The sequence below is a fragment of the Scytonema sp. PCC 10023 genome, from assembly GCF_963920835.1.
GTDB lineage: Bacteria > Cyanobacteriota > Cyanobacteriia > Cyanobacteriales > Nostocaceae > Kalymmatonema.
Window position 1 is genome coordinate 1 of sequence record NZ_CAWUDP010000077.1, and the last position, 47,521, is coordinate 47,521.

The 47,521-nt window shown below is 43.9% G+C and carries 43 protein-coding genes and 1 pseudogene; 17 read left to right on the top strand and 27 right to left on the bottom strand.

Annotated elements, in window-relative coordinates; translation table 11 throughout:
• Nucleotides 1–1,023, top strand: a 1,023-nt coding sequence (locus ACM0OZ_RS34495; RefSeq protein WP_414587342.1) for a peptidase, incomplete at its 5' end; no start/stop codon positions are given.
• A 60-nt stretch (nt 1,024–1,083) separates the two neighbouring features.
• Here ACM0OZ_RS34495 and ACM0OZ_RS34500 read toward each other — a convergent pair.
• Nucleotides 1,084–2,118, bottom strand: coding sequence for a WD40 repeat domain-containing protein (locus ACM0OZ_RS34500; RefSeq protein ID WP_414587343.1), 1,035 nt, complete (start codon nt 2,116–2,118; stop codon nt 1,084–1,086).
• Nucleotides 2,119–2,299: 181 nt separating this feature from the next.
• Nucleotides 2,300–4,378, bottom strand: coding sequence for a protein kinase domain-containing protein (locus tag ACM0OZ_RS34505; protein ID WP_414587381.1), 2,079 nt, complete (start codon nt 4,376–4,378; stop codon nt 2,300–2,302).
• A 566-nt stretch (nt 4,379–4,944) separates the two neighbouring features.
• Here ACM0OZ_RS34505 and ACM0OZ_RS34510 point away from each other — a divergent pair.
• Nucleotides 4,945–5,175 carry a hypothetical protein gene (locus ACM0OZ_RS34510; protein WP_414587344.1) on the top strand — a complete coding sequence of 77 codons (231 nt, stop codon included), beginning with the start codon at nt 4,945–4,947 and terminating at the stop codon, nt 5,173–5,175.
• 444 nt (nt 5,176–5,619) lie between these two features.
• Here ACM0OZ_RS34510 and ACM0OZ_RS34515 read toward each other — a convergent pair whose 3' ends face one another.
• From ACM0OZ_RS34515 to ACM0OZ_RS34535, 5 genes are all read right to left on the bottom strand, one after another.
• Nucleotides 5,620–7,857 (bottom strand): glycoside hydrolase, encoded by a 2,238-nt coding sequence (locus tag ACM0OZ_RS34515; protein ID WP_414587345.1) that lies wholly within the window; start codon nt 7,855–7,857, stop codon nt 5,620–5,622.
• Between the two features lie 163 nt (nt 7,858–8,020).
• A complete protein-coding gene (locus tag ACM0OZ_RS34520) occupies nt 8,021–8,251 on the bottom strand; it encodes a NifU family protein (RefSeq protein WP_073635024.1) in 231 nt (76 codons plus the stop codon).
• 139 nt (nt 8,252–8,390) lie between these two features.
• Entirely contained in the window at nt 8,391–9,041 is a 651-nt protein-coding gene (locus ACM0OZ_RS34525) for a DUF3386 domain-containing protein (RefSeq protein ID WP_414587346.1), read from the bottom strand.
• 628 nt (nt 9,042–9,669) lie between these two features.
• Entirely contained in the window at nt 9,670–11,418 is a 1,749-nt protein-coding gene (locus ACM0OZ_RS34530; RefSeq protein ID WP_414587347.1) for a sensor histidine kinase, read from the bottom strand.
• 197 nt (nt 11,419–11,615) lie between these two features.
• A complete protein-coding gene (locus tag ACM0OZ_RS34535) occupies nt 11,616–11,852 on the bottom strand; it encodes a hypothetical protein (protein WP_041036982.1) in 237 nt (78 codons plus the stop codon).
• Between the two features lie 329 nt (nt 11,853–12,181).
• Here ACM0OZ_RS34535 and ACM0OZ_RS34540 point away from each other — a divergent pair, with 329 nt between their 5' ends.
• The 3 genes from ACM0OZ_RS34540 (at nt 12,182) to ACM0OZ_RS34550 (ending at nt 14,863) form a co-directional block, all read left to right on the top strand.
• The gene (locus tag ACM0OZ_RS34540; protein WP_414587348.1) at nt 12,182–12,355 is read left to right on the top strand and encodes a hypothetical protein; all 174 of its coding nucleotides are present in this window, start codon (nt 12,182–12,184) and stop codon (nt 12,353–12,355) included.
• Between the two features lie 45 nt (nt 12,356–12,400).
• Nucleotides 12,401–14,212: a translation elongation factor 4 gene (gene lepA / locus ACM0OZ_RS34545; RefSeq protein WP_414587349.1), complete on the top strand. Its 1,812-nt coding sequence runs from the start codon at nt 12,401–12,403 to the stop codon at nt 14,210–14,212.
• Between the two features lie 141 nt (nt 14,213–14,353).
• Complete coding sequence (locus ACM0OZ_RS34550; RefSeq protein WP_414587350.1) at nt 14,354–14,863, top strand: GNAT family N-acetyltransferase; 510 nt, start codon at nt 14,354–14,356, stop codon at nt 14,861–14,863.
• Nucleotides 14,864–15,153: 290 nt separating this feature from the next.
• Here ACM0OZ_RS34550 and ACM0OZ_RS34555 read toward each other — a convergent pair whose 3' ends face one another.
• Nucleotides 15,154–15,315, bottom strand: a complete 162-nt coding sequence (locus tag ACM0OZ_RS34555) for a hypothetical protein (protein ID WP_414587351.1) — start codon at nt 15,313–15,315, stop codon at nt 15,154–15,156.
• A 15-nt stretch (nt 15,316–15,330) separates the two neighbouring features.
• On the opposite strand from ACM0OZ_RS34555, the gene ACM0OZ_RS34560 reads away from it, so the two are divergent.
• The 3 genes from ACM0OZ_RS34560 to ACM0OZ_RS34570 all read left to right on the top strand — a co-directional run bounded on the left by ACM0OZ_RS34560 (nt 15,331) and on the right by ACM0OZ_RS34570 (nt 16,453).
• The gene (locus ACM0OZ_RS34560) at nt 15,331–15,630 is read left to right on the top strand and encodes a hypothetical protein (RefSeq protein ID WP_414587352.1); all 300 of its coding nucleotides are present in this window, start codon (nt 15,331–15,333) and stop codon (nt 15,628–15,630) included.
• Nucleotides 15,631–15,695: 65 nt separating this feature from the next.
• Nucleotides 15,696–15,827 carry a hypothetical protein gene (locus ACM0OZ_RS34565; protein WP_414587353.1) on the top strand — a complete coding sequence of 44 codons (132 nt, stop codon included), beginning with the start codon at nt 15,696–15,698 and terminating at the stop codon, nt 15,825–15,827.
• Nucleotides 15,828–16,255: 428 nt separating this feature from the next.
• Nucleotides 16,256–16,453, top strand: coding sequence for a hypothetical protein (locus ACM0OZ_RS34570; RefSeq protein WP_414587354.1), 198 nt, complete (start codon nt 16,256–16,258; stop codon nt 16,451–16,453).
• Between the two features lie 133 nt (nt 16,454–16,586).
• On the opposite strand, the gene ACM0OZ_RS34575 is transcribed toward ACM0OZ_RS34570, so the two are convergent.
• The 7 genes from ACM0OZ_RS34575 to ACM0OZ_RS34605 all read right to left on the bottom strand — a co-directional run bounded on the left by ACM0OZ_RS34575 (nt 16,587) and on the right by ACM0OZ_RS34605 (nt 23,923).
• Complete coding sequence (locus ACM0OZ_RS34575) at nt 16,587–17,003, bottom strand: hypothetical protein (protein WP_414587355.1); 417 nt, start codon at nt 17,001–17,003, stop codon at nt 16,587–16,589.
• A complete protein-coding gene (locus ACM0OZ_RS34580; protein ID WP_414587356.1) occupies nt 17,003–17,749 on the bottom strand; it encodes an effector-associated domain EAD1-containing protein in 747 nt (248 codons plus the stop codon). Before ACM0OZ_RS34580 ends, ACM0OZ_RS34575 begins: the two co-directional genes overlap by 1 nt.
• A 306-nt stretch (nt 17,750–18,055) precedes the next feature.
• Entirely contained in the window at nt 18,056–19,717 is a 1,662-nt protein-coding gene (locus ACM0OZ_RS34585) for a GUN4 domain-containing protein (protein ID WP_414587357.1), read from the bottom strand.
• Nucleotides 19,718–19,871: 154 nt separating this feature from the next.
• Nucleotides 19,872–21,044: a hypothetical protein gene (locus ACM0OZ_RS34590; protein ID WP_414587358.1), complete on the bottom strand. Its 1,173-nt coding sequence runs from the start codon at nt 21,042–21,044 to the stop codon at nt 19,872–19,874.
• Entirely contained in the window at nt 21,041–21,997 is a 957-nt protein-coding gene (locus ACM0OZ_RS34595) for an AAA family ATPase (RefSeq protein ID WP_414587359.1), read from the bottom strand. Before ACM0OZ_RS34595 ends, ACM0OZ_RS34590 begins: the two co-directional genes overlap by 4 nt.
• A 4-nt stretch (nt 21,998–22,001) precedes the next feature.
• Entirely contained in the window at nt 22,002–22,988 is a 987-nt protein-coding gene (locus ACM0OZ_RS34600; RefSeq protein ID WP_414587360.1) for an effector-associated domain EAD1-containing protein, read from the bottom strand.
• An 80-nt stretch (nt 22,989–23,068) separates the two neighbouring features.
• Nucleotides 23,069–23,923: an FAD-binding domain-containing protein gene (locus tag ACM0OZ_RS34605; RefSeq protein WP_414587361.1), complete on the bottom strand. Its 855-nt coding sequence runs from the start codon at nt 23,921–23,923 to the stop codon at nt 23,069–23,071.
• 179 nt (nt 23,924–24,102) lie between these two features.
• Between ACM0OZ_RS34605 and ACM0OZ_RS34610 the strand changes: the two genes are divergently transcribed.
• From ACM0OZ_RS34610 to ACM0OZ_RS34625, 4 genes are all read left to right on the top strand, one after another.
• A complete protein-coding gene (locus tag ACM0OZ_RS34610) occupies nt 24,103–24,759 on the top strand; it encodes a restriction endonuclease subunit R (RefSeq protein WP_414587362.1) in 657 nt (218 codons plus the stop codon).
• A 5-nt stretch (nt 24,760–24,764) separates the two neighbouring features.
• On the top strand, nt 24,765–25,943 hold the full coding sequence (locus ACM0OZ_RS34615) for an IscS subfamily cysteine desulfurase (protein ID WP_414587363.1): 1,179 nt from the start codon (nt 24,765–24,767) through the stop codon (nt 25,941–25,943).
• Nucleotides 25,944–26,126: 183 nt separating this feature from the next.
• The gene (locus ACM0OZ_RS34620) at nt 26,127–26,948 is read left to right on the top strand and encodes a VanW family protein (protein ID WP_414587364.1); all 822 of its coding nucleotides are present in this window, start codon (nt 26,127–26,129) and stop codon (nt 26,946–26,948) included.
• Nucleotides 26,949–26,952: 4 nt separating this feature from the next.
• Nucleotides 26,953–27,951 carry an Ldh family oxidoreductase gene (locus ACM0OZ_RS34625; RefSeq protein ID WP_414587365.1) on the top strand — a complete coding sequence of 333 codons (999 nt, stop codon included), beginning with the start codon at nt 26,953–26,955 and terminating at the stop codon, nt 27,949–27,951.
• A 393-nt stretch (nt 27,952–28,344) separates the two neighbouring features.
• Here the strand turns inward: ACM0OZ_RS34625 and ACM0OZ_RS34630 are convergent, their stop codons facing one another.
• The 4 genes from ACM0OZ_RS34630 to murJ all read right to left on the bottom strand — a co-directional run bounded on the left by ACM0OZ_RS34630 (nt 28,345) and on the right by murJ (nt 33,790).
• The gene (locus tag ACM0OZ_RS34630) at nt 28,345–29,481 is read right to left on the bottom strand and encodes an amidoligase family protein (RefSeq protein WP_414587366.1); all 1,137 of its coding nucleotides are present in this window, start codon (nt 29,479–29,481) and stop codon (nt 28,345–28,347) included.
• 39 nt (nt 29,482–29,520) lie between these two features.
• Nucleotides 29,521–30,069, bottom strand: coding sequence for a hypothetical protein (locus ACM0OZ_RS34635; RefSeq protein ID WP_414587367.1), 549 nt, complete (start codon nt 30,067–30,069; stop codon nt 29,521–29,523).
• A 589-nt stretch (nt 30,070–30,658) separates the two neighbouring features.
• Entirely contained in the window at nt 30,659–31,936 is a 1,278-nt protein-coding gene (locus ACM0OZ_RS34640) for a S41 family peptidase (RefSeq protein WP_414587368.1), read from the bottom strand.
• 276 nt (nt 31,937–32,212) lie between these two features.
• Nucleotides 32,213–33,790 (bottom strand): murein biosynthesis integral membrane protein MurJ, encoded by a 1,578-nt coding sequence (gene murJ / locus ACM0OZ_RS34645; RefSeq protein WP_414587369.1) that lies wholly within the window; start codon nt 33,788–33,790, stop codon nt 32,213–32,215.
• Nucleotides 33,791–33,847: 57 nt separating this feature from the next.
• Between murJ and ACM0OZ_RS34650 the strand changes: the two genes are divergently transcribed.
• The gene (locus ACM0OZ_RS34650) at nt 33,848–34,288 is read left to right on the top strand and encodes an element excision factor XisH family protein (protein WP_414587370.1); all 441 of its coding nucleotides are present in this window, start codon (nt 33,848–33,850) and stop codon (nt 34,286–34,288) included.
• A complete protein-coding gene (locus tag ACM0OZ_RS34655; protein WP_414587371.1) occupies nt 34,273–34,611 on the top strand; it encodes a XisI protein in 339 nt (112 codons plus the stop codon). Before ACM0OZ_RS34650 ends, ACM0OZ_RS34655 begins: the two co-directional genes overlap by 16 nt.
• Before the next feature lie 85 nt (nt 34,612–34,696).
• Here the strand turns inward: ACM0OZ_RS34655 and ACM0OZ_RS34660 are convergent, their stop codons facing one another.
• The 6 genes and pseudogenes from ACM0OZ_RS34660 to ACM0OZ_RS34685 all read right to left on the bottom strand — a co-directional run bounded on the left by ACM0OZ_RS34660 (nt 34,697) and on the right by ACM0OZ_RS34685 (nt 42,501).
• The gene (locus tag ACM0OZ_RS34660; RefSeq protein WP_414587372.1) at nt 34,697–35,665 is read right to left on the bottom strand and encodes a D-alanine--D-alanine ligase family protein; all 969 of its coding nucleotides are present in this window, start codon (nt 35,663–35,665) and stop codon (nt 34,697–34,699) included.
• Nucleotides 35,666–35,880: 215 nt separating this feature from the next.
• A complete protein-coding gene (locus ACM0OZ_RS34665) occupies nt 35,881–37,035 on the bottom strand; it encodes a KamA family radical SAM protein (protein ID WP_414587373.1) in 1,155 nt (384 codons plus the stop codon).
• Between the two features lie 598 nt (nt 37,036–37,633).
• A pseudogene (locus ACM0OZ_RS34670) lies at nt 37,634–38,838 on the bottom strand (RNA-guided endonuclease InsQ/TnpB family protein).
• Nucleotides 38,839–39,007: 169 nt separating this feature from the next.
• Entirely contained in the window at nt 39,008–40,198 is a 1,191-nt protein-coding gene (locus ACM0OZ_RS34675) for a glycosyltransferase family 4 protein (protein WP_414587374.1), read from the bottom strand.
• 286 nt (nt 40,199–40,484) lie between these two features.
• The gene (locus ACM0OZ_RS34680) at nt 40,485–40,685 is read right to left on the bottom strand and encodes a MerR family transcriptional regulator (protein WP_414587382.1); all 201 of its coding nucleotides are present in this window, start codon (nt 40,683–40,685) and stop codon (nt 40,485–40,487) included.
• Nucleotides 40,686–40,854: 169 nt separating this feature from the next.
• Nucleotides 40,855–42,501 (bottom strand): DUF2079 domain-containing protein, encoded by a 1,647-nt coding sequence (locus ACM0OZ_RS34685; RefSeq protein WP_414587375.1) that lies wholly within the window; start codon nt 42,499–42,501, stop codon nt 40,855–40,857.
• Between the two features lie 371 nt (nt 42,502–42,872).
• Between ACM0OZ_RS34685 and ACM0OZ_RS34690 the strand changes: the two genes are divergently transcribed.
• Both ACM0OZ_RS34690 and ACM0OZ_RS34695 read left to right on the top strand, forming a co-directional pair.
• Entirely contained in the window at nt 42,873–44,270 is a 1,398-nt protein-coding gene (locus tag ACM0OZ_RS34690; RefSeq protein ID WP_414587376.1) for a TldD/PmbA family protein, read from the top strand.
• Nucleotides 44,271–44,492: 222 nt separating this feature from the next.
• The gene (locus ACM0OZ_RS34695) at nt 44,493–45,140 is read left to right on the top strand and encodes a Uma2 family endonuclease (protein ID WP_414587377.1); all 648 of its coding nucleotides are present in this window, start codon (nt 44,493–44,495) and stop codon (nt 45,138–45,140) included.
• A gap of 412 nt (nt 45,141–45,552) precedes the next feature.
• On the opposite strand, the gene ACM0OZ_RS34700 is transcribed toward ACM0OZ_RS34695, so the two are convergent.
• Nucleotides 45,553–46,392: an Rpn family recombination-promoting nuclease/putative transposase gene (locus ACM0OZ_RS34700; RefSeq protein WP_414587378.1), complete on the bottom strand. Its 840-nt coding sequence runs from the start codon at nt 46,390–46,392 to the stop codon at nt 45,553–45,555.
• A 117-nt stretch (nt 46,393–46,509) separates the two neighbouring features.
• Entirely contained in the window at nt 46,510–46,650 is a 141-nt protein-coding gene (locus ACM0OZ_RS34705) for a hypothetical protein (RefSeq protein WP_414587379.1), read from the bottom strand.
• 197 nt (nt 46,651–46,847) lie between these two features.
• Here ACM0OZ_RS34705 and ACM0OZ_RS34710 point away from each other — a divergent pair.
• The coding region (locus ACM0OZ_RS34710) for a HEAT repeat domain-containing protein (RefSeq protein ID WP_414587380.1) at nt 46,848–47,521 on the top strand (674 nt) is incomplete at its 3' end.

Below are 47,521 nucleotides of genomic sequence, written 5' to 3' on the forward strand. Positions count from 1 at the left end.
AGGACTTCTGCACCCACAGCAACTGGTAATACCACCCCAACACCGAAACCAACCGTCACTGGCACGACTTCTGCACCCACAGCAACGCGTAATACCACCCCAACACCGAAACCAACCGCCACTGGCACGACTTCCACACCCACAGCAACAGGGACTACCATCCCAGTACCTAAGCCTTCCACTACTGGTTATCCTTCCACACCCACAGCGACAGGTACTACTACCTCAGCGCCTAACCCTTCAGGTGGTCGTTCTACTCCTTCACGCCAAAGAAACCGCCAGCCAGGTAATGTAGGTTCGCCACTTGCTACTTCCATAACACCTACTTTTAAGGAGATTAATTTTGTAGATATCGCCTTCGGTGTTCTGGCTCCGGGTGACTATCAGTCGCAAGGCAGATATTTTCATTTTTACCAGTTTGAGGGCAGAGAAAACCAATTGATTCAAATTAGACTCACGGGCAGTGCGGATCAACGTCGCTCAAACAATTTGAGTCTAGACCCCTACTTGCTTCTGCTTGACCCGAATAATCAAGTTCTCTTAAAACGAGGTACTGGTGGAGGAGTAGATAATCGAGGAGTGAAGGATGCATTTATATTTGTACGATTGCCCGCGAAGGGTACTTACAAAATTGCAGTCACAAGCCAAAACCCAGCACAAAAAGGTCGTTATAGCATAGCTCTGAGGAATGATAGAGCCAGCTACAGTTTAGATCAATCTAGCGAACTGACACCAGAGGGCTTGACCCTGAAACAAAACAGAAGCCCTTACAATGTTTCCAAGTTTCAGGGTAAGAAAAACCAGCTTGTTAGTATCCGTGTGGATAGTATTTTTGAGCAGTTTTCTCCGTATATAGTCTTGCTAAATTCTAAAGGGCAAATCGTAGCCTCGGATAGTGACAAAGACGGGAAGTACAGTGCTCTCATTGACCGTGCTAGGCTGCCGGAAGATGACACTTACTACATAGTGGTCATTTCAGCGAATGCGCAGGAACGCGGCACATACCGATTGACACTCTTTTAAGAAGAATTATGAATCTTGAATAATGAATGATGCAAGTCATGATTCGTTATTCATCATTCATCATTTCGCAGCAACGTGCCAAATCTTAATAGTCTTGTCAAAACTGCCACTAGCAAGGGTTTTACCATCTGGACTAAACGCCACAGACCAAACCCTGCTAGTATGCCCCTTTAAGGTACCTATTTGCTGTCCAGTAGCCAAATTCCAAAGTTTGATAGTTTTGTCCCAACTACTACTGGCAAGGGTTTTGCCATCAGGGCTGACAGCGACAGATAAAACCTTGTTAGTGTGCCCTGTAAAGGTAGAGATTTCTCTTTGCTTAGTAAGATTCCATGATTTCATGGTTTGGTCCCAACTGCCACTGACTAAAGTGACACCATCAGGGCTGAAAGCAAGGGAGGAAACAGCCTGGGAATGCCCTTTAAGGGTATAAGTTTCCTTTCCTGTTGCTATGTCCCACAAATTAATGCTGTTGTCAAAATAGTTACCACTAGCAAGAATCTTGCCATTTGGACTAAACGCAACGGTGTTAACGACGTCGCAAGCACCTTTGAGGGTGCGGATGTTCTCGCCTGTACCCAACTTCCACAATTTAATAGTCTGGTCCCAACTGCCACTAGCAAGGGTTGAACCATCGGCACTGATGGCAACAGACTGCACTGAAGCTAGATGTCCTGCCAGAGTCCGGATTTCTTTTCCTGTATCGAGATTCCACAGTTTGATTGTCTTGTCAGCACTACCACTGACAAGGGTCTTGCCATCTGGACTAAAAGCTACTGAATTAATCCACTGAGAATGCCCTATTAAAGTTCGGATTTCTTTTCCTGTATCGAGATTCCACAGTTTGATTGTCTTGTCTCCACTAACACTGGCAAGAGTGTGTCCATCGGGGCTAATGGCAACAGCCAAAATAGAGTCGGAGTGCCCTGCAAGGGTGTAGGCTGCAGATAAATTTCCCAAGGGTGTTGTTTGAGGTTGACTGTTGTCAGAAAAGACACTAGTGGCAGCAGGGGAAGATTGCCAATACCAAACTCCCCCAACTCCCAAAAGTGCGATCGCTACACCCGTCAACACTTTAATTTTTGAGTCAGTCATCTTTACATAACGCCTGCCAATTCTACAGTTGTGCTGCTCTCACATTGCTATTCAAAACAAATAGAGAGCATCTTACTTGTTTGGGAATACATTTACTTACCAATTGAGGCGATAATATTCCGGATTATTCATCACACTCCATAGGTATTTTTTGTAGCGTTGACAAGCTAAAACACAAAAATTAAAAAGACATTTGCCAAATCTTAATAGTTTTATCGTCACCTCCACTGACAAGAGTCTTTCCGTCCCAACTAAAGACGACAGACTGAATCCCATCAGTATGACCCTCCAAGCTGCGAATTTGCCGTCCTGTTGCCAAATTCCACAGTTTGATGGTTTTGTCAAAACTGACACTGGCAAGGATTTTACCATCGGGACTAAACGCAACAGAAGTCACTTTGCCAGAATGACCTTCGAGTGTGCGAATTTGCTGTCCTGTTGCCAAATTCCATAGTTTGATAGTTTTGTCAAAACTGCCACTGGCAAGGATTTTGCCATCGAAACTAAACGCAACAGAAGCCACTTTGCCAGAATGACCTTCGAGTGTACGAATTTGCTGTCCTGTTGCCAAATTCCAGAGTTTGATGGTTTTGTCAAAACTGCCACTGGCAAGGATTTCGTCATTGGGACTAAATGCAACAGACCGAACCCAGTTAGAATGCCCCCTGAGTGTGCGAATTTCTTCTCCTGTTGCCAAATTCCAAACTTTAATCGTGTTGTCGTCGCTGCCATCAGCAACTATCTTGCCATTATGACTAAAGGCAAGGGTATGAACTGAGTTAGTATGCCCCTCCAAAGTACGGATTTCTTGTCCCGTTGCCATATTCCAAATTTTGATCGTTCTATCCTCGCTACCACTGACCAAGGTTTCCCCATCTGAACTAATACTCAGGAAATTAACTATATCGGTATGCCCACTCAGGGTAGAGATTTCTTGCCCCGTTACCAAACTTAACAATTTGATATTGTTATTGCTGTTACTGGCAATTGTTTTGCCATCTGGGCTAATAGCGATAGATAAAATTGAGTTGGAATATCCTTTGACAGTAGAGGCTAAGGAAAAGTGTCCTAGAGGCTGTTGACGTTGATGAAAAATCACATCTCGATTGGCAGCGCTACTGTTTGATTGACTCAAACTAGAGGATATTCTCATTTCCAGACGACGGAATTGCTGATACCAAAACTTTCCTGAACCTAATAAGATGATCGCACTCCCAGCCAAGACTGAATTTCTCAACAAGATATATCGTTTTGGTACAGATGGCGACTCAGTCGCTGGTAATTTTGTTATGTGCTTTGTTGGAGTTGCTGCTCTTAATTGTGATGTTTGTTGCTGCTTGATACTCAAGTCTGCAAGTACTTCATTGGCTGATTGGTAGCGATGCTGCATATCTTTTTGCAACAGCTTATCGAGAACCTGTGCTAATTCTCCAGTGATAGGGCTTTTGAGATACTGCTGCCAATCTTGTACCCAGCTATACCCATATTCCGCCCATAGTTTAAAAGGGGAAACTCCAGTGAGCAAATGAAAGCAGGTCGCCCCGAGACTGAACAAATCACTTGCTGGATAAGCCGAACCATCTCTTATCTGTTCAATAGGGGAATAGCCTTGTGAACCAATTGAAGTCCCCATTTTTATCTTTACTTTTGCCGTTAACTGCTTTGCAGAACCAAAATCAATCAGAACTAAATTCCCCCCTGTTCCCGAAACTACTGTTGTTGAGGGTAGGGAGGCTCGACGGCGGATAATATTTTGTGGTTTTATATCTCGATGAATCACTCCTTGCTCGTGGATAAAGTTCAAAACGGGCAGTAAATCCAGCAATATTTCTTTAATTTCACTACAGTGATACTTCTTCTTGTGTTGCAATTCACTTAACAAATTCTGCCCATCGATAAACTGCTGTACTAAATACAGGTAGTTATCTTGCTCAAAGTAAGCTAAAAGCGTAGGAATTTGCGGATGCGTTCCTAATTCTTGCAGTCGCTGAGCCTCTTTTTGAAACAATTCCATTGCTTTATTCAGTGCCCAAGTTCCTTGGACTCTTGGTGCTAACTGCTTGATTACGCACCGTTCATTTAATTTATCTACATCTTCTGCTAAATAAGTTCTACCAAATCCACCTTCATCAGAAAGAACTTGAATGATATGGAAGCGATTTCGCAGCATTGCCACTAGTGGAGCGCTGCATGTTTCGCAATGCTTCTTCCCATTAGGATTTAGAGGATTTGGGCAATCAGGATTAAGGCAGCAGATCATCATTTGATAGGTGCGACTGCGTGACAGATTACGCTTAAGTTATGCCTGATTTTTTTCATAATGATCAATGGTTCTCCCTATTATACAAAATCTCAATTGCAAAAGTTTTTAATGTCAAAATTTTAAGGGCTTTACTTGAATGTCCGCAAAATCCATAAATAACGGTATTAATAAAAACTAATGAAAATCAAAAAATAATACAAAATACCAGTTTTTTTTCATTAATTATCAAGGATAAACACAGCTTGACAGATATATTTTGAAGTATCTTTACCTTTTTAGCTCTATCAATTTATTAAACATTCAATTTTTTCAAAATTTTCCTGAAATTTAGCTTAAATAGTCATAAATCTGGTTTGTAACCTTTTTATTTTTAATGAATCACAATTATTAATTTGATACATCGGGTCACTAACACTTCAATTCACCATCAAATTCTCCACATTCTTGTTCATGGCTAGCGCAAGTACTTGGTAGCCTTTGCGCTGACGACAATTGTTAAGTAAACAGATCGAAATAAATTGATCTATATAAAGATTTGTAAAAACCTCGGAAACCCGCATCCTATGAACTTCCAAATAAAAAATATTCAATCGCTTTTAAACAAGGAGGACAAGGTAGACTTGGGGGAAGAAGTCATGTTTGGCGATCGCATGATTGCGCTACGGGTTGGCATAGCCTGCGCTTTGCGCATAAGCACAATTGCGGCGATTCGGGAAGCTTGGAACTGCACATTTGACCAAGCTGACTTTGCTTTAATACCAAGTCTGTTTAAACACTCATTGTTATCAATGTGAGTACACCCCACTCCTAACGCCTCCCCAATGTTGTGAGGAACTCATCGTTTCCCTCTGGGGATTACGGGCGGGGCGGTTTTGGCGTAAGCCAAAGCTGAGGTCGGATTCTGGCGGAATAGACTCATCAACCAGGTTTGATATAAAACATCCATATGACCATGTGATATTTTCGGAGATAAGCGGTTCATTAAGCACAAAGGCTTATTGAACTCTAAAGTCTTTTCAATCTAACCAAAAACTTTTTTTTTCGCTAGTAGCAATACGATATTTTTGCGAAATCGTAACTTTTCCAGGACTCCACTAGCGCAATGAAAAATAGAAAAATTAAAGAATAGAAGGGTTATAGGGGTGTAGAGACGCAGCAGCAATGCCCCCTACATTATAAATTTTAGGTTTTGAAGAGGAAATTTCCCCTTTCCCCTCCTACACTTAGTGTAAAATCAATCAAGGTACTTCAATCGGAATCAAAGCATTTTCTGGGAGATAATTGCAGAAACGCCCTTCATCTGCAAGCACCAAAATTAGCCGTAAAGGATAATCTGGCGGAACTTGCAAATCTGCCCAAGGTACTGCCAGCTCCAAACACTTGCTCAAGGCAACTTGAGCGCGGCTAGCACGCGGATGCCATTGATAATGCTCTCCTGCTTCCCGAAACTGTATTGATTGCGTTAGTAAATTAACCTCCAAATGGTGGTGAAACTGGTAATTTACTGGAGATGTATCCGGCACTTCTGCCAGGGGAACAGGGCTGTTGTGCATCGTTTTGTCGGGATAATACCACAGTAAATTCAACTCTGGTGGCAAATCCTTTCCTGGTTGAATGCCTGCTTTGAAGTCTACCCGTAAATAGAAATTTAGGTGATCCACCCCGTACCAAAGCCGCTGAATCACACTGCTGTTATGCATTGTTCCCCGCGCCCCGCCGACTTCTACGCGTCCGGCTTTATCCCAATCTTGCTCATCGCCTTGACCATCAATGACTGGATGAATAAAGCTTTGTGGGCGATGGTCAGCCTGTGCCTCGTGGATTTCTACGGGTTGCCGGAGATAAGCAGGTATAGGTTCATTCAGCGCCTTGTATATCCTGTACAAATGTTCTCGAAACAACTGGTCGAAGATGGCATCGTGATTCGAGGAATGCCCGACACCAAACCACCAAAACCAGTCAGAACCTTCTGCTGCATACAAAGCTTCCCATGCTTCGGGGTTGTTTTCTTCCGTTGCTTCTGGATGATTGGCTAAAGTTGCCCTGGCTTGCGTTAGGTAATCCCAAGCACGATTTTTAGCAGGATCACCGATCCAAGTGGTGAAGCTGCCATCCACCCAAGAACCACTGTGCAGTTGCTCTCCTGGGATAGTTGCTGTTGGCGGAAACTGTTCGACAAATTCTGAAACGGTAACGAGTTTTATGCGTGGTTCGTTACTCAGGCTTTGATACAAAGCGTCTAAGAAGGGTTTGCCATCTTGGGGATAATATTCCCAGCAGTTTTCACCATCTAAGGCAATGGTTACTAACCAGGGTTGTTCGCTTTGGCTGTCTCTTTGCTTTCGGGCGATCGCTTGCAAGTGACCCACCAAGTCTGCAGCTGCTTGCTTTGGCGGCATGGAACCGTAGGTAAAGCCAATTAAATCTGATAATCTATGATCCCGAAAGACAATAGACACGTCACCTGCTGAAGTTTGCAAGCGGTATGGTCGGTACAGCAACTCTGGTTCTTGAACGTTCCCGGCATTATCGCGCTGGAAAAAGTGTTTCAATGTCCAGCCCAGCACCGCTTCATCTGAGCAAATCCATTTAAATCCTTGATTAATAATATACGGTAAAATTTCTGGGCTAACGGATTGTTCTGAGGGCCACAAACCTCGTGGCGTTCTTCCAAACCTATCTACATATAAATCCCAAGCTTTCCGCAAGTGCCGGGGAATGTCTTCTGCCCACCTAAACCGATATTCTGGTAAAGTCATATTAGGCACTGCAACTCGACCAGAGTTGGTATCGGCGAGCAAAGGCAAGATGGGATGAGTATAAGGCGATGTTGTCACTTCTAACTGCCCAGCATCTTGCATTGCCCGATGTTGCGGTACAATTTTGCTAATGATTTGTCGTTGTTTAGAGTAAATTCGCTGGCGATCGCCTAAAGTAAAATTCCGACCCTGCTTTAACCAAGCTTCAATTTCCGGGTCATCCCAAAACATCGGGTCAATCCACGCCAGATTATGCCAAGCTAATAAATCGCTGTAATCTTGCACCTGCCAGTTTAACAAACACCAAGCGTGTCCTTTCTCTTGCCGTTGGTTGTACAACTGTGCATAGCGGGGATGGGGATCAATCAGGGTGTGGTGATTTGCGTCGAAAAAGTGTTCGACGATAAATTCCCGTTGTTGGTCAGAAAGTTGCTCATCTGGTGTTAAGCTCAGTTCCAAATAAGGATCAAAGGCAGTGCCAGCGATGTAATCTTCAAGCTGCAATATCAGCGATGGTACCAAATTTACCGTTTGGTGCAATCGAGGATAGCGCTCTAGAATCAGCACGAGATCCAAGTAGTCCTTAGTACCATGCAAACGCACCCAGGGTAGACGATAACGCTCTTGACGAGACTGCGAAACGCCGTTGCTGGAAGAAGATTTGTACAGCGGCTGATGTTGATGCCAAATAAAGGCGACGTGGAGAGGATGAGACATAGCAAGAGTCAAGAGTCAAGGGTTAAGGGGAGCCAGCGCTATCCAAGAGGGTTTCCCGACAGAAGCAACTGGCGTTCAAGGCTCAAGGCTCAAGAGTCAAGAGTTAAAGGTCTATGGACTTTGGACTTTTGACTTTAAACTCTTGACTCTTGACTAATCACTTTTACATCACTTGCTCAACTTCTGCAATTTCGGGAATCATTTCCCTGAGGCGGCGCTCAATGCCCATTCTCAAGGTCATTGTGGAACTGGGGCAAGAACCGCAAGCACCTTGCAACCGCAGTTTGACAATCGGACCATCAAGTTCTACGACTTCCACATTGCCGCCATCAGACATGAGATATGGGCGCAATTCATCCAAAACTGTTTCGACATTGTCAATTGTAAGTTCCATAGTTGTAGACCTCTTCCCAAAATTATTATTTTCCAGTGTTGTTAAACCAATCCTAGATCTAATTCCAGCTTGATGACTTTTTGTTCTCTATCGTTAGTCTTTTGTGAGCCATCAATAACTCATGACTCATGACTCGTGACTAAACAGCTGCTGGTTCTAGTAGCTTAATATTGGAGTAGCTGAACTCAGTTGTCGTGCGAGTGCCATCTTTATACTCTTGCACAACTTGTTTAGTCATCACATAATAGTTACCAATTTTCTCATAAGAATCTTCAAATTTGAGAACGCTGGTCACTTCATTGGTTTTGGAGTTGCGGAAAATCGCATCATAGCGAGTTGCAATGTAGCCAGAACCTGTGTCCAAGCTTTCGTGGGTATCAATGATAAAACCCATGCGACCCATGACCCGACTGACCTGGGAAATTTCCTTGCCCCGGACTTTATAATTTGAACCCATAGAGTCGCCCTTCACCAGGATTTCTATCGCACCATCCGGATCTTCCTGACCAAAGCTAAACTCGTGCTTTGCATGAGACTCGTCAAAGCTTGTGCGTTTACGGTGAGTGACTATATCTCGCAATTGAGTATAAATACCTTCTTCTACTTGCTCATCTGCAACACCCGTAACTTCTACGCTGAGGTCGCCGTTTATGCGAATCTTACCTGTATGGACTTCATTTTCCTGAACAAGTTGCACATCTGCACTGTAGCCAGGAAAGTTTTCATTCCAAGTGTAACGACTTTCGTAAGCGGTTTGGAATAATTGACGGGCTGTTGTTGGATGTGTCATAAAACCTCGCGGGATGTGGGAAACTCAGAGTCTTTAGACCTGAGAGGAAAACGACACGAGCGACTTTAGTCGCCTTGAATCTTTTCTCCATTACCGCCTTGGGGTTACTTAATTCGGTGTGCTATTGTGTTGCACTTTCAACGGGACAATTACCCTTACGGGTTCGCCATGTAGCTCCAAGGAGGGTTTCCCTCCTTCAGTACTGGCTCACCGTTTCAAACTGTTCACCCCAACGGGAGAGCCAGTTCCCTAGGTCGGGAAACCCTCCTTCAGGACTGGACTCACCTGTACGCATAATGGTTTTGCTCATTCGAGCCTCCCTTTCGGGGTTAGGTTAGCCTAGATAATGTTAACGGTCGGTACTATATTGAAGACACTGGCTTAACCCAATAAACCTGTTTAATCCTCAATTTCTAGAGCTACAGACTGGCGAAAGCATCCATAGGTAGGACTTGAACACTTACCGTTAACGTAGTACGCAAGGTACTTAATCGGGTCAACTGCGATTTAAGACTTAGGCTAGAAGCCCAATGTCTTTAGACCTGGGTCGTTGACATAACCACTTTGACTTCACCTTTTTCAGTTTAGTCTAAAGTAGAGACGCATCATGCATGGTGCGTCTTTTGAACTAATCTTGTAAGTCGCTATCTGAGGATGAAACCATAACTGGTTGTTGATATAGCGGTACAGTGAATGTGACTGTTGATCCTAGCCCTTCGCCCAAACTGTAAAAATTCACCTCACCTCCCATCGCCTCTACCAGCTTTTGGGATATTGCCAGTCCTAAGCCTGTTCCGCCGTACTGGCGAGTGCGGGAGCTATCTACCTGACTAAATAATTGAAACAGTTTGTCCTGTTTGTCTAGAGAAACACCAATACCTGTGTCGGCAACACGCACTCTTACCATGCCTGGAAATTGTTGGTCTTGAAATGTCACTTTTTTGCGAACGACATCGGCACTGATAGTTATACCGCCTTCATGCGTAAATTTAATAGCATTGCCAACCAGATTTAACATCACTTGCTTCAGGCGCTGGTAATCACCATAGACGATAATTTCATCAGAGGTAGGAGGCTTTTGTATTCGGAAGCTGAGGTTTCTCCCCTCTGCCTGAGGTGCCATAAAGCTTTCTAAATCACTAAATAGCTCATCTAAGGTGACCGATCGCAATTCCAGTTCCATTTTGCCAGCTTCAATTTTGGCAATGTCCAACATATCGTTGATAATATCGAGCAGGTAAAGTGATGATTTGTGAGCTTCTTGCAGAAACTGCGTTTGTTCCTCTGGATCGTCTGCCATGCCCTCTAATATCAACTTTAAAAATCCGATGATGCCGTTGAGTGGCGTTCTCAGTTCATGGGTGACATTGGCGAGAAATTCTCTAATGCGGCGGGTGGCTTGTTCGGCTTGTTGACGTGCTTCTTCTAATTCTTTGTATAACGTTGCGTGGGCGATCGCTGTTCCTAGCTGATCTGCCACTTCTTTTGCCAGTTCAAGTTCCTCTAAGGTGATCTGGGAACACATTTTGCTGAGAGTAACAGCAATTAATCCATTTGGCTGGTCTTGGTAGCAAGTCGTCACTACTAACATTCTCTGCTGGTTAAACAGAGGATGTTGTGGCTTTTCTACTAGAATAGGTTGTAAAGTTGCCAATGCTTGGGCAAAGCCTGGCTCAGAAGCCATATCTATTTCCAAGCCAAGCATAGAACCATTATTTGGTTGGCGGTACTCTGCTATCACCTGCACTTTCGTGCTAGATGATTGGTAGGGACAAATGATGCAGCGTTCCACTTGCAGCGCTTCCCCCAAACTATCCACCGTTTGTTGCCAAATAATATCCAGATCCAATGTCCGCCGGATATTTCTGGTAATTTGGTTGATCAGGTTATGGTGGCGCTGTGAATGTCTCGCTGCTTGCTCTACGCGTGTTTGAGAACCGAAGTTCTCTTCTTTGCTGAGTGCTGTTTGCAGCAGCCGTCCCATGACTAAAACTGTTGTTGGGGTGCTTGCCAACGAAGGCATGATTGGACTGATCACCAGCTCCAACTCAAACAACTGCTGGTTGTAGCTAAACCAGCACTGATACCTTTGCGGCATCAAAGTTGTTAAAACTTGCTGCAAGATGTACAAATATGCTGCCTGATCCACTGGTGAAAAGGCACATTCTTTGCCGTTTTGGTCTGCAACGAGCTGCTGTGGGTTTAACCCTAAGCATTCGCTGTGTTCCCACCAGAAAGTCAGGTAGCGTCCTGTACCATCTTGCGTGTACACCAACTCGGCTCCTAAATTTGCCCATGAGCCATTAGTGTTACTGGTAATATCTTCTAGATTTTTTGACAATATGTTCGACCTTTGGGAGTTAGCAGTAATACTCATGACTCGAGTTGGATAAGTAAATGGCACCCCAAAAAAGCTTTGCTATTCGCTGCTGAAAGTTTGGCATAAATTTTTTAGATTTAGCATACTTGAGCGGCGATTTTTGGTTGTTCTAAAGTCTAGCATCGGAGATTTTACATTTTTTAATCCTCCATATATATCTTACTTTTTAGCTTTTTTTTAGATTTTTTTTGAGTTTAATCGTTCCATTCCCCTCGAGGTGGTAAAGGTTTACGCACAGGGTTGCGCGTCAGTTCATCATCTCTTGGGGTTTCACCCCTCAGCCACTGGCGGATCGCCACCTCAATCACTTTGCTGGGGTCATTGGTGAGATGCTGAATTTGTTCTAGTAACTCGGAGTCTAGGCGAATAGCAATCTCTACCTTATCGGCAAGTCTTTGTTCCGCATCGGTAGCTTTCTCTTTCATATTCATAGGGTGAATTTAGTGAATTTGTTTTTTCCAAGGCTTTGTAAAGTAGCTCTATTCACACAGCAGGGCTGTTGCGGCTTGCAATCGCCCATAATCGATATGAATGCACTTCTTGTTGTTTATTGTACGCCTCTAACTGATGAATACTAGAAGCTATGGATAGACCTTCATAAAACCTCGCGTTCGTTTTGGAAACCCTGTGTTTTTAAGCCAGGGAGGAAACACGACTCGCGCTCATATCTTCTTGAAAGCCCACAAGTCAATATTCATTTGTCAATAGTCAATAGTCAATAGTCATCAGTCATCAGTCATCAGTCATCAGTCATGAGTGATTGCTCCCCCTCACTCCCCCACTCCCTCACTCCCCCACTCCCTCATCTCCCTCATCTCCCTCATCTCCCTCATCCCCCTCATCTCCCTCACTCCCCCACTCCCTCACTCCCTCACTCCCCCCATCTCCCAATAGCACCGTCTCACCTAAGAAAGCATTAAAATACGTTAAGTAGTATATTGCTCTTTTATCCCTTGTTGCCGCTAAAGCAAAGAAGTATATGACTGACGTTCCCGCAGCTCGCATTCGGAATTTTTGTATTATTGCTCACATTGATCATGGTAAATCTACTCTAGCAGACCGCTTGCTGCAAGTGACAGGCACTGTAGACAAGCGGGAGATGAAGGAACAATTTCTCGACAACATGGATTTGGAACGGGAGCGCGGCATTACCATTAAGCTGCAAGCTGCCCGTATGAATTATAAGGCAAAAGATGGTCAGGAGTATGTACTGAATTTAATTGATACACCAGGACATGTGGATTTTTCGTATGAAGTATCCCGCAGTCTTGCAGCTTGCGAAGGTGCGCTGTTGGTAGTAGACGCTTCCCAGGGAGTGGAAGCGCAAACCCTGGCAAATGTCTATTTAGCTCTAGAGCATAACTTGGAAATTATTCCAGTTTTGAATAAAATTGACTTACCTGGAGCAGAACCAAACAGAGTCATCAGCGAAATTGAAGAAATTATTGGTTTAGATTGCAGCGGTGCAATTCTCGCCTCTGCCAAAGAGGGTATAGGCATTGACGAGATTTTAGAGGCAATTGTTGAGCGTGTACCACCGCCACAAAACACGGTGAAGGACCGATTAAGAGCATTAATTTTTGATAGCTACTACGACAGCTACCGGGGAGTGATTGTTTATTTCCGGGTGATGGATGGCACAGTCAAGAAGGGCGATCGCATCTACCTAATGGCGTCTGGCAAAGAATACGAAATTGATGAGTTAGGAGTGCTTTCTCCCACCCAAAAGCAAGTGCAAGAACTGCATGCTGGGGAAGTAGGTTATTTAGGCGCAGCAATTAAAGCTGTAGCTGATGCACGGGTGGGAGATACAATAACCTTATCCAACGCCAAAGCTGCTGAACCATTGCCTGGTTACACAGAAGCTAACCCGATGGTCTTTTGTGGGATGTTCCCGATTGATGCTGACCAATTTGGAGACTTGCGCGAAGCTTTGGATAAGCTGAAACTCAACGATGCAGCGCTGCACTTTGAACCAGAAACTTCTAGCGCGATGGGTTTTGGCTTCCGCTGTGGCTTCTTAGGCTTGCTGCACATGGAAATTGTGCAAGAACGCCTAGAACGAGAGTACGACTTGGATTTAATCATTACCGCCCCCTCAGTGGTTTATAAAGTGATCACCGTCAAAGGTGAAGAACTGTACATCGACAACCCCAGTCACTTACCTTCTCCTAACGAACGGGAAAAAATCGAAGAACCTTACGTTCAAGTGGATATGATTACGCCAGAAACTTACGTCGGCACTTTGATGGAGTTGGCGCAAAATCGGCGTGGTGTCTTTAAAGACATGAAATATCTCACTCAAGGACGCACCACACTCACTTACGAGTTGCCTTTGGCAGAAGTAGTTACGGACTTTTTTGACCAAATGAAATCCCGCTCGCGGGGATATGCCAGCATGGAATATCAACTTATTGGCTACCGCGAAAATCCCCTTGTGAAGCTGGATATTATGATCAATGGCGATCCAGTGGATTCCTTGGCGATGATTGTCCACAGAGATAAAGCATACAACGTCGGACGGTCAATGGCTGAGAAGCTAAAAGAATTGATTCCCCGCCATCAATTCAAAGTGCCTATTCAAGCATCAATTGGCAGTAAAGTTATTGCCAGCGAACATATCCCAGCTTTACGCAAAGACGTGCTTGCCAAGTGCTACGGCGGTGATATTAGCCGGAAGAAAAAACTTTTGCAGAAGCAGGCAAAAGGTAAAAAGCGGATGAAATCGGTGGGCACAGTGGATGTACCGCAAGAAGCCTTTATGGCGGTGCTGCGTTTGGATCAGCAGTAACTCGTTTAAGGGCGTTGCTGATTTGAAGTATGAATCCAAGTGTAGAGACGTACCATGGTAGGTCTCTACAAGCGTTTGGAATCACACCACATCTTATGATTAGACCACATATCTGTGGGTTGGGCATTGCCCATAAAGCTTGTGTCATGGACATTTAATATATTGTGCGGCAATGCCTACCTTACACAAAAGCGGTGTAACGTGCTGAAAATTCGACTCTACGACGGAAATGATTTAGAAGAGATTGTTCAGCTTTGGTATCAAACTTGGCACGAAACATTTCCCAACATTCAACATCCACAGCCATATTCTGCATGGAAATCTCGCTTTCGTGATGATCTGGCTGTCAAAGGAGAAATTTGGGTTGCCGAAGTTGAATATTACATTGTGGGCTTTGTCGTAGTGATAAAAGAACAACAGTATTTATCACAGATTTTTGTAAATCCTGAATATCAGAACTGTGGTATTGGTTCAGCCTTACTTAACAAAGCTAAAAAAATTTGTCCAGAAGGACTAACGCTACAAACATTGCAACAAAATACACGAGCTTGCATATTTTATGAGAAACATGGCTTTAAAGCTGGCAAGCTCACAGTAAACAAAATTAATGGGCAACCTAATATTGAATACTACTGGAAGCTTGAGATATAGAGTATCATCATATACGTTAAATCATACCCTGAACGCGGTAACATAGCGCTTCTCGTTCGGATGAAGTACAAATTTATCTGTGTCCATCTGTGTCCATCTGTGGTTCTTATTTCTTGATGTATTGCACTCAACACCAGAACCGCTATAAACGCAGGCTAAGAGGATGTTTGGAAAGTGTAGTTTTGTACCAAAATTTATCAATGATCCCCCTAAATCCCCCTTAAAAAGGGGGACTTTTACCCCCCTTTTTAAGGGGGGCAGGGGGGATCAAATAAAATATTTTATACTTCTCAAACATCCTCTAAGCTACCAATTATGTACACATGGTGAGAAAAAAGCCAGTAGCGCGACCAGGAGAAAGACCATAGGTTGTTAGTGACATTCTCCCCATCCTGCCTTGCGGCTGAGGATGCGGCTTCTCCAAATCGCTTTGAAGAAATTTCCTGCTTCATTGGTCGTTACTCCAGATGCCCGAAGGACAAGCCATACAGCAACACCCACGTTCCGATACCTCCACAGGCAGTTTAGAGATTCCTGATGCCCCACGGAATCTTTGTACAAGAAGCAAAAAGCTTTGTACAACCAAACCAAATTGGTTTTACGCACCGATGGTTTCATGCATAAAGCAATCTTTCTCGATGCAACGCCCTACCAATTGTCAAGGTTCTGTACCGTTCCCAGAGTTTGCACTGTTCACCTGCATTGCAGTTCGTTTGTGTCAATCTGGTCAGTGGTTAGCTGATACGACTATGATAGCATATGTTTAGATTTTGTGTAGACATTGTTATCATAAAAGCTAAAGGATTGCATCCTTCGGATTAGCGAGCGTAGATTGAATAAAATTCGGTTATATGCTGCAAGCAAAGAAAAGACGATTACTCAAATCATTGAAGACTACATTGACCGACTACCAACCCCAGAGATTGGCAACTCTTCAGGCATCCCATTTCCTCTCAAGGAATAGCGGATTGAATTGGTTAGGGATGTCTTCATCATTGCCCGCTGTCCATCCCCACCTTATGGGTACATTGAAGGTGGGGACTTCCGCGATGCCGTTAAAGCTTGCCTGTGATACTGGCTGCACATATCACAACACTGTCTCATTATCAATATATGACTAAAGTCATGTCAAATCCATGACTTTTATCTCTAGCTTCATAAGATTTGATTAGCTACTTTACAAATAGCTATGAGTTACTTCTGTTGCTCCAATGTTGCTCCAATTTGAGCATTGAAAAATTTTTCTCGGTGCTCTCATCGGATGATGTATGCTTAGCACTATCCATCGTAAATTATGGAGAAAACCTATAGTAACATTAGCTGAAACATAATTTCCACAAGGTGCACTATTCGCTTCAAAAGACATTCCTGATGTTTTCTAGAGGTTTGAACATGAAATTCGTATACCTTACTTCTGTATCAATAACTTTGGTAGCGATTGTTGTTCTTGTTTACAGTAAAAATTTCTATGCAAGTTCTATGTGTGTAAATCCCAATACTGCATCCTTGGATGAAACAGTAGGTAGCTCTTTGCCAGAGAATACAAGGTACAACTTTTTAGATGTGGTGATTGACCACAGTATCAATTAAATAAAAATAAATAAAAATAGGTAAATAAAGAGAGAATGGGTGGAGTTCAAGAGAACACGTGTTTAAGCAAAGCCCAACTGTTAAAACTTGAATTTGGTTTATGCATTCCTCGTCGGACATTTGTCAATAAGGTCTAATCAAACACATACTTTTCCGCCACTTTCCAGTAGCGGGAGAAGCGCTTAAGGTCAATATAACCGTCGTAGTCAAAAAACGGTTCTACTTCAAAAACTTCCAGTTCCACAGAACGCTCAATTTCGTCGCAGATAGCATCAAATCGAGGGCTGGGACTGTTTGCTGTGACGACTTTGTTGGTATTATGCTCTTTGGCAAAAGCTAAAACTTCTTTTGCGACATCGCCACGGCGAATGAGAACGGGTAACTCTAGCAAGCATTCGTAGATAAAGGCGATGCGTTTGAGGCTCAGTTGCCATTCTTCAATTAAAGCATCATCCCAAACCCAGATGGCGGGTGCGTCGGGGTATTCTTGTAGGGCGGGGTTTTGGGGACTGAGACAGTCTCCGTGTATCCAAACAATTGGTTTGCTCATCAGCTATTTCGTATCTGTTCGTCAAACTTGCGTAAAGCCGGGTTGCCAGGATTCTCTTTACGAGCAGCAATGAGTAGCTCTTCTAGTTTTCCCTCAGCTTCAGCCCATTCTATCAGGTTGGATACGACTTCCGAGAGATTTGCACCTGCTGCGATCGCATCCAAGTTCTCATCTAACCGGAAGCGAACCATCTGCTTTAGTTTTCCGGGAGTCGGAAATGCATTCAGAAGTGCCTTTTGGAACTGCTGCAATCGTTCGCCATTGAACCATAGTTCAGTTGGCTTTTGTTGGGGTGATGATTGAGTTCCGGTAATTCCCCACACCAACTTCTTCAATGCTTGAACATCGTCAATGCTTTTAGAAAAATCTACCCATGTATACTCTTTTAAAAATACTAGTTTTTCAGGAAGTTTAGTCACTCCTGGAAGCAGAATGGGGATTAAGGGAATGCCCTTTTCAACACATCTTGTTGTTAATGAGCGCACTTCCATTTCTTGCCATTTTCCTAATCCTTGCAAACCAATAAAAATGGCGGCAGATTTAACGAGTGGAATGGCTTTTTGGATTTCATCTTGAAATGATCTTCCTGGTGGAATTTGTTCTTCATCAAACCATATTTTAATGTTGCGTGTTTTGAGTTGATGAGCAATGGTTCTCACTTCCGGCTTGTCTGCACTGTTGTGTGCTAGGAAGACATCGAATTCTTCGCTTTCAGGTTGTTCTTGAGTATTTGATATTTCTGGCATATATAAATATTGTCTGCAAATCCAAAAATAGTATTAAATCATAATAAATTACATTCATACATATCACCTCATCCTGCCCTATCGGGCATCCCTCTCCTTACTAAGGAGAGGGAAAGATTTTAGCGCAGCTAAAAGCGAGGGTGAGGTTTCTCCACTAGCATGGTTTTAAATGTCTGCCAGGCGATGTTTGATAGCGTTGTTCTCGTTTGGTGCGGGTGATACACAGTGCCAGGTATCGGAAAGCCAGAAAGCACAAGGTTTCGTCAAATCCACCTTGGTTGCAAATCTTAATAATCTCAGGAACCTTTATAGGTTACACCTTGCAAGTCTGGATGCGAGACCAAACAAATTATTCATTCCACGTATCTTATTTAGAAAGTCTAAATCATCTAAATCATCTATCTCTCTCACTGTTATTTGTTCACTACCTGTCTTTGACATCTCAAAGTCTAAATCATCATCAAAGTCTTGTTCACTTTGTTCACTACCTGCCTTTGCCAAATCATCATCAAAATCTTGTTCACTACCTGTCCTTGCCCATAGGGAGATGACCTTAACAGGGAGATGACCTTCCCTAGCTGTTTTGGTGAAGTGAAGTTCATCGTAACTTAGCCATTCTTTTTGCGGTATTGCCACGTCATAACGCCAACGACTACGCCAGCCAACGTAATCACCAAACTTCTCCCAGATTCCATAATCAGCGCCTGGTTTGCCACCGACGCTTTCCCAAATACGCTTTTGTACGCTAAAGCCGAAGCGTCCATTGCTGTATTTTACCCAAAGTTGGTCAATAGTGCGGAGGTCAGTGCAGGGAAAATTTTCGATAGACTTTATACTAAGCCAACCTTCTTTTTCTCGCTCTGCTACTTGGAGCATAACTGCCAGAGTTTCCTCATCCGCTTCTTTCCACTTGCCAGCAGCTAGCAAATCTCGCAGACGTGTGTAATCTACTCCCTTCTCAGAACTGAGGTCATCTTGCTCGCTTTGTGGATTTTGTCGGGTAATACCCCACACAAGTAGGTCCAGTGCCTCAGTATCATTAATGCCGCCGTTAAAGCTTACGCATATCCTGTCTCTGAGTATGGCGGGTAAACTTGAAATAACGACAACACCTGGTAGTAACACTGGAATGATGGGAGTATTTTTCCCTAAAGTTAACCTGGTCAATTTTTCTATAGACCACCTAGTTGCCCACGCTTCCAAACCCGCTTCGCCAATAAAAACGGCAACAGTTTTGCTGTGTTCTAGTCCCTGTTCGATGGTATCTGTTATGCTATCCCCAGCGTAAATTTGGTCTTCATCAAGCCAAGGTTTTAGTCCACGCTGCTTAAGTTTTTGAGCAATGTTTCTAACTTCTTGCCTATCCTGACTATTGTAAAAGAACAACACATCGAATTGGTTTGAAGCAGGTTCATCTGAGGCAAAGGAGGTAATTGGGAGGTAAGGAAGCTCCTCAAGTTCTTGCTGCATCGCGATGAACCATTCCCGCTCCCCTCTACCTAAGCTAGCATTCGCTTCTGCTTCATCCAGCCACTCTTTTGCCTTAGCAGGATCTAGAAAATTGAGTGCAGTCAGTTGTTGTGCCCGTTCTAATTCAACTCGATCTGCCCAAGGGGAATGATATTCGACATACTGCCAAAGCAGCGTAGCAATATCTCGAATTCGTTGTTGAGCATCTTCCCTGCTCATCAATTTCTGCAACAACTCACTACGAATTTCTGGCTCAATTTCATACAATTCTGCGTCAATTTCACGACACAGCCCAGAAGTGAGAAACTCAAACTCGACGGTATAAGGAAGTTGCTCAGGTGGATCGAGAAAAAAGTTAATTCGCAGAAAGTGCAGCAAGTCAGGATTTAAGGCAACGGGCATTGCAGCGTGATAAGCCAGTTGCAAGGCTGCATCTCCATCCTTACCACATCTACGCTTAAAGTCATTCAAACGCCGCTCTACAAGTTTGCTAGACATGGTGGGAGTCATCTTGGGTTTGTTTAATTGCCCATTGTCTTAAAAGCAGCCCACCCCCTACCCCTCCCCGCAAGCGAGGAGGGGCGATTTTGACGTAAGTCAAAGGCAGGGTGGGGTTCTTCGCGAATTAAGGGTAATTCAGCCGAGTTCATATCTAAAGAGGCTTTTCTAAATTATATTGATGTCCGCGTAGCACATTCACTGCCTGGTGGATGCCCTCCCGATTCAAAGGAAACATCGGCACATGACATGCAATCTGGGCAGCGGTGTTATCTTTCCAATATGACTTAGGCAGGGGATTCAGCCAAACATAGTTTAAAGTATAAGCGCGGAGTGCTTTGATAAAAGAGATAGTATCTAATAGACGTACGACGTTGTAAAATTTACGCACAGCACCAGCATCACTTATCACTACTACAAATGCATCGGCGGCATATTTCTGGAGAACTTCCTCCAACAAAATAGGAGAGAGCAAATCAGGATCTTCGTAAAGGTAACCTGTTTTGAGGGGTGTTATCTGGGGCAAAATGTCATCAAGAACTGGAAAGAGTTGCTTACCTAGAGGTTCTAGCACTTGCTCATCAGCACCTTCAGCAGGAACGTTGTGAAAGTAATAAATTGCTGTTTCTTCCAATCTCCCTGCTTGTTGAATTGCTGTGCAAACCTCTTCACAAAAGCGATGGAAAGAAGTCATTGAACCCTGACGATCCAGTAGCAAAAGTAACCGCGCAACGTTGCGGCGTCTCGGTCTTAACACAACAGAAGCTGCAATTCCCTGTTGACAACGTCGGGCAATTGTGGAATCAACATCCAGTTCTGTTGCTGCTCCCACCCGCACCGGACGCCGTAAGCGCCGCCAAGTTTGAGCCACTTCTCGATAGGTTAATGGGAATTGCGGTACGAAGATAAATCGACGTTCCGAAAGTTGCACATCCTTGAAGGAAATCGCAGGTAAGCCGCTACGAGGTTCAATGACAGGCGTTTCCTCACGCTCTTGATGCTCCTGAACGTCCCGATGCTGCTCTTTTTTTGATGAGTCTGTAGCATCAGCATCAAAATCTTTTTCCGCTTGCACAGAAGACAATTGCCAATCTTCGTTCTTTGGTACAAGTTGGTTAAACAGGGCAGTGAGAATTTCCTGTTCTTGGCGCGACTTTGCCCACAGAGAATTGCACAAATCCCGCAGTGCTTCTTTTGATGACCAACCGAAGCCAGCTTCCAAGGACTGTCGCAGTGTTTCATAGTCATCTGGTGTGAGTGGAAACCCACGACGACGTAGCTTTTGAAATAACTCCCAGAGAAACGCGGGTAACTTGGATCGCTTCACTGCTTGCCAAAAGCCTCCATTGCACGTTGGCGATCGCTCTCTTGTTTGAGCAACGCTCCCAAATACGGCAGTTTGTCGAGTTCTTCTACCGGAGTTTTTACCGCTTCTAGATAACCCACCCAGTCCAGCAGTTCACTCAAACCCGGTCGTTTGCTGAGGTCGAGTTTGCGAAGTTCTAACAAAACTTCGATAGCTTTTTCGCTCAATTTTTGGTTAGAAATCTCGTGAGTTGCTAAAACCTGTTGCAAAAGTTCTTCTGTTTCGGGAAATTCAACGTAGTGAAAAATGCATCGGCGCAAAAACGCAGTCGGTAATGCTTTTTCTTCATTATGTGTGACAAACACAATTGGGCGTAATGCTGGGTTGTCACCAACGGCATAATATATATCTGGAGCCTCAGTGACCCGAAACTCTAACCGATCCAACTCCCATAACAAATCGTTGGGAAAGTCGAGATCTGCTTTGTCGATTTCGTCAATTAGCACCACTGAACGACGCCCATATTGAGCGCGGGCGATCGCTCTTCCCAAAGAACCTAAACGAATATAATTGCGAATGTCTCGACTACGTTCTCCTTGAGCCCCTAACTGAGCATCATAAAGGCGATTAACAGCATCGTAGGTGTAAAGTAAATCTTGGGCACGGCTGGTGGATTTAATATAACTGACTTCTAAAGGCAAGCCCAAAGCATAGGCGACAGCGTAGGCTAAACGTGTTTTCCCACAACCTGGTTCGCCTTGTAACAGTAAAGGACGACCTAGGGCGATCGCCAAATCAACCGCTTCCGCCAGTTTCTTGTCAGGTAAGTAAGGTTCCTTGTATATCTTCTTTTTTGGAGGGTCTTTCTCAGGTACGGGAGCTACTTGCGAATCTTCGACTTCAACAGAGTCCGGCAAGGATTCGTAAGCTATGGTGGAGTAGTTGGTAGACGTATCAACAGAGCGCTTTGACATCAGCTTAAATCCTTTGCTCAAGTTCTTCCATAAAAGCTTCTGCTGAAATGTTTTGTTGCAAAAGTTGCATAGTGTAGTCTAAATAGTCATACACAGATCTGATATCCAATAGTTCACTTTCAGGATTGCCTAAACAACAGCCAGCAATCATCTTTTGCTTCCACTGAAGCATAACCTGTTCTGCCCATCCCCGAGAGGTTGTTGCCTTGACAACCCATCGGTGTATATGCGCTTTTGTAAACTTTGGAGGTTTCAGCTTAATCACCCGTTTGGGAAAAATACTGTCTTCACTGCCCAACATAATCATGATTAAGCAGTGTTCAAGATTGTCTCTGAATGTAGCAGATATTTTCAGCCAGAAGTCATCAGGAATACTGGAATTTTGGTCGAATACCTGAACTTGGATAGGACAGATGATGTTGCTAGTATGTAAGAGCTGCTTGTATCCTTCGATAACTCTGACTGCCCTATCAACAGAATTGACCAGAGGATTTAGCGTCAGAGGACGTTTGATTTGAATATTCCTTCTACCAACTTCGTCCTTCAGACGCTGGCAGAAACTCTCCCGAAAAGCATCATCGTCACAGGGTACACTTAATCCAAAAAGTACCCGCTTTTCCTCTAATTCGAGCAAGCATTCTTCAATTAATAAATCTAAGTCAAAATAGCATGGATTTAGCAATGTATGGGGTTGTTTTATTGTCGGTTCTATTTTTAATAATTCTTCACACATTCTCTTCAACTGCGAGTTACCGGAATTGCCGCCACAGTCTTCATTACGTGCAGCAATTAGCAGATTTTCCAGATTCCCATTACTTTCAGCCCAATCAATCAGTTGGAAGACAACTTCCTCATCGTTTTCACCTGTTGCGATCGCGTCCAGATTTTCCTCTAATCCGAAGCGAACCATCTGCTTCAATTTTGCTCGATTAGGAAACGCACTAAGTAGTGCTAGTTGTAACTGTCGGAACTGTATACCGTTTAGTGGCATTGTGCTGAGTCACTTTAGTCCATATACACTCTAATAAGCTAAAACACATTTAAATGGCATATTTCCGGTTGCGTTTCGTTTTATCTTTTGCCTTTCTTCCCTTTCTGCCAACTCTGACTATTAGACTGTTTGGTAAATTCACCTTTAGGAAACAGCCGCGCTTCTAGTTCTTCATAACTCCCTTCAAAGTCACACTTACCATATAAAGGACATTTTCGGCAATAAACGCCTTCGGTGTAACGTTCTAAGTTCTCGCGGTTGAAAAAATAGGGTTTGTGGCTAAAGGTGCTGGCTACCCACTGCCATGACATATTATTACTTGCCGGATCACCATCTAAAAGGTGTTCGAGAAACCACTTTGCTCCCGCTTGCCAACGAGTGCGCCGCCAATGGACAATGTAAGCTGCTATCCACATCCTTGCATGGTTGTGTAAGTAGCCGATTTCTCGCATATCATGGCTGAAGCTGTCGATGCAAACTCGTCCTGTGGTTCCTTGTTTGATATCATCCGCTAACTCAGGTGCATATTCAGCGACAGTGTACCCAGTTTTGTAATCCTCTTGGTCTTTCCAAATACCATCACCTAGCTTGACATATAGCCGTTGCCAGTAGTCACGCCAACCCAACTCGTTAATGAGTTTAGTAGCATCGTCTTGGGACTTAACGCGTCCAAGAACGTAATCCCGAATTTCTCGTAAGCTAAGAACGCCGTAACGAATGTAGGGCGAAAGCCGCGTTACAGCACCCGTGAAAAAGTTACGTGTTTTCGCGTAGCGTACTGAGTCTACTTTTTGCAGTACCGCCTCAGCGGCTTTGCGTCCACCGACGATTTTGCTGATGTGGCGATCGCGTTCTGCGGCTTTGGGGAATTGTTCTGTGAGGTAGGCTACCAACTCATCGCGGTTGGCAAAGTCCCGTTGCATATCTTTAGTCATTTTACGTCAAAATAGTAGGTTAAAATAGCCAGACGAGTAAAGCCCCAGGTTTACAAATAAAGGCTGCCGATCCAGGCTAATTTCCTATTATTGCGTATCTATTGCACCACCCACCATTTCACCATTTGTTAGGAAATTTTCACCATACAATGGTTAATATCACTTCTGTTTATTGAACGATGGTTCAAGTCATACAGGCTCAAAATGTCACTCTAGCTTATTTAAAAGAAAAATTTGGACTCCAAAAGTCAGTAAATGATGATTTTTTTACTGAATGGTTTGACAATCTATCTGAAATTACTGATATAGAAAAGCAGTATTTAGACCGAGTGAAGACTAACTATCTTAGCTTGGTTGAAAATGCTCCCCTTTTAGAAGATGCGGTGAAATTGGTGGTGTTGTCTCCCTTGCTAGATTTGGCTGGTTTTTATCGTCCTCCGTTTCACATCGCTACAGAAGAAACTATAGAAATTAGCGAAGAAATTATCACCGAGGACAAAGAAAACGCACAAGATAAAAAAGAAATTATTAAAGGTAAAATTGATGTGCTAGTTCTCCAACACCAGTTGTGGTTATTGGTAATAGAATCTAAAAGGTCTACTTTTTCTTTATTTAAGGCAATACCCCAAGCACTGACTTATATGCTGGCTAATCCTAAGCCTGAGCGTCCTGTCTATTCATTGGTCATCAATGGGGAAGATTTTCAATTTATCAAGCTTTATCAGAAAGATACACCCTTTTATGCTTTATCTGATAGATTCACTTTATACAGAGGCGATAATGAATTATATAAGGTTCTCAGTATATTAAAGAAACTGGGTACAATTTTAATTTGATAATTATGTCTAGTCGTCCTATTTACCTAGATTGCCACGCTACTACACCTGTAGATGAACGGGTACTTGCTGCTATGCTACCCTTCTTTACAGAACACTTTGGCAACCCCTCCAGCATCAGTCATGTTTACGGTTGGGAAGCAGAAGCTGCTGTGAAACAAACGCGGGAAATTTTGGCAGCAGCAATTAACGCAACGCCAGAAGAAATTGTTTTTACCAGTGGCGCGACAGAAGCGAATAATTTAGCTATAAAAGGTGTTGCTGAAGCCTATTTTCAAAAAGGACAGCATATTATTACTGTTGTCACTGAACATAGCGCAGTTCTTGACCCTTGCAAGTATCTTAAAACCCTCGGTTTTGAAATAACATTCCTTTCAGTCCAAAAAGATGGGCTGATTGATTTAACTGAGTTGGAAAAAGCTTTCCGTCCTGATACAATTATCGTTTCCGTGATGGCTGCAAATAACGAAATAGGTGTGTTGCAGCCATTAGCAGAAATTGGCGCTATGTGTCGGGAACGCAATGTCCTTTTCCATACCGATGCAGCACAAGCTATTGGTAAAATACCCTTAGATGTGCAGGCACTAAAAATTGATTTAATGTCACTAACCGCACATAAAGTCTACGGACCCAAGGGTATCGGTGCGCTGTACGTTCGCAGGCGCAACCCTAGAGTACAACTAGCCCCGCAGCAGCATGGTGGTGGACATGAACGGGGAATGCGTTCTGGTACTTTGTATACACCGCAAATCGTAGGATTTGGTAAGGCTGTGGAGATTGCTTTACAAGAACAAGCCAGAGAAACCGAACGCCTCACACAACTCAGACAAAGATTGTGGGAACAACTTTCTCAGGTTGAGGGAATTCATCTCAATGGACATCCCACTCAGCGATTACCGGGAAATCTCAATATCAGTGTTGAGGGAGTGGATGGTTCTGCACTGCTGTTAGGATTGCAATCAGTGATGGCGGTGTCTTCTGGATCTGCTTGTTCTTCGGCAACGACTGCCCCTTCCCATGTTCTCACGGCACTGGGACACTCAGAACAGCTAGCCTATGCTTCGGTACGGTTTGGTATAGGGCGCTTCAACACGGCTGAGGAAATTGACAAGGTGGCAGAACATACAATTTCTACTATTCAAAGCTTAAGAAAACAAGATTTATTTGCAATGCGTAATCGCTAACTGGTATTAGGTATTAGTTATTAGACTTCTTGCAAAAATAGGATTGATGAATTTTTGAACCACAGATGGACACAGATAAATATTGATGTTTATTTGTGTCCATCTGTGGTTTAATTTCAAAAAATTGAATGAGTGCAAGAGTTCTATCGGTGAGGTGTGATATACGCAGGTTTAAAAAACAATATGGCACAGTTATCCCAAAGCCTGAAAGCTTTAATCCGCCAAAAACTTAAAGATACTAGAGCGCTTGGGCGAGGTGATACATTTCACTATGCTCGTGTACAAGACATACAAAACTCTTCCCATTACTGCTATCAATGGAGCGAAATTACTACTCCAATTAAACAGCGTTCTGGTTTTCCTCAGGTGAACGAAAATCGCCTCTGGAATATGCAACTGGCGGCGAAAGGTATTCATGGACTACTCTTAAACTCTGGACAAATTTTTGACTTTTGGCATCGTGTCGCGCGTCCTACTGTGGCTAATGGTTTCCGGGAAGGACCAACTTTGGTGGGAAATCGCTTAATGACTGATGTGGGAGGCGGGTTGTGTCAAATTTCCACCTCCTTGTTCCAAGCGCTGCTTTGGGCAAATTATGAAATTCTAGAACGCTACAACCATTCAATTGATGCTCATGGAGAAACGCGCTTTTTCACTCTTGGTCAAGATGCGACGGTGGCTTATGGCTATAAAAATTTAATTGTAAGGAACAATAGCCAAATTCCCTTGCAGCTACGCTTACAGGTTTTGGGTGAGAAGGCTGTGGTTGTGGCGAGTGTCTGGGGTACGGAACCAAAGCCTGTTGAAGTGAAGATTTCTTCAACTGTTTTAGAGAAACTTCCCCCAACTAGCACTGATGGAATGTCCGGTTGGCGGGTAGAAACAGTCCGTTATGTGCGCCCAAAAGAATGTCCGACGACAGAATGGCAAGTTAACTACCGCACACTCGATATCTATAAACCCCATGTCAAGCTACAACAAAATCTCAGCCAAATCCCTGCATAGTTTTTTGGATTCAGTACTCTCACCTTACCAGCTACGAGAAGAAGTGGCTGGGGCGCTGAAGACGCATTTGGTAGAAGCAAACCTTTGGGGAATGGACTCTCACGGGTTGCAGCAAATTATCGGTTATGTCAAAAGTCTGCAAAGTGGACGAATTAACCCCCAGCCTCAGTTGCGCGTGAATTCAGAACGCCCGACGATGATTCGGATTGATGGCGATCGCTCTCCCGGACAGTACGCGGGTCAAGTCGCAATGGATACAGCCATTGCTGCTGCACGTCAGTTTGGCATGGCAGTTGTTGGCGTTACCAACAGCAATCATTTTGGTATGGCAGGTTACTACACGCGCATGGCTGCTGAGGCGGGAATGATTGGCTTTGCTACAAGTGATACCAATGTTGTAGACCTTGCTCCCTATGGGGGAAGCAAAGCAAAAGTCGGCAATAACCCGATTTCCTGGGGAATTCCGACAGGGACACCGCAACCCGTCATTTTGGATATGGCAGCAGGGACGGTAAGTGGTGGTAAAGTGAAGCACTTTGCTTATCAGGGTTTACCGATTCCTTTGGGCTGGGGACTTACGGAAGCAGGAGAACCTACTGACGACCCGAAGCAGGTGGCGGTGAATTTGCCAGCTTCTTACAAAGGTTCTGGGTTAGCGTTCATCGCAGATTTGTTGTGTGGTCCACTGTTGGGAACCGCAGCAGCTATGTTTAAAAATAAGGCAATTCATGATGGTGCTAATGGTACAGGACATTTATTTTGGGTGCTAGATGTGGAAGCTTGGACAAATCGAGAGGAGTTTGAGCAACAGGTGCAAAGTGCGATCGCCTCTCTTAAAGAGACTCCCCGCCTCGACCCAAACCAACCTATTTACTACCCAGGAGAATTAGAAGCAATGACTCGCCAAGAGCGTTTGTTGACGGGTATTCCGATACCTCAAGCTTTAATTGATAATTTGGCAGCTTATTTTGGGGAAGATTGTGTTTCTATGTTTGGAAATTAATATTAGACTTCTTGCAAAAATACGATTTATGAATTTTTGAACCACAGATGAACACGAGATTTACACCGATATTTATCTGTGTTCATCTGTGTCCATCTGTGGTTTAATTTCAAAAAAATTGAATGAGTGCAAGAGTTCTATTATGTCCGGTAAATTAACCGAAATTCTGGCAGAACCCCACCCCGCTTTTGGCTTACACCAAAGCGCCCCTCCCCGCTTGCGGGGAGGGGTTGGGGGTGGGGTGTTTCGGGATTTATAAGTGCAGGCAGCGAACTTGATATTATTGGGTGCAAGACAAGTGCGAACAATGGCTGAAAGACCCAAGTTATTTATAGTATTTCTGTACTATGCGTAAGTCCTAGATTATTTAAACGGACTTGATATAACTGGTAGTCAGAATTTCACACTTATTCGAGAAAATTCCGCAACGCTCTTCGCGCGAGACAACCAAACGGAGCGAAAATGTTCAGCTATTGGGAGTGCTTTGATAAACTCCTGCACGGATTCTAATTTCCATTCCAAAGGTGCAGTCGGTGATATCTGAGTTGCTGTTGCTGCATAACGTAGAATTGCTTCCATCAACGCCGCTACCTCGATAAGAGGTTGTGTGTGCAAAAAGGAGGGAAAAATACGAGCTTCAAAGGTATGTTTGTTAGGGATGGGGTGAATCAGGTTTTTGAGGTTAAAGTCACAATATTTTGTTAACTCAAGTTTGGCAAGACGAGCCTGAGCATCAGACCAAGGCAGATCGCAAAAATCTGATTCATTGATGAGTACCAACAACTCCTGATCCCACATTCCTAAGCGTCTGCATCTGGAATTAGTTCCTACCAATCGTTTTAGATTTTCCCCATGTGTCCATAAGAGATTCACTAGATTAGCGAAAACCTGTGCAGAACATAAGGAGATAGCATCGAAGTGCAGGTGGGTTGCACCTTCAGCGGGAATTGTGAAGCCAAGAACGCGTGCTGCTGATAGGAGAACCTCCAGGCGATCGCCATGATTGGTATCAATAGGCGGGGTAATTAACTCACAAGGACGTTCTCGTTCTCCTGGTAGAGGTGCGGCGATCGCAATCGGATTGCCTGTATTATCAGCAACACGTACCATCCCCCCAGGTCCTGCTTCCGCATAGGTAGAAAATAAACTCGCAATTGGTTTCAGGACTGTGGTGAGAGAGTCAGCAGGATCAGCTTGGCTGTTCACCAGTTGCAGAAGTCTGGTATCATCGCTGACAATTCGATACCATCCTGGTTTGGGTTTTTGAGTTTTGTCCAAGTCGTCCTGAAGGGTGAGATCATCCACACATCTTGCAATCAAACGCCCCTGTTGATCAATCACCTCAAACCCCAAAGTCAGATTTTGGAACAAGGGAGTTCCCGGAACCTGACTTGGCTCAGACTGAGGATGAAAGACACGACGCACTTGTGCATCATGTTGTTGGGCTATTAACTCTGCTAAGTCCTGTCTGCTGAGTCCCCGAGGTGCCATCAGCTCAATTTCAAAGCCAATTTTCCAGTTTAAAGACATAACTGTTTCGTAATCACATTCACCCTGCACTTCCTAGATCTAGCGGCGAGAATATCGTAACGCTTGTTCAATCATCTCGTTATTGCCCAAAATTAAGTTGCGCTCAATGCGTAGTTTTGCATCCATAGGTGAGCGATCGCCCCAAAATCTAGCAAGTGCTTTTGCATCATCATAGGAATAGTTTGACTCTCTAAAAAATTTGTAGGAGCTTGGGTTTCTGGCTGGTCTCACCGACTGTAAAGCGTTCACCCTTGCATCTACAAGAAACTGGTTGAGGATGGCAACATTTTCTGGACCCGAGATAATCTTTCTGCCCATTCGAGCTTTGGCATCGCTTACCGACTGTCCCCAGTAATCTGCCAAAACACGTGCATCCCAATAGTCGTATTTGCTATTAAAAAAAGCTTGAAATTCTTGTTCTTCTGTCCGGTTTTGTGCTAATAAAATATTGCTGTTCTCTCGTTGAGCGCTCAATTGAGTTGATAGGGTAGTGCTACTAGTCTCTTGGGCAACAGCTGCATTAATAGAAGTGCCAACAGAACATAGCAAACTTAATAACAATAAGAAAATCTTAAAATTACATTTCATTTTGAATCAATCCTGTATTTTGAATATTTGATTTTGACTTTTTTTCTGGACAATAGAGGTACTAGTTTGACCTAATAATTACTCATAAAATCTCTTTTTTTCTCTCTGCGCCACGCCAGTCGCCTACGGAGGGAAACCCTCCTGCAGCCCTGGCTCCTCTGTACCTCTGCTGTTTTAAAGTAATTTAACCCGATTAGGCGCTCCAGAACACAGAGTAAAGAGGTTAAAAAGGAATTCAGTTTTGGAGTTTTCTCCCTTGATTTGATTGATGTTTGGTTTCAATTATTAATACAGTCCTGAAGAAGGATTTTTCTGAAAATCGCAGAAATTTCTAGTATAGGACTCCTCCGCAGATTTTTGAACGACACGTAGGGTGGGCAGTGCGAACGCAAAACCCGGATGTAGTGGGCAAAATACGGTAAGCACTGCCCACCCTACAATACTTAAGATTTTTCATAAATCCTGCGCGGATTGCTATAGCTTGATCAAGCTTTAATAATTTGCGGCTTTCTGTCCAACAGAACAGCAACGAGCAGCAAAAAATCAAGTCACTTCCAAAAGATATTGCATATATCATCGTTTAGCTGCGCTACTGGACTGCTTGCAGCACAGTTTCTATTGCTCGCTCTTTTTGCGGATCTGCACCTTGAGCATACTCCAATGAGAATGGAACATTAATATCAGGCGCGACTCCTTTACCTTCCAACCGTTGATTTTCGTTGATCAACACATCTGAAACTGCTAAGTAAAGGAAGCTACCATCTGACATCAAAAAAGGACGACCAGCAACCACTGCTCCCGTTGTCTTGGAACCAACTACAGGTCCTATTTTATGTTGCTGGAAAGCATAAGCCAAAATTTCTTTACTACTTCTGCTCCCTTCATTAATGACCATAACCACAGGCTTCTTCCATTGAGAAATATAAGTATATCTTTTGCCATTGCGGGGAATACTGGTAATACTAGGACCTTTTTGTGCAGTGAAGATGTTGAGATAACCAATATCTCCTCCACCCCAACCATCTCGTAAATCCAAAACCAACGCTTGTGCATCTCTAAGGCGACCGTAGATCAGGTCTTCTCGAAGTTTCTCCTGATCTGGGTCAGCAGCATTTGACCAGATATGAACATAGCCAATTTTCTTACCGTTGCGTTGAATAACCTGGGTACTGGCTTGCTGCGCCTCCAGAAACATGGTAGACGCGTCGAACATCTTGGGAGTCACAGCAATGTTTTCTTGGCTCTTGGCGTCAGGTGTTCTTTGAATCAACAGCGTGACTTTCTGACCTGCTTTACCTGCAAAAGATTGTATCGGCTGGTAAGGACGATTATCTACGCTTAAGAGTTGGTCACCCACTTTTAACCCAGTTTTAGCAGCTGGACTTCCATCGAGAATACCACTGACAAAGGTCTTACCGTTAATGTCTTTGGTAATTGCACCAATACCACTGTATTCAATCTTGCCTTTTGGGAAGAACTTCTTTAACTGCTTTTGAAAATCGGGGTTCCTTGCTTGAAAGATTCCCAAAAGCTGGTAGTATGCTGGCTCATTTGGAATGTAAAAGCGGGTGTGAGAAGTTTGTAATTCCGAAAGCATCTGATTGATAACACCAGCAACTTCTTGAATAGACTTGGTTCGCACGGCTTGAGGTTCATATTTTTGCCGCATTGCTTTCCAGTCCACTCCGTTAAGTTTTGGGTCGTAAAAGTTTTCGTTTACAGTTTGCCAGACTTGTTCAAAGACTTTTGTCTCTGGTTTTGCCAGCGTTTTAGGTAATGGCGAGGTCAACAATAAAAGCAATACTGAGACACTTATCAAAATTGCTGTCGCAAACCTATTTAACTTCGGGAGTCCAAGTTTTTTCATTGTGTCTCCTTTGCGGTTGTTCTTCTAGGGTAGATGCGTTGCACAGACGTAGCATGCTAAGAGGTCATTTACTATAAAGTAGGGTGTGTTACGGCATTGTCAGGAGTTGAAAGTTTGAGTCAGTGAGAACTTGCCGTAACGCACCGCATTTGTTGGTGCGTTGCGCTTCGCTATAAGGCACCCTACAATTTCTACAGACGTTGTAGAGACGTAGCATGCACTTTCATTACATGATTGATTTGTTAGACAACGCTGATAGAAGAAAATCCTTTGCTATTAGTTCCGCTTTTTCCTAAAACGTTTCACTAACAACTCCACCTCTGGCAACTTCATCAGACTTACTAATATTGCAAACACTCCTAATCCGACACTTCCAGCAACACTCAATTGCAACAGTTGCCTCAGCATCCCCTCGCTACCTAAAAGAACTTCATAACCCCAGCTTGTCAACCAACAGGCTACACCTGCCACTCCACTAGCACCAATCAAACCCAATATCGGTAAACTCCAGTCCCGCAACGGTAAGCCATCAAGTCTGCGATGCAAGTACCACAACATCATCAGCATTGCTGTTAAATTCACTCCGATTGAGGCGAGAACTAAACCTGGTACCCCAAAAGCTTTAACTAAAAAGTAATCCAGTACAATGTTTAGTAAGATGTTCGCCACAGTGATACGAAAAGGCGTCTGCCCATCTCCTAAAGCATAGAATACCCGCACCAGCAAATCTCGCCCGACACTCGTAAATGTGCCTAAACCATAAGCTATGAGCACAGACGCCACAAGTTTAGACGCTGAGAAATCAAACGCCTGACGCTCGTACACTACCCTGACAATTGGCACAGCCAGAGTCATCATCAAAGCTCCCAAGGGTAGCATAGTCAGGGCGGTGAGGATTAAGCCCTGACGAATTCGCAATTTCAGCGCTGACCAATTTTCTGGGGTGGCTAATTGTGAAAATACGGGCATTAACGGTATCAAGATGACACTTGTAAGAATGCCTTTGGGTGTTTGGGCGAGCAGTCCGGCATAGTTCAAAGCAGCGGCTGCATGGGGAATATAGGAGGCAAAAAATAAATCCACATAGATGTTAATTTGCGTCATGCTAGAAGACAGGGTGGCAGGAGCCATAATTGCGATCGCCTGTTTCACACCACCAGAGCCAAAGTCAAAGCCCAGGCGTAGTTTACCCATACCCTCCCGCCACTGCACCAGAAGTTGAACTAGCCATTGCAAAACAGCACCGGCAAGGGTTCCTCCAGCCAAAACCCAGCCTCCTAATTGCAAGTATTCTGGAGCGTTGATTTGGTTTCCTAGTCGTAGTGCTAAAAGGAACAAGCCAAGCATGACAGTGATACTTGATAGCATTGGGCTGATAGAAGGTAGCCAGTAATGCTCTGCTGCATTCAGCGTGCCAAAACCAAGGCCAATAAGCCCAGAAAGAAGAGCGATGGGAGCCATAATCTGCAATTGTTGGATGGCGATCGCCCTAACTTGCTCTTCCAAACCCGGAGCCACTAAATCAATAAAAAAACCAGCAAAAATAATTAAACCAATCGTCACCAAGAGTAAAACACCGCTAATCAAGGTGGTAATCGTTTCTACCAAAGGAGCTGCTGCTGATTTCTCACGCTTTGCCAAAACACTAACTAAAGTGCTGTGTAACGGTCCATTGATACCACCTAGCAAAACTAACAAAAAGCCGGGGATAATGTAAGCATAATTGTAAGCATCCGCAACTGCACCAACTCCAAAAACAGCCGCAACGCAGGTAGAACGCAATAGACCAAAAATTTTGCTGATCACAGTGGCAACAGCAACAATTCCTGCAATTGAGGCAAGTGAGCGCTTCATTTGTTTCCATTTTTATGTCTTGCATACTACTCGTTATATACTGGTTGCAGTAAACCTTTGTCACCCAATTTCCTCAGTGTGCCAGCCAAAGATATCTATCACGATACTGTTAAGCGTGCCTTACAAAAGGATGGCTGGACAATTACCCACGACCCATTTCCGCTTCAAATTGGCAACAAGCGTTTATCTGCCGATTTGGGTGCAGAACGTCTAATTAGTGCTAAAAAAGAAACCCAAAAAATTGTTGTAGAAGTCAAGAGTTTTGTGGGACAGTCTAATGTAAAAGATTTGGAGCAGGCTTTGGGGCAGTATGTTCTTTATCGCCAAGTACTTAATGAAATGGGTGTGGAGCGAAGTCTCTATCTTGCTGTTTCTCGACCAACTTTTAACACCGTGTTTACCATAGAATTGGGACAAGTTTTACTAAAGAACCAAATTATTAAGCTAATTGTCTTTGATGATGAAAGTGAGGCTATTGTCCAATGGATACCCGATTAAAATACCAGGACATCATTAAAAGCATATTACAAAAACACGCCGAATATCGCGCTGCTCTGCCTGACGGCTATGACTCCCAAGTTCTATTTGATGATGAGCGAGGACAGTACTTAGTCTTGGACATTGGTTGGAATGGCGACAAGTATCTCCATGCAACACCAATTCACCTCAATTTAATTGGTGACAAAATCTGGATTCAATATGATGACACAGAAGAGGGGGTTGCTACCGATTTACTCGAAGCAGGTGTTCCCAAAGAAGATATAGTACTTGGTTTTCGTCATCCCAAAGTACGGCAGCATACAGGATTTGCCGTGGCATGATTGTTTGACAAGAAAAGTAGCAATGAATACTATCAACGAATTCCATCGTAAAGATGGCGATCGCCCGCATCTTATCCACAATTGACTACACCCCCCTGATATCATTTCCAAAATTCTGGTTCCACCGTTCTAAGGAGGTTTCTAGAATAACCGAAATCAATTGCTGATAAGATAGCCCAGCCGCACGAGCAATTTGAGCAAAAGAACGCTGTGGGTGCAAGGTTGCATCGGCATTAATATCCAGCAAATATGCCTGTTCATCTGGTGCTATGCGAAAGTCAAAGGTTGCATAGTCCAAAGGTCCGAGTAGCTTCATCAATTGCAGCGCGACTTGCTGAAGCTTTTGCAACTCTGGGGAAGATAAATCAACCCCAATTTTCTTAAAGTTTCCCTGACGTTTAGCTTGCAAATCCAAAACTTGCTCATTCAGTGGTTCACCCATTGCGTCTACTGTTTCCACCGCACCTATCAATAACGTTGAAGAATTGCCCACAACACCCACTGTGATCTCACGACCTGCAATGAATTCTTCACATAAAATTGGTACTTGAAATAATTGGTGTAATTCCTCAACCTCTTGGCGCAGTGCAGTCAATCCCTTTTGGTTATCAAACCGCCACAACCCCAGTGAATAGCCTTCACAAGTTGGTTTCAAAATTGAAGTTGACCAAAAAGGCAAAAACTGGATATCCTCACCTCGGTTGTATCGATACCAACGAGGTGTCAAAATTCCCCACCAATGCAACACAGGTTTGAGTAAATCTTTATTCAGAGTCAAACTTTTTGCCGTAGCATCACCGCCAGTATAGGGAATACCTAGTTGCTCTAAAATCGCTGGTGCTAAAGCGGTACGGTTGCGGGAAAGCGTTCTGACTGAAAGATTCCAGACAAAATCCGGTAGTTCCTTTAAGCGCCACCGTTCTAACAAATTATCCAGAGTCCCAATTTTATCAACTTTGTAACCTAATGTTGTTAAACTCTCTGCAACTGCTTCCACTTCTTCTGGTTCGCGCCAGTGATAATGCGTTTTTTCCTCTGCTTTTGGGTCTGACATGATGTCAGCCTCAAGCTCAAATAGCAATCCTATTGTGACCACTGTTTTATTTTTTACTATTATATAGCTGTAATAACCCGGAGTAAGGTACACAAAGAAATAATGAACCACACATGGACAATAAATAAAAGTTTTTCCTCTGTCTTCCCCCCTCAAGAGGGGGGAATGAGGGGGGTGGACACAGATAAATAATTACTTCATTCAATTGAATTGCGTTATATTTCTTCCATCCAGCAAGTTTTTTCGTCAATTGGAACTAGCATAACTCCCGACTTGTCTAGCCCCCGTCGTACTTGCTGCCATTTTGCTACTAGTTGCATGGGTGAACCGGGAAGAATACCCACGAGTTCCAGCTTTCCGTCTTCATGAGTAAGGATATAACGAAAGCGCTTGACTGGTCCACTGCAACGCTGACGGACTGCTTCTATCAACTGCATTCCCTCTACAATTGGTAGTTGAAAAGAAGTCGCATGCTTGACGGGACGGGGGTGAAATAAGTACTGAGGGATAACGCCATAACGATGGAGGCGTTTGAAGAGTTCAGTTAGGGTGTTTGGGGAATCATTAATGCCTTTCATTAGGGCAATTTGGGAAGTCAGTAGACAACCAGCTTGTTGTAATGCTTCTAAGGCGCGAATGGATGCTGGGGTGATTTCACGCGGATGGTCGAAATGGGACTGGATGACGATTTGAAATCGAGATTTATATTGATGCAGTACATTCAACAATTCTGGATCTGTCGTGAAGCGACTTGGTAGGAAGGCGGGGAGTTTGGTGCTGATGCGAATTTGCCAGATATGAGGGATAGACGCTATTGCAGCGAACAGATTAGCTAGGCGGCGAGTACTGGAAATCATGGGGTCGCCACCGGAAAGCAACACGTTGTCAATTTCTGGATGTTCAGCAATGTAGGCGATCGCTTCTTTTAAATCCTCTATTGTCTCTTTCACCAAAACATCACGACTCATCAGTCGCCTGCGAAAACAGTAACGGCAATGCCCTGCACAAGCTTGGGTAACAATTAACACTGCCGTTTGGTCGTACTTGTGCTGTAAACCTTGCACGACTGTAGAAATTTCTTCCCCACTGGTATCAAGACTACCAGACTTATCCTTTTCCGATTCCGAAGGCAGCAACAACTGACGCAAAGGATCATCCGGGTTTTGCCAGTCCACAAGTTCAGCATAGCCTAGAGGAACCATCATCGGGAAGCTTTGCTTTGCTTGTGTGACGCGATCGCGTTCTGCTGGCGATAGAGGTAACCAGTCTTCTGCTTGATGCGATCGCCTTAAACTTTCAATTAACTCCTCTTTCCAGTCTCGCCCCGATAAGCTGTTTTTTTCAACTATGTTAAAGTCTGTGTTTGTCATTTCATGCATTTTGACAATGAAGTTATCATCTGTGTTCTAGTGAACGAAATCGAAATACCAAGACTTACAGAACCAATAGACTTCTTGCAAAAATACGATTTATGAATTTTTGAACCACAGATGAACACAGATGAACACAGATAAATATCGGTGTAAATTTCGTGTCCATCTGTGGTTTAATTTCAAAAAAATTGAATGAGTGCAAGAGCTCTAGTATAAACCAATACGGTTGCTGTTAAGAGAATTAATCTACCGTTAACCAATGCAATCTTACGTTGCATCCGAAAGTTCTACACACTGGAAATTCATATCGTTCAGCCCTTGGATAAATCCTGCTCACGCGTTGGTCAACCTTATTCATTCGTGCGGAGGTTATACCCGGCTTTGAGGCGGCATTCAGGCCCAACCAAACATGCTAATTAACATCAAAAACGAGTATTCAAGTTGGGCATTTTGCCAAGGTTGACCAACGCGTGAGTAATTTTAATGAAACCCTAACTGAACCGTATTGTAATATAAACTTGTTTACTTTGCTTCTGTCTGTATTCTGTATAGGTTTGACATCCTCACCGCCCTAAAAGTGCGGTGATTCCAAACATCACTGTTTGGGCTTCCTCTTTCCACGAGTCGGCTTATCTTGAGGAATTACTTCACCAAGACAGAGGGAGGTCCCGACAAGAGGCGTGACTCCCCGTGGGGCACACGGTACGTAGTGCCTTTTCTAATATGTTTCGTGCTGCATTGTGGTCTCGGTCTTGAATGTGTCCGCAATGAGGACAAGTATGGGTTCTAGTTGAAAGCGTCTTTTTCACGATTTTTCCGCAATTCGAGCAGTTTTGGGAAGTGTAGTGAGGCGGTACAGCAACTGTGACCACTCCAAACACTTTTCCAAAATACTCGACCCAACTACGAAATTGAGTCCATGCAGCATCACTAATCGATTTGGCAAGGTGTCTATTCCTCACCATATTGCGCACCTTCAAGTCCTCATAGGCTACCAAGTCGTTAGACTGGACTACGCACCAAGAGTCTTCACTGCAAAGTCTTTACGTTGCCTACTTACCTTGAGGTGTTTCCGAGCCAGCCTATTTCTAAATTTCGCCCTATTCTTGGAACCTTTTTCAGTCTTAGAAAGACGACGTTGTTGCCGCTTTAAAGACTTCTCACTAGAGCGCAAGTGTCGTGGATTGGGAACCGTCTCCCCGTCAAAGTCAGTGTAGAAGTGTTTCAATCCCACATCAATCCCAACGGTTTTAAACGTTGGTTCCCTCTTCTCTTACGCGTTCTTGGTCAATGCAAAACTGAACGTAATACCCGTCTGCTCGACGTACAACCCGAACACGCTTAAATTGCTTAACTTGGTAGAAGTGAAGGACACGGGTTCCCCACATTTTGAAAGTTCCGGCTTCAAAACCATCCGAAAAAGTGATATATCGTCGGTCAGAAGAAAGTTTCCACCCGGTTGTCTTGTACTCTACACTTCCGTGAGTTTGTTCTTTCTTAAAGTTGGGATATCCTTTTTTACCCGGAACTTTCTTTTTACAATTATCGTAAAAACGCGATATTGCAGACCACGCTCTTTCCGCACTAGCCTGTCTTGCCATTGAGTTTAGCTTCTTTGCCCATTCAAACTCTTTGGCTAAGACAGCACTTGGGAGCCGAAAGTTCATATCGCCCAATATCACGATTGTCCATCCAGTACCTAACGCAACTGTTTCTAACAAACCGAGCAGTACGGATAGCTTCGTCTAGCCGTCCGTATTGCTCATTTGTTCCTTCCAGTTTTGCCTCAAGTACCAACATTGTTACGTTGAACTCGTTAACGTAATTATAGCACAAATTTAAAAAGCCGTCCTTCTAGGACGGGGCTTTAAACCCAGTTTTTTGGTAAGCACAATTAACTGATGCACTTAACCCATAAAGGACAGCTAAATTCTAGCTGTCCCTGAAAACATGAAAGAATTTGCTCTATTTACAACCAATCAACTTGCGCTCGCTCTTGCACCACGCGCTTGTACACATCCTCCGTTTGCTTGGCTAATTTGGACCAACTGAAGCGTCTTTCTAAATCCTCATAAGCGTTATCAGTTAGCCATTGCCGATAACCTGGGTTTTTCAACACTTCCAAAATACCCCAAGCTAGAGAATCCGGATTGTTGGTGTAAGTCACTATACCTGTTTTAGTATGTTGCACTACTTCTGGAAAACCACCAGTATCAGAAACAACCACGGGTACGCGAGAGGCAAAGCTTTCTAATGCAACAATACCAAAGGGTTCATAGAGGCTGGGGAAAACAGCACAGTCAGCGACGGTTTGAAATTTATCTAAGTACTCATCAGATATAAAACCCGTAAAATAGCACTTGTGCGAAATTCCCAGATCCCAAGCTTGCTTTTTGAGATGGTCGGTATTACCGCCACCGATAATCACAAACTTGACGTAACCCCCCATCTCCCACAACACCTTGGGAGCAGCGCTTAGCAATAGAGATATGCCTTTTTCATAAGTCATGCGACCAACGTAGTAAACGATTTTCTCGCTGTCTTCAGCAAATTGACGACGAAAATCCTGAGCGTGAAAATCTTCGTGGTGCTGCTTCTTTTCTGGTCGGATACCGTTATAAATAACATCTACTTTATCCCACGGAGCTTGTAACGCCCGTTCTACTTCGCGCCGCATATAGTCGGTGCAAACGATAATCCGCCAAGCATTGTAAGCTAGAAGGACTTCTTTGCTACTAATATAACGTTGAGTTTCAGTGTTAATACCGTTGTGCCGCCCATGTTCAGTTGCGTGAATAGTTGCAATGAGGGGGACTTTAAAGTTGTGCTTGAGGGCGATCGCTGCATCCCCAACCAGCCAATCATGTGCGTGAATGATATCAAATGGTCCTTCCTCTAGCATCAGCTTACCACCGTGATGTCCCATGCTGTCGTTCAAATTGACGACCCAGTGGAAAAAGTCGTTACTAGCAGCCACAGGTACGCGATGTACCCGCACTTTCTCAACCACTTCATACATTGGTGCATGACCAAACTCTGGTGTAATCAGGTGAATTTCATGTCCTAGCTTGACAAGTTCCGGGTATAACTCTCTTACATGACGAGCAATTCCCCCAACTATCCGAGGCGGAAACTCCCAGCTCAATACCAATATCTTCATATATTTCTATGCCCAACCCTTTACAAATCTCTAATCTTTTACATTTATCTCAAGATACAAGTTTGGTTACTATTACAAGTACCTAAATGGAAATTTTTTGATTTTTTTAATATTTTTCGGAAAAAAGTAATGGTAGCTACATTTTGAAAGAAGGAGTCAGAACTCAGAACTCAGAATTCAGAATAGTTTCTTGACTCCCAATACTTTTCGGATAAGACTTGATCCCCCCTCCTCCCCTAAAAAGAGGGGAACTATTTGCCCCCAAGGGATCGGGGGTTGGGGGATCTCATAGAAGGGAAACATCACTAACCGAAATGTATTGTCTTGACTGCTTGTTGGCAGTCTTCAAACTCCGAGCTTTACTTAAGTGTTCTTCAGTGTAAATGCGTTGGTTCCCTAACGTGCGGTCTGGGATTAACTTCTCTTCTTGTTCCCATCGCCGCAAAGTTGAAGCAGACACTCCAATCATCTCACCGAATTCTGCAATCTTTCACATAAACTTACTCCTAGTAATTAAGTATGAGTAAGTTTAGCAAACTATTTCACGATTCAGTCATACTCCTGGTTCATAACTTCTGTCTTTCATGGATGGAGTTGTTCTGACTCAAGAATTGTTGTATTCTGACTTCTATTCTTGATTCTTCCCTCTTTCCTCTTCATTCTTTGCCAAGCTGTTGGCGAAAGGCTAACCAAGCTGCTGTGGCTTGTGGATCAGGAGTTGCAGCGCGCTTCAGTAAAATGACGCCATCCCTAAAGTCAATAATTCCATATTCCTGAGTCTTCGTCAGCTCGTCAATCTGTTGTGCAAGTTCCCGTAAAAGATTACGCTCTTCCTTAAATGCTGGTTGATACTGTTGCAACTGCCAAAGGTCTGCGATCGCATAATCTACTTTTATCACCTGGCGTGCATCGTTTCGCAGTTCCAGTGCAGGTAAGCGAATAATTTCGCGGCGACTGGAAAGATGAGGGACAAGGTAAGTGGTTGCAGAGACGCTAGCATCTGGTGGAATTTGTGCAAGCATTGGGCGAAACTGGGATACATGACGCCATTGTTGAGGCAAAGACACATACACCAAAGGATTAAACGAATCTGGTAAGAGAAAATAAAATGCTCTATTTAAGCTAGAACTGCTGGAAGTAAAGGAAAATAATAAAGAAAGACTAATACAGGCTATCCAAAAACGGCGAAATGAGAGTTTAAATCTTTTTGGATGCTGTGACCACCAAAGAATTGCCCCGTAAAATAGTCCAGGAACCACAGTCAAAGCATAGCGAACATTGATTGCTAGCACCGTCTCTCCCTGTCCTAAAAAGAGTTTTAGCAGAGGGAAGCCAGCTATCATCCAAGATGCAGGAGCAATAGCAGGCACAAACGCCAACGGTAACCATTGACCGAGTAAATACTTGATTGTCCGGTCTACAGGTGTAACCAATTCTACAATAAGTCGCCAAGGGTTGCTAATCATCCCCCAAATAATTTCCAAGGTAGAAGCTTCATCGCCATCCGCAAATTGCCCAAACCGTTCTAACATAAACCGCCGTGAAATATCCTCAGAGAACAGCGGCATAATTGCATTGGTGAGGAGCAACATATAACCAAAGCTGAGAGTGCAAGCAGCCAGTCCAGCGCGGGGAAAGCGTTTGCTCAAAATCATGTAAACGCCAACACCGAATAAATTTATACCAGCATCTTCCCGAACTAGCAAAATCAAAACTGCTAGCACCCAAAACAGCCACCACCAGCGCTTTTCCATTGCCAGTAACAAGCCAAAGACAAACAACGGAATTTGGCTAATGTCATGAAAGTTACTGAAGGTGGGACCAAGAACAGCGTTGGCGGTGTAAAAGCTGAGAGTCAGCATTACGGCTAATGGTGGTTGCACATACAGTCGTGCTAGCACATACAAAACCAAACCAGCCGCAGTAATAAATATAACCTGTAGAACAGCAAGAGTTGCAGGAGAAGGAAACAATGCATATATTGGTAACCAAAGTAACAACGCTGGAGTAAAGTGTTGACCAAGTCTGTGATAATAAACTGTGGCAACTTCTCCAGCGTGAACAACATTGGTGGAAAGGCTTGAAGAAAGCGAACTTTGAAAGAATCGACCGTGAAGGTTATTCCAAAAAACTTGGTTAAAAATTCCTTGGTCGAAAGAGGCGTAGAAACTGTAGTAACGATTTAAGGTAATTATTAGACAAAGGACAAAGAACACTGCTACCAGTGGTAACACCTTACCAGTAGTGCTTGCCCCCAAGTTTAATGGGATTATTCGCAGCTTTTTTCGTAATTTTGACAACATTACTCACTTACCCTGGTTTAGGTAAACGGGGGAAAAACTTTATTGTAGAACCTTGATTTCCACACACTCTAGCAGGGATTTGAAGTTTGACCAAACTAAGGGTGTAAGAGTGTAGGGTGTAGGGTGTAGGGGTATGGGGGGAAGAAAGAGGTTTTCTTTTTGGTACACCTTACCCCCGTAACAGATGGGTACAAGCCCGCAGGTTCTCACATCCCCTACCCCCTTATCCCCTTACCCCCGTAACCCCCTAATTGTTGACGCAAAGACGCTTCTACAAACGCGCCATATTAAAAGAATTCCCTGATTCAGTGGCAGGTCATACCCGCGTAATTGCACAATGAATGCAGTTCCTCATTGTTCCTCCCTCACAAATGCAGACCCTACTTGCTGACGTTCAAAATGTGCTTTCTGACCTACTTAAGCGCTATTCATCCCGTGTAGATTATCTGATGATTCGCCTTGAAGAAGCCGAAGGAACTGATATCTTGTTGCGTGGCGACAAAGTAGAAACCCTCAGCGAAGGTATTTCCATTGGTGGACAGATTCGCGCCTGTTACAAAGGTGGATGGGGGTTTAGTAGCTTTAACCAGCTTTCGACGATTAGCGATCGCATTGAAGAAGCGATCGCCGCAGCCAAGATTGTTGGCGAGGAAGAAACTATCCTCGCACCAATTGACATAGTGCAAACAATATGCAATATTCCATTGACTGGAACTGATCCCCGGCAAATCTCGCTGAAAAAGAAAAAAGAATTGTGCGATCGCTACACAGAATTACTCAAAAGCATTGACAGCCGCATTACCACCACCTCTGTCCGCTATGAAGACAGCGCCCAAAGGGTTATCCTTGCTACCAGTGAAGGCAGTTTCATCGAGCAATCTTGGGTGGATATGGAAATGCGCTTTGCCGCCACAGCGAGAAACGGCGAAACTGTGCAAACTGGACGGGAAACCACTGGTTCGCGCAAAGCCTTTGAAGATTTAATTGGTTTGGATGAACAAGTCAAAGACGCAGCAAAAAGGGCAGTTGCAGCTTTATCTCTGCTATCGGTAAAAGGTAATACTTACACTGTGGTGATTGACCCCATTCTCACAGGGTTATTTGTTCACGAAGCCTTTGGGCATCTTTCCGAAGCAGACATGGCTTATGAAAACCCGGATCTGTTAGAAGTGATGACCATCGGGCGGCGGTTTGGTCCCAAAGAATTGCAGATTTTTGATGGTGCTGCGCCACAAGGACATCGTGGCAGTTATTTTTATGATGATGAAGGTACAGCTGCAACCACAACCAAACTCATTGAAGATGGGATTTTGATCGGACGTTTGCATTCCCGCGAAACTGCTGGCAAATTGGACGAAGCCCCAACGGGCAATGCACGATGTCTCAGTTATCACTATCCTCCGATTGTACGGATGACGAATACCTGGATTGAACGGGGGAACACGCCTGTTGCGGATTTATTCGGCGGTATCAAAGAAGGAGTTTATGCCTGTAACTGGTTAGGTGGAATGACGAATGGGGAAATGTTCACCTTTAGCGCTGGGGAAGCGTGGATGATTAGAAACGGCAAAATTGCCGAACCAGTAAAAGATGTGACGCTTTCAGGGAATGTTTTTCAGACTTTGGCAGATATTGAGGCGATCGGCGATGACTTTTATTGGGATGAGTCCGGTGGTTGCGGGAAGGGTGGACAAAATGGCTTAGCTGTAGGTTGCGGTGGTCCCAGTTTGCGAATTCGTGACGTAGTTGTGGGGGGAGAAGTCGCTTAAAGCAGTAGTGAGGACTTTAGTCCTCTTCCACTCAAGCAAGGACTAAAGTCCTCACTACGAACTTATCTCTCGCTCCCATGCTCTGCATCTCTCGCTCCCATGCTCTGCATGGGAGTGCCATACAGGAGGCTCTGCCTCCCATAATAATTATATTGAGGCAGTGAGGCAGCAGCACACATTTATCCATCCCCTGGTTCTGCCAGGGAACGAGGAAGGTGAATTATGGTGACAACGGCAACACCCGCAGAAACTAGGACAATACTATCAAACATCAGCTGGCAAACATTCAAAACCATGTTGATGGAGATGGGTCAAGAGCGGAAAAACCGACTTGCTTATGACAATGGAATATTAGAAATTATGACACCACTGATGCCGCACGAAAATTCTAACCGTTTGATTGAAGTTTTTGTTGGGGTATTGTGTGAAGAGTTCGACTTGGAGATTAAACGTGCTGGTTCACTGACCTTAACACGAGATAATGTAGAACGCGCAAGTGAGCCAGATAGCAGCTACTATATTCAGAATGAATCTCTAGTTCGGGACAGAGAAAACATAGATTTAGCAATTGATCCACCACCAGACTTAGTGTTAGAGGTGGAATACTCCAAACCCAAAGTAGATAAGTCAAAAATTTACGCAGCAATTGGTGTACCAGAATTCTGGCGATACAACGGCAATGTATTGCGAATTTACAGACTTCGTGATGGTGAATACACAGAAGTTCAAACTAGCCCCACCTTCCCCCCTGTGCAAGTGAAGGAAATTCCCCGTTTTATTCAAGAAACGAAAAAGAATGGAGAAATGGCAACAACCCGCGCTTTTCGTGCTTGGGTAAAGCAGCAAATTGCTTCGTCAACAAAACAATAATTGATGGGGAGGGTGCGCTCTTTTCGCGGGTGGGGAATCTGTCGCAAACATTTTTTGAATCGCTATAACCCAATACCGTTCAGAAACACAATGTTGAACTCTCGGATGGCGCGTCTCTACAAACGTGATTTTTTACACATCAACCTTAACTGAACCGTATTGCGGTATAACCCTGCGGAAATTCGTAGTGAGGACTTTAGTCCTCTTTACCGACAAAGCAAGGACTGAAGTCCTTACTACAAAGAAGTTTTATTATCGGCAATTAAGCGAACATGATATGAAATCTCGTTTCCAGGTTGTAGCTGGAAATGCGGTTTAAGCGGCTCTACCGCAAGTAAGGAAGGCAAGAGCCTTCCAGTATGCATTCCCAGCCTCAGGCTGGGAACGAGGCAAGAAAAACAAATTATAATATTTAACTATCTAGAAGTGAATTGCTTTCCTGCTGGTCTAACCAAGTCACTAAATCACCTATTGATGACATTCTAAAAAGCGCTCTACCTAAAGCTTCTAGCTGTTCTTTATTGAAAACTTGAACTCGCTCAAAAATTGACGAATCAATTTCACCAAAGCGTTCATCAAGTAAAGACAGACAGAATCTAAGTGCTTCTTTTTGTTCTCCCTTCTGCAAAATATCCTGATAAATGACCGACTCTTGCATAACATCCTCGCTCAAAAATTGACGAATCAAGTTTTTCTCAAATTTCAAACCTGCTAATATCCCTGTATAAGCTGCAATATTCTGCCTCGTCTCTCTATCCGAAATTCTAGCAACACTCTGGGCAACCTGCGATAATAACGCTTGGGGTGAGTTTGTTCGCGTTAACGGCGCTAACGGTAATAGTGCAGGATTGTTGAGGAATTGCACTGAATCTTGTTCCCACATCCGCAAAACGCGGTAGCGATGAGTTGTCGTTTCACTGCGATATTCTTCGGTGAATGCTATTTCGTCATTTGTCTGTTGTAAAAAAATGACCACCTGCGTGACAGGGACTTTATACTGACGGATTAATCTAACAGAATAATCCAACATCCGAAAAGAAATCGGTGTATTAGACCTTGTTATGGTTTGAAATTCGATGTGTAAAATGCGGTTTTCTGTTTGCAGAAATGTCAAGGAATCAGCGCGAATTGGTTCAATGCTCAATTCTGTTTTTAAGACTTCGATGGTTCGTGGTTCGACTGCTAACAACCAACGCGCAAAATCCGTTGGATATTTTTCAGCTAAGATTTTACAGACGTTGTCGTAGCTCACAAATTAAAATCCAATTGACAATGATAGTTGGTAGGGTGTGTTATGCCGCAGGAATCGCGCACCATCCGAGATTTGGGACGTTGGTAGGGTGTGTTATGCCGTAGGAATCGCGCACCATCAGAGATTTGGGACGTTGGTAGGGTGTGTTATGCCGTAGGAATCGCGCACCATCAGAGATTTTGGACGTTGGTAGGGTGTGTTATGCCGCAGGAATCGCGCACCATCCGAGATTTTCGGTGCGTTAGGACTCATGTCCATAACGCACCCTACCAGATGAAAGTTTCAAAGTCGAGAATGTTGCAATCTATCAATGCATAAGTTGATTTCACCAACACCTATAAACAATAGAGAAAACCAACAACTCAGGCTAACCTCAGATTATGATACAACCATCAACGCCTAAGCCTTAATTCCACTGCTTGCAGCATCACCCCCTCTTCCTGGCTGTGTCCCCCATGCTGAAAACTCCCCGCCAAACCAGAAAGTCTCCCTTTCTCCTTTTCCCTGTCACTCTTTTGCTTGTTCTTCTCCTCTGGCTGCCTTGGGTGAGTGCGGAAGAAGAACCCAAGCCAAAGCCGCAACCTTGGCAGATTGACGGTATAATGGCTGCGCTTGAAGATGATCTTCCTAGGGTAAAGCAATATGCTCTGGACAAATTGACGGAATATGATCTGCAAAATTTGAAATCTGTGGGGAGGGAACCGGAGGATATTGCTAAGAAAGCTGCCGACATCCTCAAGGATGAAAAGGTAGACGCTGACGTTCGTGCCAAAGCGGCTGAGGCATTGGGCAACTTCGGGCAAGCGGCAGCAAAATACGTTCCAGACATCCTCAATATCCTCAAGGATGAAAAGGTTTTCGCTTACGTTCGTGCCAAAGCGGCTGAGGCATTGGGCAACTTCGGGCAAGCGGCAGCAAAATACGTTCCAGACATCCTCAATATCCTCAAGGATGAAAAGGTTTTCGCTTACGTTCGTGCCAAAGCGGCTGAGGCATTGGGCAACTTCGGGCAAGCGGCAGCAAAATACGTTCCAGACATCCTCAATATCCTCAAGGATGAAAAGGTATACGCTTACGTTCGTGCCAAAGCGGCTGAGGCATTGGGCAACTTCGGGCAAGCGGCAGCAAA

What these genes read in the sequence shown, in the direction of transcription:
- ACM0OZ_RS34500 (WP_414587343.1), bottom strand. Translation starts at nt 2,118, where the DNA reads ATGACTGACTCAAAAATTAAAGTGTTGACGGGTGTAGCGATCGCACTT.
- ACM0OZ_RS34505 (WP_414587381.1), bottom strand. Translation starts at nt 4,378, where the DNA reads ATGATCTGCTGCCTTAATCCTGATTGCCCAAATCCTCTAAATCCTAAT.
- ACM0OZ_RS34510 (WP_414587344.1), top strand. Translation starts at nt 4,945, where the DNA reads ATGAACTTCCAAATAAAAAATATTCAATCGCTTTTAAACAAGGAGGAC.
- ACM0OZ_RS34515 (WP_414587345.1), bottom strand. Translation starts at nt 7,857, where the DNA reads ATGTCTCATCCTCTCCACGTCGCCTTTATTTGGCATCAACATCAGCCG.
- ACM0OZ_RS34520 (WP_073635024.1), bottom strand. Translation starts at nt 8,251, where the DNA reads ATGGAACTTACAATTGACAATGTCGAAACAGTTTTGGATGAATTGCGC.
- ACM0OZ_RS34525 (WP_414587346.1), bottom strand. Translation starts at nt 9,041, where the DNA reads ATGACACATCCAACAACAGCCCGTCAATTATTCCAAACCGCTTACGAA.
- ACM0OZ_RS34530 (WP_414587347.1), bottom strand. Translation starts at nt 11,418, where the DNA reads ATGAGTATTACTGCTAACTCCCAAAGGTCGAACATATTGTCAAAAAAT.
- ACM0OZ_RS34535 (WP_041036982.1), bottom strand. Translation starts at nt 11,852, where the DNA reads ATGAATATGAAAGAGAAAGCTACCGATGCGGAACAAAGACTTGCCGAT.
- lepA (WP_414587349.1), top strand. Translation starts at nt 12,401, where the DNA reads ATGACTGACGTTCCCGCAGCTCGCATTCGGAATTTTTGTATTATTGCT.
- ACM0OZ_RS34555 (WP_414587351.1), bottom strand. Translation starts at nt 15,315, where the DNA reads ATGAAGCAGGAAATTTCTTCAAAGCGATTTGGAGAAGCCGCATCCTCA.
- ACM0OZ_RS34560 (WP_414587352.1), top strand. Translation starts at nt 15,331, where the DNA reads ATGCCCGAAGGACAAGCCATACAGCAACACCCACGTTCCGATACCTCC.
- ACM0OZ_RS34570 (WP_414587354.1), top strand. Translation starts at nt 16,256, where the DNA reads ATGAAATTCGTATACCTTACTTCTGTATCAATAACTTTGGTAGCGATT.
- ACM0OZ_RS34575 (WP_414587355.1), bottom strand. Translation starts at nt 17,003, where the DNA reads ATGAGCAAACCAATTGTTTGGATACACGGAGACTGTCTCAGTCCCCAA.
- ACM0OZ_RS34580 (WP_414587356.1), bottom strand. Translation starts at nt 17,749, where the DNA reads ATGCCAGAAATATCAAATACTCAAGAACAACCTGAAAGCGAAGAATTC.
- ACM0OZ_RS34585 (WP_414587357.1), bottom strand. Translation starts at nt 19,717, where the DNA reads ATGTCTAGCAAACTTGTAGAGCGGCGTTTGAATGACTTTAAGCGTAGA.
- ACM0OZ_RS34595 (WP_414587359.1), bottom strand. Translation starts at nt 21,997, where the DNA reads ATGTCAAAGCGCTCTGTTGATACGTCTACCAACTACTCCACCATAGCT.
- ACM0OZ_RS34600 (WP_414587360.1), bottom strand. Translation starts at nt 22,988, where the DNA reads ATGCCACTAAACGGTATACAGTTCCGACAGTTACAACTAGCACTACTT.
- ACM0OZ_RS34605 (WP_414587361.1), bottom strand. Translation starts at nt 23,923, where the DNA reads ATGACTAAAGATATGCAACGGGACTTTGCCAACCGCGATGAGTTGGTA.
- ACM0OZ_RS34610 (WP_414587362.1), top strand. Translation starts at nt 24,103, where the DNA reads ATGGTTCAAGTCATACAGGCTCAAAATGTCACTCTAGCTTATTTAAAA.
- ACM0OZ_RS34615 (WP_414587363.1), top strand. Translation starts at nt 24,765, where the DNA reads ATGTCTAGTCGTCCTATTTACCTAGATTGCCACGCTACTACACCTGTA.
- ACM0OZ_RS34620 (WP_414587364.1), top strand. Translation starts at nt 26,127, where the DNA reads ATGGCACAGTTATCCCAAAGCCTGAAAGCTTTAATCCGCCAAAAACTT.
- ACM0OZ_RS34630 (WP_414587366.1), bottom strand. Translation starts at nt 29,481, where the DNA reads ATGTCTTTAAACTGGAAAATTGGCTTTGAAATTGAGCTGATGGCACCT.
- ACM0OZ_RS34635 (WP_414587367.1), bottom strand. Translation starts at nt 30,069, where the DNA reads ATGAAATGTAATTTTAAGATTTTCTTATTGTTATTAAGTTTGCTATGT.
- ACM0OZ_RS34640 (WP_414587368.1), bottom strand. Translation starts at nt 31,936, where the DNA reads ATGAAAAAACTTGGACTCCCGAAGTTAAATAGGTTTGCGACAGCAATT.
- murJ (WP_414587369.1), bottom strand. Translation starts at nt 33,790, where the DNA reads ATGAAGCGCTCACTTGCCTCAATTGCAGGAATTGTTGCTGTTGCCACT.
- ACM0OZ_RS34655 (WP_414587371.1), top strand. Translation starts at nt 34,273, where the DNA reads ATGGATACCCGATTAAAATACCAGGACATCATTAAAAGCATATTACAA.
- ACM0OZ_RS34660 (WP_414587372.1), bottom strand. Translation starts at nt 35,665, where the DNA reads ATGTCAGACCCAAAAGCAGAGGAAAAAACGCATTATCACTGGCGCGAA.
- ACM0OZ_RS34665 (WP_414587373.1), bottom strand. Translation starts at nt 37,035, where the DNA reads ATGACAAACACAGACTTTAACATAGTTGAAAAAAACAGCTTATCGGGG.
- ACM0OZ_RS34675 (WP_414587374.1), bottom strand. Translation starts at nt 40,198, where the DNA reads ATGAAGATATTGGTATTGAGCTGGGAGTTTCCGCCTCGGATAGTTGGG.
- ACM0OZ_RS34685 (WP_414587375.1), bottom strand. Translation starts at nt 42,501, where the DNA reads ATGTTGTCAAAATTACGAAAAAAGCTGCGAATAATCCCATTAAACTTG.
- ACM0OZ_RS34690 (WP_414587376.1), top strand. Translation starts at nt 42,873, where the DNA reads ATGCAGACCCTACTTGCTGACGTTCAAAATGTGCTTTCTGACCTACTT.
- ACM0OZ_RS34695 (WP_414587377.1), top strand. Translation starts at nt 44,493, where the DNA reads ATGGTGACAACGGCAACACCCGCAGAAACTAGGACAATACTATCAAAC.
- ACM0OZ_RS34705 (WP_414587379.1), bottom strand. Translation starts at nt 46,650, where the DNA reads ATGGACATGAGTCCTAACGCACCGAAAATCTCGGATGGTGCGCGATTC.